Source organism: Pontibacter sp. 13R65 (assembly GCF_047525655.1).
Classification (GTDB): domain Bacteria; phylum Bacteroidota; class Bacteroidia; order Cytophagales; family Hymenobacteraceae; genus Pontibacter.
On the sequence record NZ_JBLIQL010000017.1, the window covers coordinates 1 to 57,671 of the forward strand.

Genomic DNA, 57,671 nt, shown 5'->3' on the forward strand with positions numbered 1-57,671 from the left:
GCAAAGGTAAGAAGCTTTTCCTGATCTGCAAAACAAAAACAGAAAATATTTTCTGAAGCCTTTTCCTTCCTTCTTTCCCTGCAGGCCAGGTCCAGGCCCCGAGGTCCGCCTCCTCTGAAACGGGAGGCAAAGGTAAGCAGCTTTTCCGTCCCCGCAAGCACCAAGGCAAAATTTTTTTTCGGCGTCTCTTTCAGCCCTTCGGCCTTTCCCATCCCTGCCGGATGGGGATGCAAAAGTAGCAAACCCCAGCCGCATTCCAAGCGCCAAGCGCAAAAATTCTCAAATATTTAGCTAAGTTATTTATTCTCAATAACATTAATTTATTACACCTGCCAAAGTAGTTATCAATTTCAAATTTCATACAATTTTAACTAGCCTTGCATCAAACCAAATTATTTAGGCCCATGCCTTAGAGGACCTAATATTCTCTGCGCTTTTCCAGCTGTTGCCCCTTTATCAAATTTCAGGAGGAATATATTTTTGAATAGAAACAAAGTGGCCCTGCCTTTAAATAGGCAGGGCCACTTTGTTTCTATAGCAGGCTAAAATTTAAACCACCTTTTCTATCTCTCTTCTGAGTGTGCTTTTCCTGTCTGGACCAACTGATACGATAGAGATTGGCACCTGCAGGTGTTCTTCCAAGAACCTGATGTAGTTCATAAAGGCCTCTGGCAACTCCTCAACTGACTCTATTAAATTCAGGTCCACCTTCCAGCCCGGCAGATCTACATACACCGGCTCAATGTGCTCGCCATCGAGGGAGTGAGGCAGCTTGTCTGTAACTTCTCCTGATGCCAGTTTATAGTGTGTACAAACCTGAATGGTATCGAACTCCGTTAGTACATCAGCTTTCATCATGTTTAGCTGAGTAACACCGTTCAGCATGATGGAATATTTGAGGGAAGGCAGATCTACCCATCCACATCGGCGCGGACGACCGGTGGTTGAGCCAAACTCTCTTCCGGCCTGGCGAATGTCTTCTCCTACCTGGTCGTGCAGTTCTGTTGGGAACGGACCGCTACCAACCCGGGTGCAGTATGCTTTAAAGATACCATACACCTCACCGATATGACGTGGTGCCACACCCAGACCTGTACAAGCACCAGCCACTAGCGTGGTGGAAGATGTAACAAACGGATAAGTACCAAAATCCACGTCCAGTAAAGAACCCTGTGCTCCTTCTGCCAAAATACGCTCACCATTTTTCATGGCTTCGTTGATCATATACTCGCTGTCGACTAGTTTGAGCGTGCGTAGGTAATCAACGGCTTCGAAGAAGATTGCTTCCTGGTCGCCCAAGTCGAGTTGCTGACCATAGAACTCCACCATTTTGCGGTGGCGCTCCAGGAGTTTGTTGTAACGGTCTTTAAAATCGGGCGCTACAATATCGCCTACTCGCAAGCCTACTCTGCCAATTTTGTCCTGGTAGGTTGGTCCTATTCCTTTCAGTGTAGAGCCTATTTTCTCTTTACCCAATGCTTCTTCAGACACTCGGTCGATAATGCGGTGCGACGGAATGATAAGCTGTGCTTTTTTAGAAACAAACAGGTTCTGTGAAGCATCTACGCCACGCTCCTGCAGTTTCACCATCTCGCTGCGAAACACGATCGGGTCGAGGACCACACCGTTGCCGATAATATTTTTGATATGCGGATGAAAAATACCGGATGGGATCTGGTGAAGGACGTGCTTGGTGCCTTCAAACTCTAAAGTGTGCCCTGCATTAGGCCCTCCTTGAAAACGAGCTACGATGTCATAGGTTGGTGCCAGCACGTCTACGATCTTGCCTTTGCCTTCATCACCCCACTGCAAACCTATTAATATATCAACTGCCATTTAAACGCTAATAAATTGATTCCCTTAAAAAATTGCGTTGCAAAGCTATCATTTTCTGCGATAGTAAAAATCGTATTTAGCTTCTTTACCTCAAGAAGTTCAGAAAATTTAAAAGATTTCCATTAAAAAATGCTTTTCAAAGGAGATTCTCACTCACTTTACTTTCAAATTTATAAAATTTTAAACAGCTCTCCTATACAAAATTGATTATCCGTACTTACAGACAATTAGCTACACTAGTAAACCAAAAGCCAACTATCTTGTTATAAACGCTTGATCTATTCTATTTAAAAGTACCTCCTCCTGAATTCCAGGTGCTGGCCTCGTTCTTCAAATATAAGTTAAAGGTTTGCCATTCACTCCATCATCAATGGAAAGCTCTCAAATCAAACTTTTAAAAATGAAGCCGTAAAACAAACTGCAGCCAACCAATGGCAATTATTCTAATGAAATTGGCCTTCCAAAGATCAAAATGGCATTTTAAGACCTAGGGTTGAGCGGGGTTAACTGTTTATTATGCGCCCCTACTTGTTCTTAAATTTGATTTCCTTTCTGTAGTAGTCACTGTTATTATATAAATATCTGAGGCCAAATCTGAAGCATACATGACTACTCTATTGTCCCCGAAACAGAGCAGCCTGCACTTGGATGCACTAGTCTTGCCTAAAAAGTTATAAATGATACCAGTTGCAGGAGCTGTAAAGTTTGATTAGCCACATAGACAGAAGTAACAAAAAAGCGGAAGAGAAAGACTTGCTTCCGCTCCCGCTTTACATGGTGCTTTAACTGATACTGCGTTTGAAGGCATCAAATTATTCTAACGAAATAGGCCTTCCGAAGGCTAAATTGCCTTTTCGGACTTAGGCCTCTCCTACCCCAAAAAAGCTGTTAATAGATCGATTCTTTTAAAAACTGAGTGGCAAAGGTATCATTCTCAGCAATGGTGAAAATAGCGTTCAGCTTGGTAACGATCAGTAGCTTCCGGATATGATCGGATGGTTTAATCAGAACCAACTCACCGCCCCGGTTGCGGAACTTAGTCAGTAACGAAACCAGCACGCCCATGCCACTGCTATCCATAAAGCGAATACTGGAGAGGTCTATGGCGCAAAGCATTACATTATTGTCTACCTGCTCATCCACCTCAGTCATCATCTGCTGCGTTACAGGTCCTGCAATCAGGTCGTCCTGCATCCTGATAAACAAGACATCATCTTTGAACTCTGTCTGGTATTTCATGTTGCTGTTCTGTTGCGTTTTTTGCGCGGCAGTCGCCGCACACGCCATAAAGGTTTAGCGAGTGGTGCAAGATATGAAAATTCAGCAGCTCCCCTACCATTGTCTGGATATTATGGATGCGGGGATCACAGAACTCCACTACCTTATGGCACTCTGTACAAATTACGTGGTCGTGCTGCCTATAGCCATACGACTTTTCATATTGAGCAAGATTCCGGCCAAACTGGTGTTTACTTACTAGGTCATTTTCTACCAGCAGGTCGAGGGTGTTGTATACGGTGGCCCGGCTTACCTGGTAGTTCTTATTTTTCATGCTGATGTAGAGCGACTCTACATCAAAATGCCCGGAGCGCGAATAAATCTCTTCGAGAATAGCGTAGCGCTCTGGTGTTTTACGCAGGCCTTTGCTCTCGAGGTAGGCGGTAAAAATCTTCTTTACTTCCTCAAACTTTACTTTATCTAATGTCGACATTTCTACTTTTGTTTAAGGCTACTCGAAACGCTCCACAGTCAGGATACCATTTACTTTTCCCATCTGTTGCATAAGTGTGTCGAGATGCCCTGTGTCATTAACAAAAACCATAATATTGCCCTCAAAAATTCCATCGTTGGAATCGATGGTAATGGAGCGCATATTTACTCTTAAACTGTTGGAAATAACCTTTGTCAGGTCGTTTATCAACCCTAACCGGTCAGTGCCTTTAATCCGGATGCCCGCCAGAAACGCCAGCTCCTGCTTATCGGTCCACTTGGCCTTGATAATACGGTTGCCATAGTTCGACATCAGTTCCATACCTTCCTGGCAATTGGTGCGGTGTATTTTAATACCGTCAGCCTCCGTCTGAAACCCAAACACTTCATCGCCCGGAATCGGGTTACAGCAGGGAGCCACTGTATAGCGCATGTTAGAAGTGTTCTCGCCAATAACCAGCATATCGGAGGTTACGCCACGTATCTTCTGCACTTCTATGTCGAAAGACTTCGGTTCCAGCCGTGAGGCTGTTCTATCAGGCGCTTCGGTAAAAATCACCTCTTTTATATCGCGTGGGTCTATATAGCCTACGGCCAGGCGGTAATGCAGGTCCAGCACGGTAGGGGCATTAAAGAATGCCAGCAGCTTGTTTATATTTGCCTGAGACTCCGGCATGTTTAATTGGGCAAGTCGTTTTTTAAGCGCCGCCTTGCCTAACTCTGCTTTGTTTTTACGCTCCTCGCGCAGATAATCTTTAATGCCGGAACGGGCCTTAGAGGTAACCACATATTTTAGCCACTCCTCGCTTGGCCGCTGCTTCTTGGAGGTCAGAATCTCTACCTGGTCGCCATTGTGCAGCCTGTGGCTGAGTGGCACTAACTTCTGGTTTACCTTTGCCCCCAGGCACTGCTGCCCAATGTCGGTGTGTATTTCAAAGGCAAAGTCTAAGGCGGTGGCACGGTCTGGCAATGCAATAAGCTCTCCTTTTGGCGTAAACACAATCACCTCTTCCACAAACAAGTTTTTACGGAACTCATCCATAAACTCCAGCGCGTTGGCGGTGTTGTTCTCCAGCATGTCGCGCACCTTGTTTATCCAGATCTCCAGGCCCGACTCCCCTATTCCGCCACCAGTCTTGTATTTCCAGTGGGCAGCATAGCCTCGTTCGGCAATCTCATCCATGCGCTTGGTCCGAATCTGCACTTCTACCCATTGTCCCGCTTTACTCATGACAGTGGTGTGCAACGATTCGTAACCGTTAATTTTAGGCGTGTTCACCCAATCGCGCAGGCGGTCGGGGTTAGGCTGGTAAAAGTCGGTAATAATTGAGTACACCTGCCAGCAAGCCGCTTTCTCATTCTCCAGCGGCACATCTAGTATTATCCGGATGGCAAACAGGTCGTAAATCTCCTCAAACGTAATGTTCTGCTTCTTTATCTTTTTTAAGATAGAGTAAATAGTTTTAGGCCGGCCTTTTACCGCAAACTTAAAGCCATAGCGCCGCAGCTCCGTTTCTATCGGCGAAATAAAGTCTTTTATAAACTTGTTGCGCGCGCTACGGGTCTGCCGTATTTTCTTCGAAATATCGCGGTAGGTTTCGGTATCGGTGTACTTCAGGTACAGGTCCTCCAGCTCCGACTTAATGGCGTACAAGCCCAGGCGGTGCGCAAGTGGCGCGTACAGGTACATGGTTTCGGAAGCTATTTTGAGCTGCTTATGCCGCGGCATGCTGTCGAGCGTGCGCATGTTGTGCAGGCGGTCGGCCAGCTTTATCAGAATCACGCGCACATCGTCGGAAAGTGTGAGCAGCATTTTCCGGAAGTTTTCGGCCTGCTGCGAACTTCCGTACTCAAACACACCCGAAATTTTAGTCAGTCCTTCTATTATGCGCGCCACACTCGGCCCAAAGTCGCGCTCTATGTCTACAATCTCCAGTTCCGTGTCTTCTACCACATCGTGCAGCAGTGCCGACACAATAGAGGTCGTACCAAGCCCGATTTCTTCCACGGCAATCTGGGCAACAGCCAGTGGGTGCAGAATGTAAGGTTCCCCCGATTTGCGGCGCATGTCCTTGTGCGCCTCCAGCGAAGTATTAAAAGCTTTCTTTATTATTTTCGCATCGTTATCTTTCAGGAAAGGCTTTGCGTAGCGCAGCAGCCTCCGGTAGTGTCTTAAGATCTCTTTGCGTTCTGCTTCCGGATCAATCATATTTTTAAAATAACAACGGGTTGTAGGTGTATTCCGCAACCAGTTATAATAACACCTATAAGGTAAATGCAGGTAGTGGCTATATAAGTTTCAAATATAACTGTTATTAAGATGCAATGCACAGGCCCCCTGCCGAAACAAAGGTAGCAGATGCACAAAACTTGTTCCTCAAGTATTTTCAGACAGATAGCCGCATTTAAAATGTATTTTCAGAAGCTGGCTTTAATGTATTTTTTGCACCTATTTTGCCACAGAGGCTGCAGCTAAAATATTTTTAGAAAATTTTCAGGCTGGCTATTGCATATAAAATTAATGTCCCTAAATTTGCACCATCATTACAAACAATACCACGCGGATGTGGCGAAATTGGTAGACGCACTAGACTTAGGATCTAGCGCTGCGAGGCATGGGGGTTCGAGTCCCTCCATCCGCACTTTAAAAGGAACCCTCAACAGCACTGTTGGGGGTTTGTTTTTACTAGATGTTCCAAACTAAATTTTCATTGCCTTGAATATTACATTAAATCAGACCGACAGCACCAACGCTCAGTTGAAGGTGGTACTCGAAGAGGCCGATTACGCTCCGAAAGTAGACCAACAGGTTAAAGAATATAGCAAAAAAGCTCAGATCAAAGGCTTCAGACCCGGTAAAGTTCCTGCCGGACTTGTCAAGAAAATGTATGGTAAGAGCATTCTGGTAGAGCAAATCAATAAGCTGCTGCAAGAAGAAATCACAAAGTACATCAAAGAAAACGATGTGAAACTGCTCGGTGACCCACTTCCGGAGCCAACGCAGGACAACATTGACTGGGATAACCAGAAAGAATTTGAGTTTAACTACGCAGTTGGCCTGTTGCCAGATATTAACCTTCCGCTTGATAAAAGCGTAGAGGGGTACACTGTTGACGTAACCCAGGAAACACTTGACGAGGCGTATGAGAACATCAAGCGTCAGTTCGGTAAAACAACCAACCCAGAAACTTCTGAAGAAGGCGACTTTATCAAAGGTCAATTGAAAGCAGTAGAAGGTGAGTTCGAAGCTGAAACACTTATTCCTACCAACCGTGTAGTAGAAGGCAAAGAGCAATTTACAGGTGTTAAAGCTGGCGACGTAATCCGTTTCGACCTCCGCAAGACCTTTGGCGACGACAACAGTGCACTTGCCCATGTAACTGGCATGAGCAAAGACGAAGTAGCCGACCTAAACGGTGAGTTTGAATTTACCGTAGAGAGCATCAGCCGCACTGAGCCGGCAGAGCTGGACCAGGAGCTGTTTGATAAACTTTTTGGCAAAGACGAGGTTACAACAGAAGAAGAATTCAACAACAAGGTAAAAGAAACCATTGCCGAAAACTTCCAGCGCGAAGCCGACAATTTGCTTAGCCGCAGGATTATCGATACCTTAGTTGACAACCTGGAGGTAGAACTTCCAAAAGACTTCTTTAAGCGTTGGTTGCTGGTTACGAACCAAGATCGCCTGACAGAGCAGCAAGTTGACGAAAACTTCGATCAGTACCTGCGTGAGCTGAAGTGGTCTATGATCAAAAACAAGGTAGTAGCAGAGCACGACCTTAAAGTAACGAACCAAGAGGTAGTAGACAGCGCTACAGCTAAAATGCTGGCCCAGTTCAACATGCCAGAGGTACCTGCTGAGCTAGCCGATAGCATTGGCAAATATGTAAACGAGTCGCTACAGCAAGACAACGGCCGTAACTACATTCAGGAATACGAGCAGCTACTGGCTGAGAAGGTGCTCGCTAAACTTAAAGAACAAATAACTGTTGTGGAGCAAAACATCACAGCGGAGGACTTCAAGAACCTGCAGTTCTAAAGAACGACACAAATCATATTTCTTAAAAAAAGTCCTTTTGTATTAAAGGACTTTTTTTATTTTTGACTAAACCGTAAAGAAGATAAACCTTATGTTTAACAAAGACGAGTTCCGGAAATTTGCCGTTAAAGGCCAGGGCCTGAGCGGCCTTGGGGTAGACCAATACATTCATCATATAGAAGGCAAAGCCATGCACACCATCGAAAGCATGACCCGCTCTGTTATTGAGGAACGCCCTACAAACTTCCGTGAGATTGACGTGTTTTCGCGACTTATCATGGACCGGATTATATTCCTGGGTACGCAGGTAGACGATTTTATCGCCAATATTATAACAGCTCAGCTGCTCTTCCTGGAGTCGGCCGACTCTAAAAAAGATATTTTGCTGTACATCAACAGCCCTGGTGGCTCAGTGTACGCAGGCCTTGGCATTTACGATACCATGCAGTATGTGAACCCAGATGTGGCAACTATCTGTACTGGATTAGCAGCCTCTATGGGTGCCGTATTATTGGCAGGCGGAGCCAAGAACAAACGTTCTTCTCTACCCCACTCCCGCATTATGATTCACCAGCCAATGGGTGGCGCACAAGGTCAGGCAACTGATATTGAAATTACAGCCCGCGAAATTTTGAAGCTGAAGAAAGAGTTGTATGAAATTCTGGCAGAGCACTCCGGTAAATCTTACCAGGACATCTACGACAACTCGGAGCGCGACTACTGGATGCGTGCCGAAGAAGCAAAAGAATTTGGCCTGATAGATGAAGTATTAATCCGTAAAAAAGATTAGTAACATATCATAACATCTATATTCTTTAATAATAAAAAATAAACCGCCGCGGAACTTCGCAGCGGTTTATTTTTTGCTTTCAACGTAAGATATTAACAGTTTATTTCCTGTTGCTACATTTTTTTGGACCTATATTTAAAATTTATCAACAAGCAATTGTTGATATCTGCAATTCTCAACTAATTGACTATCAACCACTTACACGAAAATAGAATGATATAAATTTTTAAATTTATATCAGATTTTTGTAACTATTTCTGAAGCAGCTCAAAAAAAATACCCTCTCAATCAGATTTCAATTTTGTACATTTGCCTTATGCTTTATATCATAAAGCATTAATACACCAAGAAAATACATTTATGGCCGAAATTACTTGCTCATTTTGCGGAAAAAACAAAAAGGATGTATCAGTTATGATCTCCGGAATCAACGCGCACATTTGTGATCGTTGTATTGGGCAGGCGCAGCAAATCCTGAACGAAGAAAATAAAATAAGAGCGAATAGCCGCACTCCTAAATTCAACCTGATGAAACCAAGGGAGATGAAAACTTACCTTGATCAGTTTGTGGTAGGCCAGGACGAGGCGAAGAAAGTAATGTCGGTGGCAGTATACAACCACTATAAGCGCCTGATGCAGCGTACCAACGAAGATGATGTAGTGATTGAAAAATCAAACATTATTATGGTGGGCGAAACAGGCACAGGCAAAACATACCTGGCCCGTATGATGGCAGGCATCCTGCAAGTGCCTTTCTGTATTGCCGATGCCACCGTGCTAACAGAGGCTGGCTATGTAGGCGAAGACGTAGAAAGCATTTTAACACGCCTCCTGCAGGCTGCAGATTATAATGTAGAGTCGGCCGAGCGCGGTATTGTATATATTGATGAGATCGATAAAATTGCCCGCAAGAGCGATAATCCCTCTATAACACGCGATGTAAGTGGCGAAGGAGTACAGCAGGCCCTGCTCAAGCTGCTGGAAGGCACTGTCGTAAACGTTCCACCGCAAGGTGGTCGTAAGCACCCGGAGCAGAAAATGATTACCGTAAACACAGAGAACATCCTCTTTATTTGCGGTGGCGCCTTCGTGGGCATCGACAGACTGATTAAATCGCGGCTCAACACCCGCCCCATCGGTTTCTCCAAATCCAAAGCCGATGAGGAGTCTGAGGAGCAGGAAAACTTCCTGCGTTACATGACGGCCCAGGACCTGAAAGCTTTTGGCTTGATACCAGAGTTGATCGGTCGCTTGCCCGTTATCACGCACCTAAACCCACTCGATAAAGAAACACTGCGGCGCATTTTGCTGGAGCCTAAGAACTCTATTGTAAAACAATACACGCGCCTGTTCGAGATGGAGAACATCACCCTTACTTTTGCCGACGACGCGCTGGAGTACATTGTAGAGAAAGCGGCAGAGTATAAGCTCGGTGCCCGTGGCCTCCGCTCTATCTGCGAAGGCATCATGACAGACGCTATGTTTGACCTGCCCTCTGAAGAAGGTGAAAAAGAACTGATTATAAACGGAGACTACGCCCGTGAAAAATTCGACAAGTCTCCTCTGAAACAACTTCGTGTAGCATAAACAGCACTTGCTCTCTCATAATAAAAGCCCCGGTTGAAAGACCGGGGCTTTTTGTTTTAGCACTAGCTCACAAGGCACAGTTAAGAAGAGGCTGCTCAATTATTCTAATAAAACTGTCCTTCCGGAGCCTATCCAGCTAAAAACCAATGTTGGGTATGGCTGACCTGTAGGTTTTAATAAAGCCGCTATTGTTAAAAATCTGTTCCCATTCCGTAAGACGGAAATTCATCTTGTGGCATAGATCGAATCATAAGCAAGGCAATGGCAACACCAGTTACGCAGAGTGTAATCAATAATGGTTTCATAGTTTTTTAGGTTTAAATGTGGTGCAAATAGCATGGCCGGGTAACTTTACCCGACTCCCCTATTTACCTGAACACCCCTGAAAGGTTTCAGAAAAGATAATTAGAGCAGTCCAAAGCTCATCTAAAGAACCCCATAGCCCTAAAAGCAAAAAAGGCCTCTGGAAGGCCTTTCTTATTTGAAGAATTTAATTACTAAATGGTTGGTTTGGAAAATTGAAGTCAGGTAAGTAGGAACTTCAGTTACATGAATAAAATCTAAAATTTACACTTATCAAAAGCTAATTTATCATCTAAAATCTAGCATCTACCAGTATCTAGTTCTAGTTTTCCTGCAGATACCCCACCATCAGTTCTGCGGCACGCTCCGCTGTCCGGTAATTGCCTATTTTCTGGCGCACCAGGTCATAACCTGCCTTTTGATTGTTGATAAAATACTTGTCGAACAGGAGGCTTTTAAGCTCTGCCACAATACGTTTAGGAGTAAAGTCGTCTTGTATCAGTTCCGTTACCACTTGCTTATCGGCAATCAGGTTCACCAGCGATATGTAAGGCACCTTTATCAGGCGCTTAGCAATAGCATACGACACGCTGCTGGTTCTGTAGCACACAACCTGCGGCACGTTAAACAGCGCTGTTTCTAGGGTGGCCGTGCCAGAGGTTACCAGAGCAGCCTGCGCATAAGAGAGCACATCGTAAGGCTGGTCGTACACTACCTTTATGTTGGTATCGCGGTTAAACTGCTCGTAATACGCCTTCTCCAGGTTAGAGACAGCCGCCACCACAAACTGATAATCTCGGAAAGAAGGCAGCACACTCAGCATCACGTGGAGCATGTTTTCGATCTCCTGCTTGCGGCTGCCAGGCAAAATGGCAATAATAGGTTTATTATTGGCAATCCGGTTTTTCAGCCTAAAGTCCGGGTTAGGCACATGGTCCGTTACCGAATCAGAAACAGGGTTGCCAATATAGTCTACTTTGTATTGGTAACGGCAATAAAACTCTTCCTCAAAGGGCATAATCACGAACATGCGATCCACCAGCTTTTTGATGGTATGTGCACGTCCCTGGTTCCAGGCCCAGATTTTAGGGGAGATATAATAAAACACCTTCAGGCCTTGGGCTTTGGCGAAACGGGCAATTCGCAGGTTAAAGCCTGCATAATCCACCAGAATCACTACATCCGGCTCAAACTTTTTAATGTCTGCTTTACACTCCTTTAAAAAACCGCTGATGGTAAACAGGTTCTTTACTACTTCCAGAAAACCCATAAAGGCCATTTCCTGGTAATGCTTTACCAGTTCCATACCAGCTTCCTGCATCATATCGCCACCCCAACCACGGATCACGGCCTGGGGGTCCTGCTTCCGAAGCTGTTTTATCAGGTTAGAAGCGTGTAGATCTCCTGATCGCTCACCAGCGATAATATAATATTTCATGCTTTCGTTCCGGGTTTAAGCTGGCTGTTAGGGCATGGCTAAAAAGCAGCAGGATAAGTAGTGCTGCGCCAAATTAAAAATTAGAAATCAAAATTTATGATTAACAGGCAAGTGCTATTATTTGAATCTAAACCAAATATGTGCTTCTAAAAGTCAAATTACCATTGCTGAAAAGCAAAAAAAGAAGCAAGCATATTTTATAATCTTGAATTTCTAATTTGTAAGGGTACTAATCGCCAAAATACTCTACGTAGTTGCGTGGCGTTTCGTATAGTTTCAGGCTGTGCAATTTGGCCTCCGATATTTCGGAGATGCGTGGGGCCAGAATGTTCCAGAACTCCATAATCAGGTTTTCGGTGCTGGCCAGCTTGTCTTCCATGAAGGCCACATCGAGGTTCAGGTTTTTATGGTCAACCTTGTCTATAATATGTTTCCTGATGAGCGTGCTCAGCTTTTTAAGATCTATTACAAAACCGGTATCGGGGTCCGGTTCACCTTTTACGGTCACGATCAGCTCATAATTGTGTCCGTGCCAATTGGCATTGGCACACGGCCCGAACACCTCCTTATTCTTCGCCAACGACCAGTTCGGGTTGTGCAGCTTGTGGGCTGCGTTAAAATGCTCTAATCTGCTTACGTAAATCATCTAACTGCTAAACTTGTAATTTTTTCTTGACAACAAATATACAAAGAAAGGAACACCAAAGAACGAAGTAATAATTCCAATCGGAAGACCAACCGGCGGATACAGCAACCGAGACAGCAAATCGCAGAGCAGCATAAAAAATCCGCCCACAAAAGCACAGAACCATAGGTTAGCTTTGCCCGACGCCCCCATCAGGGCCCGCGTTACGTGCGGCACTATTAACCCCACAAAACCAATAGAGCCTGAAGTTGCCACCGCAAAACCTGTTATAACAGAAACGGTGATCAGGATGAGCCACCGCGTTTGCGCCACCTGTACACCAAGCGCCTGCGCCCTGTCTGCCCCAAGCAACAAAATATTCAGTTGTTTCTGCAGAAAGGCAAACAGCAGCAAACCCAGCAGCAGCGCCAGCGAAGGGTAAAGCAAAGTCGCCCAGCCCGCCCGTTCAAAACTTCCCATCGACCAGAAAACCACTGATTTCAGTTTGCTCTCCGAATCTGACAGAAAAGTGAGCAACGAAACAAAGGCCATAGCCAACGAACTAAGCGCCACCCCTGCCAGGATCAGCTGTGTGGGTATCAGCTGCCCTTTACGATAGCCCAGCAGAATAACCAGCAGCGTACTACCCAATGCGCCCAGCAAAGCAAAGAGGGAAGGCATATAAATACCCAGAACTGTAATGGGTACAAAGCCCGAGAAAACAGTTACAGCCCCCAAAGAAGCCCCAGAGGCCGTTCCCAGCAAATATGGGTCTGCCAAACCATTATTCACCATGGCCTGCATCAGGTAGCCACAGAAAGCCAGCGAGGCTCCTACCACCAATGCCAGCACGAGGCGTGGCAGGCGCAAATGCATGATCGAAAAATGCGTGAGGTTGTCTGGATCATAGCGCAGGAAAGCCTCTGTCAGCAGGTTTATATCTGTCTCAAAAGACCCCACCAGCAACCCAAGCAGCAACACGAGCAGCATGAGCACCAAGGCAAGTACCACATACCCAATTTTGCTCATGGATACAGAAATCCTTCCAGTTCACGAATAGATTCCACTACCCGAGGCGAGGCTCTACCCATCAGGTCCTGCGTCGGGGCATACATCCGTTTCTGTTGGTATGCCTTAATTTTGCGGAGTTCAGGGTATATACTGAAAAATTCATTTTCCATCTCTTCTGGCGTGCCTCCCAGCAGTACATCTGGATTCGCTTTTAAAATATACTCTCTCGACTGCGCCCCAAAAGATTCTTCTACGGCATTGGCTGCACCTAAAATGCGAAGTTTATCGGTTATAACCGTGCTGTGGCCATACACATAAATTGGGTCGTAGCCCGCTATAGCCAGTACGCGTGGAGTAGTTACCTGGTCTTTATGCCGTGCCTCTATTTGTGCGACCTCCCGCCGAAGCGAATCCGTAAGCTGTTTTGCCTGCTGTTCCCGCCCTACAATGCTGCCAATAGTTTCCAGTCCTTTAAAAACATCTTCTACCGTCCTGAATTTCAGATAATACACCGGCACCCCCAGCTCTTTCAGTCGTTCTGCCGTTTCGAGTGGTGTAATGCCTTCTACTGTAAATACCAGGTCGGGTTTCAGCAAGAGTACCTGCTCATAATCTACGGGATAGTTGTTTACAACCGGCTTCGAATACACGCCAGCAGGGTAATCGCAGTTGGGAGTGCGGGCTACAATGGTGGCAGTATCGCAAACAGCAAACAGCATTTCTGTCATAGAAGCCGCCAGGGCCAATACGCGTTTTGGCTGCTTGGGTAAGCGTAACTCGCGACCCAGTCCGTCCTCCAGTTTTATTTCTTCCTCCTGCCGGGTAGTGGTTTGGTCTCCACCACAAGAAATCAGAAGCTGCATCAGCAGGAAACACAACAAAAAACCGGATTGTTTAACAGATTTTTGCAAAGGTTATAGAATATCATGTTCGGCTGCACACCTGTTCGGGTGGCAGCTCCGTTTAATTTTGTAAATTTATCGCAATTTACATCACAGCCTTTAAAACTGAACTATGATTGTTGTAACTGGTGCCGCTGGCTTTATCGGGAGCTGCCTCGTAAGCAGACTCAATGCCGCTAACTTTAATGATATAGTAGTGGTAGATAATTTTTCTGCCGTGAAAAAAGAAAATAACCTGAAAGGGAAAAAAATAAAAGAGTTTGTAGACCGCGAAGGCTTCTTCGATTGGCTGGACGATAATTATGAAGGGGTTGAGTTTATCTTCCACCTGGGTGCCCGCACCGATACCATGGAGGTGAACAAAGCAATTTTTGATCTCCTGAACCTGAACTACTCCAAAAAAGTATGGAACGCCTGCTGCGAATACCAGATCCCGCTGGTGTACGCCTCTTCTGCCGCCACCTACGGCTCCGGCACCCTGGGCTACGACGACGATGAGAACCTTGCTTCTTTGCTACAACCGCTCAATCCTTATGGCGAGTCTAAAAACGATTTCGATAAGTGGGCACTGGAGCAAACCGCAAAGCCCTTCTTTTGGGTAGGTCTGAAGTTCTTTAACGTGTATGGCCCCAATGAGTACCATAAAGGCCGCATGGCCTCGGTTATTTTTCATGCCTTTAACCAGATAAAAGAAAAAGGCAGCCTCACCCTCTTCCGCTCCCACAACCCCGACTATGCCGATGGTGAACAAATGCGCGACTTTGTGTATGTAAAAGATGTGGTGGATGTTTGCTATTTCCTGATGCACCACCGCAAAAACTCCGGTCTCTATAACCTCGGATCCGGCGAAGCCCGCACCTTTATGGCGCTTGCTCTCAGCACCTTCAATGCCTTAGGTGTTACACCCGACATCAACTTTATGGATACCCCCGAAACCATCCGCGACACATACCAATACTTTACCGAAGCCAACATGAGCAAGCTCCGCTCCATCGGCTACGATAAGCCTTTTTACACACTAGAGGAAGGCGTGCGAGATTATGTGCAGAATTATCTCGTAGAGAATAAGTATATGTAAAGTAGAAGATTCTGTAATAACATAAAAAGCGCCACTCTGCTACAATAATGTAGGCTGGCGCTTTTACTTTCTTACCGCTAATTGCAACAGAACATGTAGTTCGGCTGGTGGAGACCAAATTATTCTAATGAAAATGGCCTTCCAAAGATTTTTTTACGATCTGGCTTCCAGCCCTCTCCCTTTCCTGCCTCGCTCTTTAAAGTCTTCCCGCAGGACGGCTCCAAACAGTATTAAGAATTATTAGTCTTGCATCTTATGTCTCACGCTGTTACTTCTCATACCGCAGCCTTTGCCCCTCTGAGTGCGCATTAAATTCAGGGGCATACATACTTTGCACGCTGCTGATGCCGGTAGAGAAATCCCCAGCATGCGCTACGCGCAGGCGATACTCAAATACAAAGTTTCCTTTCGGCAGGCGGTTCAGGAAAAAGTTGGTGGCTATGTCTTTTGTAGCCTGGTAATAATACAGCCCGTCCTGATGCTTGTACTCCGACAGCACATCCAGCGGTTCCGTGCCCGCGGGTCGCATGTCTTTCAGATGCACGTACTCAAACTCACGGTCGGCGCTGAGGTATACCACTACCTTCAGCACATCGCCTACTTTAGGAACATGGGCAGCATCTACAGCAGTTAAGACTTTACCAGCATCGGTCTGCTTTTCGATAAAGTACCGGCGGCTTAATTTGATGTTGGTTTCCGAAGACCTGATTTTGTCGAGGTGCTCCAGGTACTGCCAGTGCAGCGCGCCCCAACTAATGATGCTTCCTTTGCTCTCCACTTCTACCTTACCCATGGCTGGTTTTACTTCTTCTCCTGCCCAGCTGGTTTTAATATAACCTGTGCCTGCCTCTTCTGCTAAACTGGGTTTCAGTGTAGTCAGAGGTTGAGAACCTAAGCTAATGGCAGGCGGAGCAGCCACTGGAGCCAGCCAATTTTCGCCTCGCAGCAACAAGGCATAGCAGGCGGCGGCAGTGGCTTTGGTAGTGCGCCAGTTGTTGCTGCGCTTGTGCTGCAGTAGCCATACCTTCATCTCCTCCACCTCAGCAGCAGCCATGTTGGCCTCGGTAAAAAGCTCCATCAGCAGCACCTGCGTTTCTACCGGTGCCTGGTGCCAGAAATAGCCGGCTTTGTTCTGGTGCCAATACATGCCCATTTCCTCGGAGCGGGTTACGGTTTCGAGTAACGATTTTATAATCTGCTGCGCCACCTTGGGCTGCCCGAACCGCTGCATCGTCAGGCCAATAAGCCCTTGTTCGTAAATGCTTCGGTACTTCCACTCAGTGGCAGCCAGCTGTTGGTATGCCTTCCAGAGTGGCTGCAGCTCAGCTGAGAGCGGAGTGCTGGCGAAATAGCTGCGGGCATACCAGGCATGAATCTGCACCGGGTTCAGCCGCTCTTTTGTTTTAGGTGTTCTAGGCTTCTCCTTTCTTCGCTCATCTTCCAGCAGCTGCTGTTCCACGTACCGCATAGTGCTGTGGGTGATTTTTTGAATACTTTCACCCTTCCCCTCAATTACCTGCAGCTGATGCAGCTGCCCTATACCGGCCAGAATGTGCTGCGTGATAAAACGATCCGGGTAAATGCCCCGGAACCACGGGAAGCTACCATCCTGCAGCTGCATGCTTGCCAATTTCTCCAGGTTTACCTGCAGCTCACTTTGCATCTTGTTCAGGTCGAAGAGCAGGGCGATACGCTGCTTCTGCTCCTTTTCGCTGGTGGCATTCCGGAGCCAGGGGGTTTCCTCCAGCAGCACCGCCTTCAGTTCCGGATTCTTCTCCAGGTTTGAGAGCAATGCCTCGCTTCCCTCCTGCTGCCACTGGGCAAACAGCTGCTGAATAACAGGTTGCTGTTGTACAATATGCGCGGCCAGGCTGTTGGCAAAGTAACGGCTAAAAACCTGCTCGGCACAATCATAAGGAAACTCCATGAGGTAAGGCAGCGCCTGTACCGCATACCAGACCGGATTGGGCGTATATTCCAGCGTCAGCGATTTGTGCCGTAAAGTGCTGCTGTTGGTGTTCACTAATTTTTCAAACGACAAAGCCTTTTGCTCTCCCGGTCGCACTAGCACCGGCATCGACTCGGTAACCAACATGGCGTTGGGCAGCACTGGCAGCGTATTTTCTTCACCATCACTAAAACGGCTGGTTTCGGCGATGATGCGGTAGGTAATTGCTTCCAGGCCAGCCGGAATGGCTAAAGAGAAAGTGATGGCTCGGTTAGTCTCGGGTGCTAAGGTAAAAGGCTGCTGCGCCTCCGCTGGCTTTACCAGCAATGCCACCGGTTGCATGGTAAGGGCATTAAACAGCTGCAACTGCACCGTTCCCTGCTGCTCCTGTTTGGTGAGGTTGGCCAGTCGGGCGGTCACGGTAATGCTGTCGCCTTCGCGGAAAAAGCGGGGCATGTGTGCGCTTACCATCAGTTGCTTCTGCGTTACCACTTCCTGCTCCAGGTAGCCCAGCTTCAGTTCCTGTGTATGCGCCAGCCCTTTAAATTTCCAGCGGGTTAAGGCATCGGGCACTGTAAACTCCAGCACTATATCGCCTTTCTTGTCGGTGCGCAGATGCGGAAAAAAGAAAGCTGTCTCCTGAAAGTTGCGTCGAATAACAGGTGCAGAGGCTGTAGGAGGTGCTCCAGCTCCTGCGCCTTCCTCAGCCTCGCTAATAGCTACGCCTGCTGCCTGCACTGCCAAAGCTTCTCCTACTAGGCCTTGATCTGCCGCATGAGCGACATTAGTTGTGGAAGTTCCTCGCAACCGTACCGTAGTAACTGCTCCAGTCATATCACTCCGCTTCTGCTGACCAAATTCCATTACAACCACTTCCTGCAGACTACTATTATCCGGCATCAGCTTCACTTCAATAGTACCAGCTTTTTCAATAGGTATTTCCTGCGCATCAAAGCCTATAAAGGAAAACTGCAGCACTCCTCCCGGCGGCACTTTAAATTTAAAATAGCCTCTTGAGTTGCTGGTGGTACTGATCTGGGTTCCTTTGAGTTGAATAGCTACACCTGGCAAGGCGACTCCATCCAGCTGGCTTATTACTCTTCCGCTAACGGTATAGCCACTCTTTACCTGAGCAGCATTCTTTTTATACACCTCCTCCAGTTGTTTATCGTGGGCAGCAGATTTTTGGCGCTCCTCCACCTGCCTTAAATAGTTGCGGTAGCCATAGTTATAGCCGCCATAGTAGTTGTAGCCAAATAGGTTCAGGTATTCGTACTGCCGCTGCTCCTGCCCAAAATAGTGGTAGCGGTGCTGCAGTGGCCGGGTGTGGCGACTGTTTACGAAGTTATTGCTGTTCCAGCTAAAGTATATGGGCTGGTAATCATAGCCCTCGCGGAAGCTTTCCAGCCAGTTCTGGTCCGGCCTAAACATGTTAAGCGAGGCATCATATAAGGTTGCCACCATTTCGGCCACGGCTCTTTTGTTGTTGGCGCTGCTGACCTGCAGGTTCCACTGCTCCTTTGCACCCGGCTGCAGGATGTTCCGGAAAGTGGTAAATTTTATTTGAAGCTGTTCTTCCTTATCCAGCGCAGACAACTCATGGCTGGCGTGGTAGCTGCGGTTGTCCTGCACCAGCAGGAACTGCACGCGTTGCGCACCGCCTTTCACAGGCTTTATCGGCACTTTCTTCAGCACCTGGTATTCTTTTGTCTTCACCCACTCCGACCGTACTTTTTCAGGACCTTCGTACACTTCCATTAAAATGCGGCCGGGGGTGCCGGTGCCCACCAAGAACCCGGCTTCTTCTCCGGCCTTGCCTGCTGTTATGAGGGGCGTTACCCAATCATTCATTTTAATCGGTTTGTTTTTCTTCTCTTTCACGAAGGTGAAAAAGTGGCTCCCGGATATGGTATCGCCCTGCGTGTTGCGGGCCTGCAGCTGCACCAAGTACAGGCCGGGCTGCTGGTTCTTTGGCAGCTCCAGGACCAGTTCAGTCGGTTTGTCTGGATTGGTCCTGATGGTCTGCTCGTGTACATTCTCCTGCCTTGGCCACTTGCGCCAATCCTCTGCACCAGGGTAGGCGTAGCTCGGGAAGTGGCGACGATACTCCTGCTCTGTTAGCAGCGGCTGATCCGGGGCAGACCAGAGGCGGTTTTTGTACACCTGCTCCGGCTGCTGCAGTTTAAACATGCTTACCTGCACCGTTCCGGCCTGTAGCTGATCGTTTAAGTTCGTTAGGCTGACAGTGCCTTTCAGTGGCCCTTTTACAAAGAGCTGCTGCGGTAAATCGGCCACCAGCAAAATTGGCTTATTCCCTGCCTTTACTGCTGCCGTTGCCTGGTGTGTTTCGCCGCTGGCATCGGTGGCATCAGCCTGTAGCTCGTATTCAAACACCTGCCCCTCCTGCAGCGCTACATCGTTGGCAGTGGCTTTAAAAGCTATCTCGAAGGCTCCGCTGGTACTGGTGGTAACGGTGCCGGTTTGAATGATAACTGGTTGCTGCCTCGGAAAAGATCTGTAGCCATGAATAGGGCGAGGCCAGGGGTTATGAAGGCGGCGCGTGATGGTGTAGTTCACCTGCGCCTGCGAAAGCCCGTAACCTGAGAAAGCTTTTACTTCGCCTTTCAGGGTAACCGAATCATTGAGGCGTGGGTTTTCTGTAAAGGGCAGGAAAGTAAGCTCGAATGAAGGGCGTTTATACTCCTCCACCTGCACCGTCAGCTCCCCATCGCCTGCTTCGAGAGAGAATTCTCCTGGAAGAACAGTTTGTGGGATAACAAAGGAGCCGCTGAAGGTGCCAAACTCATTTGTTTTCAGCTCCAGTTCTCCTATGGTTTTGGAATTGCTATCTATAAGCTCCACGTCTATCTCTTCCCCCACTACCAGACTGCTCTTGCCGTTCAGCGTCTTTAGCTGCAGCCCTTTAAAGTAAATCGTCTGGCCGGGGCGGTAGATTTGCCGGTCGGTAAACAGAATGGTTTTCTCCTCTTCTTCGTCCTTATTTTCTTCTCTCCGGGTAGTGCCCCACAAGCTGTTGTTGTCGTCGGTATAAGTATCCCCTGCAGCCTTCAGCCTAATTCTGAAATTATAGACATCTCTCCCCTTGCTGAAGAGGACCTTGCCATCTTTGTCAGTGGCAACAGTGGCCAGGTTTACATAAGAGGGCTCCTGCTGTTGCTGGCGTCGGTCCAGGTAATCTGCTCTTACCTCCACACCTGCCATTGGCTCACCGGTATTGCGGTGCAGCACCCGCAGTTCTACCTGACCATCGGGATTTAGGCGCGACACATACGAGAGTTCTGTTACTTGAAAAGTGCCGAGCTGAAAAAGCGAGGAATCTGTTGATTGGGGCTCCTGCAGTAGCAGGGCGTAGTGGCCCTTAACCAGTGGGTTCAGCATGAACTCGGTGCGGTGCTGCCGGTAATCTTCGGTGCCGGCAAGGCTGAAGCGGTGGTTTTGCTCCGGCACCTGCTGCAGCAGAAAAGCTAATACTTCTTTTGTAGGCACCGTGGTTTGGCCGGTTCGGGAGTGAGTCATTCTACTTTCGAGGAGCTTTTGAAGCTGCGCCAGTTGCTTCTCGGTCAGCTTATAAAGAGTGGCAGCCGCATTGGGTATATTTCTATAGGCCACCGAAGCCAACACCGCTTTGCCAGGAGCTACGGCATGTTCAAATTCAGCCGACAAGTCTTTCTGTGTAATTTCTTTAATGGCGTTGGCAGCATTTCGGCCACCCAGGCTTTCAGGGAAAGCGTTTTGGGCTTTTCTGAAGTAGGCGATTGCAACCGTCAGGCTATCCTGCTGCTGGTAGAACTTGCCCAGTTGCACCAGCGCATCGGCACTAATGGGTTTGGCGGTAAAGGTCTGCGCCACCTGCTGCAGACTTTGCACATAAAGCAGCTCCTTCTGGGGTACCACCGCTTTTCTATAGAGCAGTTCCAGCCGCTTCAGGTCCAGGTCGGCCAGTGCCTCCTGGTTGTTCTGCTGCAAATGGAACGCAGTTGCCTGCTGCAACAGCCGTATGCCTTGGTACAGAATAGAGGCGGTATCGGAGGTTTGGATTTTCAGGTTGGCGAAGGTGCGGCTGTCGCTGAAGAGGGCCGGGTTGTTGAGTGTGAACGGTTCTTTCGGTTTTAAGAGTGAAGCCTCTTCTGTGAGGAAAAAATTGAGGGCACGGTGAAGCAGCAGGTCGTAGAGGGTAGGCCGCAGGTAGCGGTTTGCTGAATCGCCTTCGAGCACTCCCTCCAGCACATCGACTTTGGTATTTTGCAGCTGCTTTTGCTCCTGCAGCGCCAGGTGGTGCTGCTGTGCCACCTCCTGCACCAGCGTGTGCAGGTCCCAGTTGGTGAAGTCGGCATCGGGTTTTTCCAATTTGCTGCGCTCGCTGATGCGGTAGCGGTTCTGCTGGTAGTAGTTCCAATACATATCGGCAAGGAGCGACTGCAGCACTGATTTCACGGGAAAAGCCGCCATAGCCACATCGGATTTCAGCTGGCTCACGATCTTCTCCAGCGCTTCCTCCTCCAGGTACGACATAAACGTGATGCGGTAAATCGTAGCCCGCACCTGTTGCGGCACATGCTGCTGCTCCCGGGCAAGTTGGTCAAGCTTCTGCACTTCGGCCAGGGCAGATTTTGGCAAGCCCTCGTTCGCCAACGAATCTATTTTGAATGTAAGGCGGTCGAAGTTATTGTTTTGTTGAGCTGCAGCCATGTGTGCCAAGGTTAAGAGTAACACCAGGAAAATATGCTTCAGGTGGAACTGCCGGAGTAATTGCATCGGGTAAACTTTAAGGTATAACGTTAAAGATAGAAGACTTATAATATTTACGCTCACTAATATTCATTTAGTGCGATTTGAGTAGTTGGTAATCTAAGGATGCAGCAGGTAGGGAAAATGCATAAGCAGATGGAGCCTTATTATGAAAGTAGAAATAGCAGGTCCTTCCTCCCTAACACATTTTATTAAATCCTGCAGCGCAAGAAATAAATTGAGGCGAAATCTGTACATTAGAACCTATGACAAAGCTCCTGTTGCTGCCCCTGTTGTTCCTCTCCCTGACCTGTAGCTTCGCCCAGACCACCTCCTACCGGAACCTAGTGTTTGAAGGTGCGGGCATCAGAGGCGTAGCGTATACCGGTTTTATTTCGGAGTTCGAAAAGGCAGGGCTGCTGGAGCAGGTAGAGAAGGTTGGTGGCACGTCTGCGGGTGCTATTGTTTCGTTAACGCTGGCGCTGGGCTACAATGCCGAGGAAATCACCGGCATCATCTACGACACGAAGTTTCAGCAGTTCAACGATGGGCAGTACATTTTCTTTGGCGGCATCAGCAGGGTAAATAAACGCTACGGTTGGTACAAAGGCGAAAAATTCCTGAACTGGCTGGAGAAAATAATAGCAGCTAAAACAGGAGATGCAGATATCACCTTCCGACAGCTGCACGACCGGGGCTTCAAAGAGTTGTATGTGACCGGCACCAGCCTGAACAGGCAAAAAATGCTTGTGTTTTCACGGGAAACGTACCCCGACATGAAGATTAAAGATGCCGTACGCATTTCTATGTCGGTGCCGCTGTACTTTGAGGCAGTGGTAATAGATAGTGTGGGAAAGGTAATAGACAAACCAAAAGACCTTGCTGGTTACGATATAGTGGTAGATGGTGGCATTATTGGCAACTTCCCTATTCAGCTATTCGACAGTGTAGCAACAGGTGCAGCAAATCAACGAAGCATCAACCCGCACACGCTCGGCATCCGCATTGATTCTGACCTGCAGCTTGAGTACGACAAAACTACCCATGAAATTGCTCCTTACCCCATCGACAACCTGAACGATTACATAGGCGCATTTTACGCACTGGTATTAGAAAACCTGAACCGGCACCAACTCACCGAGGCAGATTGGGAACGAACTGTTTCTATTTCATCGACAGGCATAGGCCCAAAGGTAAAGCGGCTCTCGAAGGGGCAGAAAGATGCGCTTATCAGCAGTGGCAGGCGAAGTGCTGCTGCTTTTTTGCACCAAACAAGCGGCCAGTAGCAACAGGAAACAATTCCCGAAGAGTTTTTAACATTAGAAAACCGGCCGAATGTTAAACGGTTGAATTAATTAAGAAGCAAAAGCAATGGCACATTCGCCGGGTAAACTACCCGAAGCTAACAGTTAGGAATCAAATTATTCTAATCAAAATAGCCTTCCAGAGGGTTTTGAGGCTTTTTTCGATCAGGCCTGGGCTATAAAGGTAACACAGCTGGTAGGGTTATGACCATAACATAAAATATTGAACTATTTTTTGGTGTACTTACAACCATTCAGTTTAGATTTGGGTCATGAAGATAGACAAGATGAAACTGTAATCTTCTAATTCAGCGCATATGAAAAATAAAGCTTTACTCCTCCCGCATCAGTTCCTTTTGATGTTGCTTTTTCTGCCGCTCTTGCTGCTGACCTCCTGCACCGATGAGGTAGAAACTACCATTACTTACACTGTTCAGGAGCCTGTATTGATGCTACGCGCCGACCTGAAACAAGCTGTAAAGGTTAGTACACCCCGCGGACTGCAGACACCCGGTAAAATCTATGTGAAGGGAAATTACCTGTTCATAAACGAAGTAGACAAAGGCATTCATATCATCAACAACGCTAACCCTGCTTCGCCACAGTTTGTCAGCTTTGTGGAGATTCCGGGTAGTGTGGATATGGCCGTAAAAGGAAACATTTTATATGCCGATAGCTACATAGACCTGGTGGCGCTGGATATAAGTAACCCCTTGGATGTAAAACTGGTGAAACGGGTAGAAAATATTTTCCCGAGTTATGGCCAACTGGTGCATGACACTGCCAAGATTTTTGTAGCCAGGTACGAGGAAAAAACCATTACCGAATCTGTGGAGAACTATAATACCCGGATCCAAAGAAACCCCTGGATGTTTTCGCAGCTGGATGGCAGCAACCAATTTAGAGAGTTTTCATCGGCCGTAGGTTCAGGTGCAGGCAAGGGAGGATCTATGGCGCGCTTTACGATTGCAGGTAACCACCTCTACACTGTGAGCCTCACCGACATGCAGGTGTTCGACATCAGCAATGCTGCGGAGCCACAGGCTGGAAATAAAATAAACCTGGGCTGGGGAATCGAAACCATTTTTCCTTACAACGACAAGCTCTTTATAGGTTCTACCACGGGCATGCACATTTACGACAACAGCAACCCCACTTCGCCGCAGCACCTCTCTACCTACGCACACGTTAACAGCTGCGACCCGGTGGTGGTAGAAGGCAACCTGGCCTGGGTTACCTTACGCTCAGGCACCAGCTGCGCCGGCTTTACAAACCAGCTCGATGTAATTGATGTGAGCAATGCCCGCAGCCCGAAATTAATTAAGACCTACCCGATGCAAAACCCACACGGCCTGGGCATAGATCAATCGACGCTCTTTCTTTGTGAAGGTCAGTTTGGCTTGAAAGTGTTTGACATCAAAAATCACCTGAAAGTAAATGAAAGCCTGCTGGCACACTTTAAGGAGCACGATGCCTACGATGTAATTCCATTGGGCACCAGCCTGCTGATGATCGGTAAAGACGGCCTCTACCAATACGACTACAGCAACGTAAGCCAAATAAAGTTACTCAGCAAAATTCCCCTCGCCAGCAAGACCATCTAAATGAAAGATTTTTCGGCCCTACTGCTTCTGTTTTTTTCGATATCTATTTTCTCTACTTCAGCGGCGCTAGCCCAGTCGGGTGCCGCCGCTGAGGACTCACGAAACACAGCCGGGTACATGGGCTCCGTGGAATTCGGATACCTGTATGGCAAAGTTAAGAACCAGTTTAATAATCCGCCTACCTACATGGCTGCGCCCAGTGTGCAGCTTTTTAATGGCTACCGGGCGCATCGTCTGTTTGCTATAGGCGGCACTGTCGGGTTCGATTTTTACGACAACATCCTTATTACACCCATTGCCCTTGGCATCAGAGGTGAAGTACTCAACAGACGAGTAAGCCCAATCTATAGTCTGGATGCCGGTTATGGCGCTTCTTTCTTAAGCGGAAAAGCTTTTGGAGAGCGGCCAGATGGCGGTTGGATGCTGAATCCTGCTTTGGGTTTCCGTGTGCAGACCGGCAATAAAGCGGCATTTTTGTTCAGCGCAGGCTATAAGCAGCAGCGTGTAGAAGTTGAATCGATTACTGGCTGGGGGCTTCGAACAAATCAACGCATTACTTATAAAAGGCTTTCGCTCCGGCTAGGCTTTATGTTTTAATATACCTCCTCCTGGCTTGCTAAATTCTTCTAATAAAAATAGCCTTCCGGAGGCAAAAATAGAATACTAGGCACAGGACGTCAGGCACAAGATTGGCTAAATTTAATCGCTGAATCAGCATCTGCACGCAATGATGAGCCATTTAACCTGCTAGCAGTCCAATTATTCTAATCAAAAAGCCCTTCCAGAGCTGTTTCCGCCCTCTTTGGCCTAAGGCCTTATTTCACAACACTTCTGTTAATCTCTCCAACTTAGCACTATAAGGAGCTACTGCAAATAGCCAGGTTACCTTTAATTCACACCCGCTTTAAGGTTTGTCCTGCTGTTATTTTTGATAATAATTTAGCAAAAGCAGTACCTAGGTTCTTCTTAGCTTTTTCTCTTCTAAATCCTTCTTAAAAAGATACAGGTCACGGCAGGATAGTTCCTCTAACTTGAAGTGTTAAATTCACAATTACCAAAGTTTATAAAGGGTTGTTTCCCCTTGAAATAAGAAGAGCTGGCCTAATTATAACGGCTGACTTTCTTACTTATAGGAACACAAACAACTTTACAACCTTGCTTATTGGTTGTCTGCCGTGGTAAAAAAAATATTAACAGTATGTTAGGTAGCAGAAAAAAGGTTGTTTCCAACAGCAAAAAATCATAGCCCTTACATATTAAAACACAATTACCAATACCTTACCTTTTACCAGCAAACGATTTTAAATACAACTCACTTCGCGAGCTGACTCTGTAGTATGCTATATTTTATTTTCTGGTGTAATAGAAGGCTTTCTCTTTAGCAAGCTTGTGAAGGTAACACAAGCTGCTACTGAGCACATAGAAAATGCTAAAGCATAATTATAACTAACATTAGTTCATTAGTAAATCCAATTTTCACTTAAAGAATTATAGCTAATCACATGTGCTGCTTCACCCTCAAAAGGTCTTGTTAGCACGTGATTCTAAAAATAAACATTTCTATCTAAAACAAATACCATTTTAAAGCAATCAAACTTTTGAAGATAATTAATATGACCAACCTCTACAGAGCTTCTGCTGCAGCTAAAAAGCAGCTGCTATGCTCCCCGCGATTTCCAACTGCTGTTTTACATGCTAATAACTTAACTCGTTAAATCAAAAACATGAGACAATCTTTCTACTATGGCAAGTATGTATTCTGGGCCATACCCTTGCTTGGTATTACATCCATCTCTGTTAAAGCTGACATCAGAGAGTCCGTTTCGGTACCCACTGTCGTTTTATTGGCCAATGCCCCTGCCGCCGCTACAGCTCACTTTGAGCGTGCTGCAGTAGATATAACTGTAACGGGCCGTGTGGTAGATAACGCTGGCGAAGGTTTACCAGGCGTAAGCGTATTGATAAAAGGAACAACTACAGGTACCACTACCGACATGGAGGGTCGTTTTAGCCTCACTGCCCCTGACGGAAATGCAACTCTGGTATTTTCTTTTATAGGTTTTGTTTCGCAGGAGGTGGCGCTGAACAACCGAGCCACCCTCAACATTACCCTCGCTGCCGACTCCAAGGTGCTGGACGAGGTAGTAGTGGTTGGCTACGGTACCCAAAAGAGGAGCGATGTGACTGGCGCTATAGTAAATGTTAGTGAAGAAGAGATACGATCGCGGCCAGTTGCCAACGCCTTAGAAGCCATGCAAGGCAAAGCAGCCGGTGTGGATATCACCACAAATGAACGGCCTGGTGAAATTGGCCAGATTAACATCCGGGGTGTACGGTCCTTATCAGCCAGTAATTCGCCCCTCTATGTGGTAGATGGCATTCCGCTAATGTCTTCTTCCGGCATCGAAACCCTAAACCCGCTCGACATAGAATCGATAGATGTGTTGAAAGATGCTTCTGCAACGGCCATTTACGGATCACGTGGCGCTAATGGTGTGATTATTATCACGACCAAACGAGGCAAAGCTGGCAAAACCAGTCTGAGCTACTCCGGTTCCACAACAGTAGAAAACATTCAGGACCGCACCCAAATGATGGATGCCGATGAATATTTAACATGGAGGCGCTGGGCCTACCACTACTCCGACCCGGTTCGCTACCCACGAGGAGACCAGCCTACACAGCAAAACGATTTCAATATTTTTCTGGGAGCAAACGATCCTGCTGCCTGGAACAACATTATGCGGGGCTGGGCCTCCGGCACCTGGGATGGTTCTCAGGTGCAAACTACCAGGTGGGAAGATATGGTAACCCAAACGGCCGTAACCCAGATCCATAACCTAAGCGCCAGTGGTGGTAGCGATAAAGTAAGAGCCTTCGGCTCTTTTGGTTACCTCGACAACCAGGGAACCATGAAGGGGCAATACTTTAAGCGCTACTCCTCCAAAATAAGCGTCGACCTGATTCCGTACGACTGGTTTGAAATGGGAGCCAGCATCAACGCCTCGTACAGCATTCAGCAGTACGGTCAGTCTACTACTGGCGGTCAGGTTTCTGGCCCGGGTAGTATTTACGCGGCTGCCCGAAACAACTTTTCGTATGCCGTCCCTTTTGATGCAGAAGGCAACAGAATTACATTTCCGGGTGGAGACGATCTGGTGAAGACGGTGGTGGATGAGTGGAATTACACTGACAATGAACGCAAAATGCTTCGCACCATCGGCAGCTTGTATGCACAGGTTAATATTATGCCTGGGCTGCGGTACCGGGCCAATTTTGGACCTGACTTCAGAAGCTATACCAACGGAATCTTTATAGATGAGAGATCTGTAAACCGGCTCGGTTCTCCTAACTATGCTTCTATTGAAAACCAAAGCGACTTTTCCTGGACATTGGACAACCTCCTGTTTTACGACAAGGCAGTAGGCAAGCATAGCTTAGGTGCCACGTTGCTGCAAACAACGTCAAAATGGAATCAGAACTCTTCTTACATGCGGGCTTTAGGCATTCCGTTGCCGAGCCAGAAATGGAACGCCTTAAACACAGAGAACGTGCCCAACCTGAACGCCTGGGATTCCGACCTGACAGAGCGCCAGCTTATGTCATACATGGGCCGCTTAAACTATGGCTTTGCAGACAAATACCTGTTTACGGTTTCCGGTCGCTGGGATGGAGCCTCACAATTGGCAGAAGGCCACAAATGGGCCTTTTTCCCATCGGCAGCTCTGGCCTGGCGCCTCGACCAGGAAGACTGGATGAAAGGCATAGCTATGGTAAACCAGTTAAAGATTCGTCTTGGTGTAGGTACAACAGGCAACTCAGCCATTGCCCCCTATCAGACACAGGGAGGTGTGGTATCGTTGTTCTACCCGTATGGCAGCAGTGCTACTCCAGGTTATGTACCATCGGAGTACCAGATCACCGACGGAAACCTGCCCCTGGCTAACCCTGCACTTGGCTGGGAGAAAACAACCCAATACAATTTGGGTATTGACTTTGCTTTGTTGAACAGTCGTATTTCCGGTGTAGTAGATGTGTATACCTCCCGCACCTCCGATCTGCTCATGCAAATGTCTATTCCGTCTCTAACTGGTTATACCACCACGTATGCCAACATTGGCGAAACCAAGAACAAAGGCATCGATCTTACTTTGAATACAGTAAACGTGCAGGCCGGAGGATTTACCTGGGAAACCAGTCTGAATGCTGGCTGGCAGAAGGATGAAATTGTAAGCCTGGCCAATGGCAAACAAGACGACATTTCGAACAACTGGTTTATAGGCCAACCGATCGGTGTAATATATGGCTATGCCTCTAATGGCTTATGGCGTGAAGGCGATGAAGAAGAAATGGCAAGATTTAATGCAAATGGCCATAACTTCCAGGTTGGTATGTCGCGCCCTGTCGACCAGAACAACGATTACATCATTAACCCTAACAACGACCGAGTTATCATCGGGCACACCCGCCCCCGCTGGACTGTAGGCTTAACCAATAACTTCACGTTCAGAAACTTTGATCTGGCTGTGTTTTTATTTGGTCGCCTGGGTTACACCTTTAATACAGAAGGCGAATGGCAGGGTGGCCGCTACGTGCAGCGCAGCATCAGCTATTACAACGAGAACAACAAAGATGCGGAGTATCAGAAGCCGATTTACAATGTGGCTGGTGGCGATCCTTATTCTAACATTTTAGGCTACAGAAGCGGGTCATTTGTAAAAATCCGAAACATTAACCTGGGTTATACAGTGCCGAAATCAGTTACCGACAAAATAAAGATCGATAACCTGAAAGTATATGTGCAGGCCAGAAACCCAGGCATCATCTACTCTAAAATAGATTGGCTCGATATGGATACTGGTCTCTCTACCTGGAACCGTGGATATGTAGTAGGGCTAAATATTGGCTTCTAAGGTTGATCAATAAAATCATTCAAAGGGAAAAAATCATGAACTATAGAAAATCAATTTATATCAGAATTCTGGCGCTGTCGGTATTGCTCAGCCCCGTTTCTTCCTGTAAAGACTTTCTGGATGAGGAGCTGATGACACAGCGAACCACAGAATACTTTACCACAGAAGAAGGCATACAGGACCTGGCAGTGGGCATGTACTACAACCTGCGCTTCCATTTTGCTTCTGAGTGGGGCTATGCCACCACCAACTATGGCACCGACGAATTCCGTGTTGGTGGCGATGCCTCTAATTCCATGTGGAACGATTACGGCGGCAACTTCAGCTCTCTTATACCAGCCGTAAACATAAATACGGTAATGCCCCAGACCCTTTGGGATAACATGTACATTGGTATTAACTCGGCCAACCTGCTGCTCCAGAATGCGGAGGCACACCTGCAGGCCGGTACAACCAAAGACACTTATATGGGCGAGGCGTACTTTATCCGAGCCTTCAATTACCTGAAGCTCGTTCGCCAGTACAGCGGTGTGCCGTTAAAGCTGACACCGAGCACCAGTGTTGAAAGAGAGTTTGAGCGTAGCTCTGCCCAGGCTGTGATGGAACAGGTCGTTGCTGACTTTAACAATGCCTATAACCTTTTACCGGCTACGGCTTCAGCTCCTGGTAAAATCACCAAAGATGCTGCGGCTCATTTTCTGGCAAAAGCCTACCTGTTCAGGGCCAGCGAAATTAACGACAGCTGGAATGGCGCCACCAAAGCCAACGATCTGGAGCAAGGCCTGCGCTTTGCTGACGAAGTAATTAGCAGACGCCAGTTGGCTCCTAATTTTGCTGACCTTTGGAACTATACAGCCGTAAACGGACAGAACGAGAACCTGAATGAAATTCTTTTAGCGGCACAGTTCACGTCCGACCAGTCGACCAGGGGAAGTTATGGCAACCAAATGCACTTATTTTATCTGTCGCAGTACCTCAACCTGCCACACATGTCGCGCGATATTGCGGGCGGGCGGGAGTACCAGCGGCTTCGCACCAACTACTATGCCTACAATGTGTACGACCGTGTTAACGACTCCCGCTTCTGGAAGAGCTTCAAAACCAAGTATGCCGTAAACAACCCTGCTGCCGGTTCAAATTACCAACTCGGCGACCTGAGTGTGATGTATGTCATTAACAACCCGAATGATACCCGCTTTGATGCAACCGGTAGCCTCAGCAATGTACTGGATCCTAAAACAGGCAAAGTTATTCCTTCAGTTTTTCCTCTTTATGCACAAGGCACCGAATACCTGAACAATGATAACCTTCAGAATAGGTTTGCGCCACTGAACAAGTTTATCGATGGTTCCCGGGAAGCCGTGAATGATGTGATCGGGTATCGGGATGGTATTCTGGCCCGCTTAGCCGACACCTACCTGACCGCTGCAGAACTAGCAGTTCGGCAGGGGGATTATGGCAAAGCCTTAACCTATATTAACACGGTTCGGGAACGTGGCACCTATAAGGAAGGAGAAAATCGGGCAGCTTATACCGATGGCGGGGCTGCTTACAATGCAACCACTAATCCCACAGGCTTTGCGACCTTTGGCGCCAGGAACTCCTTCTATCCGGCAAACTCCTACTACGAATCAAACAATATTCCGGTAACCACCGCTAAAACGGACCTGACTATCACCAGCTTTTCTCAACTGCCTGCCGAAGACGAAGCCATCATCAGAACACTCGGTTATGCCAGCGAGTACGACCGGGCTTTGGCGTTTATTCTGAATGAGCGATCACGGGAGCTAATGGGAGAGTTTTATCGTTGGGAAGATCTTTCGAGAACTAAAACGCTGTTGGCACGAGCCAGAGCTTTTAACAGAGGGGCAGCACCTAATATTCAGGAAAGGCACCTTCTTCGCCCTATCCCTCAGTCTCACTTAGATGCCATCCAGAAAAACGGGAGTGCCCTGACTTCCACAGAAAAGCAGCAAGAACAAAACCCAGGGTATTAATTTAGCTTAATTAGCAAAGCAGAGGGCTCCTGTTTTAAATGGTTCATTTAAAACAGGAGCCCTCTGCTTTTGTACCTGTAGCAAATGATTTTTCAATACTTAAAATTAAAAAATTTGAATTTCAAGACGGATCTCCAGGATACTGCCGCTAAAAATTAACTATAATTAAAGTACAAATTCTGTTCATTGATCACAGAAGCAGCTGCTACGACTTAATTAAATAAATGTTTCATTTAAATCATATTATTGCCACAATCACATTTATTCAATTATATATTTACTAATATACCATAAACCATATCTTGCAGCAGGAAATCCTACAGGCTACTACAGGATGCTATTCTAAATTAAATCTACTTAATTTGAGAAAATTTAAGTAAATTAATAGTGGTCAAAAGTTTAATTTTTAACTGTAATATTATGAGAAACAGGGTCTACTATACCCGATGCTTTTCCTGGGTTATTCCGCTGCTGGGGCTTGGTACGCAGCTCGTCCAGGCAGAAAGCATCCCTTCTATTGCACTCCATAAACATGCTGATTTTATACAAGCACCAATAGCTTCGACTGTTGCCCCACTCTTAACAAACGTAAGTTCAGAAAACCTTGCAACACACCCCGAAGCCACTGCCAGACAAGCAGTAACAGTAAGCGGCAAAATTACCAGCGACACAAATGAAGGCTTACCAGGTGTAAGCATACAAATTAAAGGAACAACTCAGGGGACCGTAACAGATATTGATGGGAACTATTCACTTCCTGTTCCTGATGGTAATGCAACATTAGTGGTTTCATATGTAGGCTACCTCTCACAGGAGATCGCAGTAAAAAACCGTAGCACGATCAATATTACGCTTCGAACTGATTCCAAAGCCCTTGATGAAGTAGTGGTGGTAGGTTATGGAACCCAGAAACGGGCTGATGTAACAGGTGCTATTGCCACCCTGGATGCCAAAGCCATAGAAGAAAGACCAATTGCACGGGTCGACCAGGCACTGGTTGGACAGATGGCCGGGGTGCGGGTGCAGCAAACCAGCGGTGTACCGGGCAGAGGGTTTAGCATCCAGGTACGGGGCTCCGGCTCCATCTCGGCAGGCAGCGAGCCACTTTATGTTATCGATGGTTTTCCGCTGGATGTCGCCTCACAAAGTGCTTCCGGTGGTTTTGGGCAGGGCAACCCGCTCGACAACATCAACCCCAACGACATCGAGTCTATTCAGGTGTTGAAAGATGCCTCAGCGGCTGCTATCTATGGTTCCCGTGGTGCAAATGGTGTGGTGATTATTACTACAAAATCCGGCAGATCAGGGAAACCCAGAATTACCTTTAATACCTACGCCGGCTGGAACGAAACCGCCAAGAAACTGGATGTGCTGAGCGGTGACGAATGGATAGACAGGGCCATTGAAATGGTGAACTACAATTGGGTAAATTCAGGCCCAGGAAGAACCGCCAACCAAACCACTGCCGAAAGAACGGCTATACTGGGCCGTTTCAGCAACACCCTCATGCTCGACGAGCGCTGGTTACAGCCTGGCTACCCAGGCCTCCGAATTGTCGATTGGCAGGACGAGGTCTTCAGGAAAGGCATCGTACAGAACTACCAGTTAAGTGCCTCCGGCGGCACTGAGGCTGTTAATTACTTTGTATCGGGTGATTACCTGAAACAGGAAGGCGTTGCAATCGGCGTAGGCTACGAACGCTACTCAGGAAGAGCCAATGTGGAGGTAAATGCCAACAATAAACTTAAATTCGGCATCAACCTGAACCCTTCCTTCTCGGTTGCAAATGACCCGGGTGTAGAAGGAAAAGACCAGCAGATGCACATTGCAGTAGGTTATAACCCTGTTGTGGAAGATACTGTTGGCCTGGATGTAAACACCGGCAATTACCTGCCCTACCAGTGGGGCGTATCCAGAAGCAGCCCGGTGCGGGTAATCGAAAACTCCATTGGTGAAACCAAAATATTCAGAACCCTGATTACCTTGTTTGGCGAGTACAGCATACTCGACAACCTAAGGTTCCGAAGTACCGTGAACCTCGACCATTCCGATGCCACCCGCAAAACATTTTCGCCCTCTTTTGTAAGTGGCCAGCGTGGTAACAGGCAGGCTTCCGGTGGTTTCGATGGCTACCGCAGGCAGACATTCGTAAACGAAAACACGCTATCTTACGATAAAGTTTTTGCCGAGCGCCATAACTTCTCTGCACTGGCAGGTGCTTCCTATAACATGGGGAACCTCAACAATTTCCAACTCCGCAGTGCAGGTGGTTTTCTTACCGACGATATCAGCACGCTCAACGCGGCCAACAACATTAACGTCGGCAGCACCTTCACCAATGAGAGCCGCCACACCTTGTTGTCTTACTTCGGAAGGGTGCAGTACAATTTCGCCGATCGCTACCTGTTCAGCGCCACTTTCCGCCGCGACGGTTCCTCCAGGTTCGGATCGGCCACCAAATGGGGCTCATTCCCCTCTGCCTCTATTGGCTGGAGAGTGTCTGAAGAGGCCTTCATGGATAATGTAGGTTTCGTAAACGATTTTAAACTAAGAGCCAGCTGGGGAATTTCAGGTAACAACGCCATTGGCAACTACGATCATATTGCCTTGCTTACCCCCGCCAGCTATAGCTTTGGCGGCAGTGCACCTGGCCTTGCCACAGGATTTGCCCCAGTGAATGCACCCAACCCAAATATAGGATGGGAAGAATCCAACACGATAGATGTTGGTTTTGACCTTGGGATGTTCGAGAACCGTATTTTCGCCTCTTTTGATTATTATACCAGAACAAACTCCAACCTCCTGCTCAGAATTCCGGTACCTACTGCCAGCGGATTTGGAACTACGCTAACAAACATTGGCGAAGTCTACAACCAGGGTTGGGAACTTGAACTGACCACCCGAAATACAACCGGCGCCTTCGGATGGACGACTAACGCAAACCTGAGCTTCAACAGAAATGAGGTAAAGAAACTCGGACCTAACAACACCCCTGTTCAGGCCGGTGGCTGGGGAACGCCCCACAGGCTGCTGCAGATAGGCCAGCCGCTGTGGAGCATTTACGTGGTGCAGCAAGATGGCATATTGACGCAGGCAGATATAGATAACGGTGTAGCCCGCTTTGGCAACCAGACTGTAGGCGACCCACGGTATGTAGATGCCAACGACGATGGTGTAATTAACGACGACGACCGAGTAATTGTAGGCAAACCAAACCCAGATTATGTTTGGGGAATTACAAACACCTTCACGTTTAAAGGTTTTGATCTGCGCGTGCTGGTACAAGGGCAGAACGGTGGCCAGCTTTACTCCCTCTTCGGCCGCGCCATGGACAGACCAGGGCAAGGTCTGGTAGAGAACACGCTGGGTTTGCACCGCGACCGCTGGAGATCGCCGGAAGATCCGGGTGCGGGAGAACGCGGAAAAGCTAACTCCAGCTTCGGATTCTTGAAAAGTGACTCCTGGCTGTACTCCTCTGACTACTGGAGAGTCCGCAACATTACCCTGGGCTACGACCTGGGCTCTATATTCCCAAACAAAAAATTGGTGCAAGGGGCACGCATCTATGTTAGTGCCGAGAACTGGTTTGGTGCCGATAAATATGCTGGCGGTTTTAACCCGGAAGCCGTCAACAATGCCGACAACTCTATTGTAGGCGACGACTACGGTGCTTTCCCACTGGCTAAGTCCATGATCCTTGGCTTAAACCTTACATTCTAAAACCAGGAAAAAATGATCGCGATGAAAAAGATATCTCTATTTATAGTCACTTTATTGGCTGTAAGTCTGGTGGCTTGCAATGATGAATTAGACCAGGTACCGTTATCAGATGCCAGTGCCGCAAATTTCTACCGAAACACCGCCGATTTTGAACAGGCGATAAATGGTGTCTACGGGCAGCTCCGGCCAGTTCCGGAACGATATTATGATCTTTCAGAAACCAGGTCAGACAATGTGTACGGCTCCTCCACTACCGGCGTAAGACCATGGGACCCGATAAACGACTTTGCCAGAAACCTTGCCAATAACGACCTGATTGCCGAAGCCTGGAACAACAACTTTAATGGCATTATGCGAGCCAACAACGTGTTAGACCGGCTCAATTCAAATGTAGTTCCGGAAGAAGCCATTCGAAACCGATTCGAAGGTGAAGCCAGGTTTCTGAGGGCATTCTATTATTTCGACCTGGTAAGGTGGTTTGGGCAGGTACCTGTATTCGACACGGCTGTATCGCCTACTGATGCCTTGGAAATACCAAGAAGTCCGGTGGAGGAGGTGTATGCCTTGATTATTTCAGACTTGAACACAGCGATACAGCTGCTTCCGCCAAGCCATAGCCAGGCGAACCGTGGTAGAGCTACTTCCTGGGCAGCCAAAGCAATGCTGGCAAAGGTACATTTAACCCGCTCCGGCCCTACCTATGGCATACAAGGTCCTGGCTTAGGCGTTAACGAATACTCGGAGGCACTCACGCTGCTCAACGATGTTATCAACAATGGTCCGTTTATGTGGGTGAACAACTACGCCAGCATATTTTCCTACAACAACGAGAACAACCCCGACATTGTGTTCGACATCCAATTCAGGAGTGGTCAAATTGGCCTTGGCACCACGCTTCCCGGCTACATGGGCACACCTTCCTATTTCAACACCCTATCAGGAAACATTGCCTTGCCGCAATCCTCGGTGGAAATGCGAGAGGTATCTAAAAACCTGATTAACTCTTACGAGCCAAATGACTTACGCCTGCCCGTTACGGTTCAGCGAGGTTTTACAGACCCGAACGGCTTTGTGGAGACGCGGGGTTTTTACAGAAAGTTCTTGGATGAAACGGCCACCATCCTGGACCGTTTCGACTGGCCCATTAATTTTCCTCTGATCCGGTTTACAGATGTAATGATGATGAAGGCCGAAGCCATTTTACAGGGAGCTCCAGGAGGATCGCAGCAAGAGGTAGATGACATTGTGAACATGGTGCGAGCCAGAGCCGGCTTAGCGCCAACAGCAAATGTTACACTCGACATGCTCCTGGACGAACGAAGACGCGAGTTTGCAGGCGAAGGCTTGCGCTGGCACGACCTGGTACGAACAGGCAAAGTAAAAGAGGTGATGGATGCGTGGCTTCCGGTTGAAGATGAGCTTAATAGAATGCAGAACAACATGGACATCCACTTTGTGATTTACCCGATTCCGTTTACCCAGTTAACTGTAAAAGAAGGACTCTACCAGCAGAACGAAGGTTATTAATGGTTCTCCATGATAAATGATTTATAATTTCAAAGAGGCTGTTCCGACTTATCGGGCAGCCTCTTTTTAGTACCTGGCTCTTAATAAGTAAAATTCACTATCTGCCATGGGAAATATTCCCGAACCTATTAAACGACTACTTGTGGTCCTACGGAGGTTAAGCTTATACCACATCACCTTTAAAAAATTGAAAGGCCTTATGCCTTATCTCTATAAAATGCCTCCGGAAGGGCAGTTTGATTAGAATAATTTCTTCCTCCAACAGTGGAGCGTCTTTAAGAGCACCTACCAAAAGTGTTCTTTTCCTGGTCTCCTGCCCCAATACATAGTTTTTGATTTGCTAGCGTCCAGCACAAATTATTCTAATCAAACTGCCCTTGCGGAGCCAATTTTACAGATTTTAAGCCTCGCCTCTGCAACGCCAAAAACTTAAATCAAGCTACAGGATATCACAGGATGGACATCTCCTGAAAATTACGAATGTTTGTTTATAAAACATTAATACCTTTTGCTGCTGACGTTGGCCAGCATGATGCTATTCAGAAATGAAAAAACCTTTCCGATACTTTTATACACTTTGGGTTGCAGCAACTATTTTAACCCTCTGCTCCTGCACCACCTCCACCCAGGTGATGCGCAAACAGGTGCCTAATAAGCTGGTGGTACTCACTTTCGATGATGCTTCCGCCTCACATGCTACTTATGTGGCGCCACTCCTGAAAAAATATGGCTTTGGCGGCACCTTCTTCATTTGTGAATTTCCACCCGACTTTGAAGATAAAACCAAGTACATGAGCTGGGAGCAGATACAGCAACTGCACCAGATGGGCTTTGAAATTGCCAGCCACACCCGCAGCCATACACACATTGCAAAAATGGCCAAGGAAAAGCAGGCCGAGGAGCTGCAGTACATCGAGGACAAATGCAGAGAGCTTGGCATACCAAAACCAACCACCTTTGCCTACCCCGGCTACAGCACCCACCCCAGCGCCCTGGAAACGCTGCAGGAACGAGGCTACCTCTTTGCCCGTGCCGGTGGCAGTCGCCCCTACAACCCCACCACCGACCACCCTTACCTGATCCCTAGTTACAGTACCACCGGCAATACCCCCACCGACAAAGCACGTGTAATGGGTGCGATCCGCGAAGCGAAAGGCGGAAAGATTGTAGTTTTCACGATACACGGTGTGCCGGATGTGGCGCACGACTGGGTAACCACGCCACCCGAACTATTTGAAGAATACCTGCAGTACCTGAAAGATAATAACTACAAAGTAGTGGCCCTCCGCGACCTGCAGCGCTACCTAAACGTGGAGCAGGCGCGCCAGCAGATAGAACCAGATTACAAGAACCTGGTGAACAAACCCTGATCAAAATAAAAATCACTTCTAACAATACCGCTCATGAAGAACAGATTCGCCACCATAGCGGCAGCCGCCATGCTCTTTTGCATCAGTCTGCCAGCCGCCGCCCAGCAAAAGCTGGAGACAGGCGCACAAAAACCCATGCCCCAGCAATGGATTGACAAAGACACTGGCCATAAGCTGATGCGCCTTTCCAGCGCCCCCGGCAGCAACTCCAGCTTCTATTTCCATAACAACCCGTTTGTAAAGCAGCTCAAAAACGAAGGCGACAAAATGGTTTTCTACAACACCGATGCTTCCGGCACCAAACAACTCTACACCGTCAACCTAAAAACCCTGAAGAATGAGCAGCTCACCACCAGCAAGTCTAAAAAAGTTGGTGAGATTGTAGCGCCAAAACGCAGAGAGGTCATCTACCAAACCAACGACAGCGTGTTCGCCACTCACCTCGATACAAAGAAAACCCGGCTGGTGTATGTGTTCCCGGCAGGCATGAGAACCGGAGTCACCACCCTGAATGCGAATGAAACATTGCTAGCCGGAAGTTTTGCAGGGCCAGAGAAAGACGAGATTTACAGGCAATACCCGGAAAAGAGCGATTACTTTAACCGCATCTTCGAAGCCAAAATCCCGCATACTTTGTTCACAGTAAATATAGAAACCGGCGAGATGAAAGAAATTCACTCCGAAAATACCTGGCTCGGCCACATTCAGTTCTCCCCCACCGACCCAGACCTGCTCATGTTCTGCCACGAAGGCCCCTGGCACAAGGTGGACCGCATCTGGACCTACAACATGAAAACCGGCGAGGTAAAAAATATGCACAAACGCACTGTAGAAGGAGAAATAGCAGGTCACGAATTCTTCAGCCGCGATGGCAAAACCATCTGGTTCGATCAGCAGGTGCCAAAAGGCGAGAAGTTCTACCTCACTGGAGCCGATGTAGCCACCGGCAAAGAAAAACAATACGAGATGGACCGGAACGAATGGTCCATCCACTTCAACATCTCGCCCGACCAAAAACTGTTCGCCGGTGATGGCGGAGATCCCGGTCAGGTAGCCAAAGCAGAAGATGGCATGTGGATTTATCTTTTCCGGCCCGAAGGCGACAGGCTGAAGTCGGAGCGGCTGGTGAATATGAAGCACCACTTCTACAAACACGAGCCCAACGTACACTTCTCCCCCGATGGCAAGTGGATCATTTTCAGGGCAAATTTTGAAGGCGATAGCCAGGTGTATGCAGCTGAGATAGCAAAGAGTAAGTAAATCATTAGGTCATTCCGAGCTGGGGGTAGGGGCCCTCGATTGCCGAAGAATCTATTTTGTACCGTTATGTACTTAATAGTTCCCTCGGCAAGCTCGGGATGACCGTAAAATTAATTAAGTGGGTACAATTGGATCAGCATATTAAATAAATTATTCTAATGGTTTTGCCCTTCCAAATACTTTGCAGCTCATGCTTCCACTTTATCAAAACAACAATTCAACCCATTTAATATTTACAATCAACAACTAATTTTCAAACCAATTCTTCTAATGAAAAAGGCCTTCCGGAGGGTTTTAGCAGCTTTTAACCCCAAGGTTAATAGGCCAGCTTTTATCCTGCTTCGAACATATATTAACCCGTTACTCCATGCACAAAGCACTTCGAAAAATTGGTTCTGGCGCTGCTTTTTTATGGTTGCTGAGCAGCACGCCCGCCTTAGCTCAATCACCAACTCCTCCCCAATGGCCCACCATAACCCAAGAGGCTAAACCCTGGACTCGTTGGTGGTGGATGGGCTCTGCCGTGAACGAAAAAGACCTGACGCTCCTGATGGAGCAGTACCAAAAGGCTGGTTTGGGTGGCGTAGAGATCACACCGATTTATGGAGTGAAAGGCGCTGAAAAAGAGTTCATCGATTTTCTGTCGCCGAAGTGGATGCAGATGCTGCAGCATACCCTGCGGGAGGGTGAGCGACTGGATATGGGCGTGGACATGGCCCAGGCATCGGGCTGGCCCTTTGGCGGTCCGTGGGTGAGCCTGGAGGATGCCTGCAAATATGTTGCCCACAAAACTTACACCCTAAAAGGTGGCGAAAGTCTGAAAGAGCCGGTGCAGTATAGGCAGGAGCCGCTCGTGCGCACGGTTGGTGAGAAAATAGCAATAGAAAAGGTGCAGGAGCCGATTGTAAAAAATCCTAACCTGCAGCTGCATGCCTTTGACCAGGTGCGCTTCCCAAAGCTGCTGCCGCTTCAAACCCTCATGGCCTACTCCGACAAAGGCCAGGCGCTGGACCTGACAGAAAAGGTCGATCAGAAAGGAAACCTGAATTGGAAAGCGCCCTCCGGTAACTGGAACCTGTACGCTATTTTCCAGGGCTGGCATGGCAAAATGGTAGAGCGTGCCGGACCAGGCGGAGAAGGCGATGTAATAGACCATTTCTCCAAACAAGCCACCGAAAATTACCTGAAGCGTTTTGATGAGGCGTTTGAAGGCCAAAACATAAACTCGCTCCGTGCCTTCTTCAACGACTCCTACGAAGTAGACGATGCACAGGGCGAAGCCAACTGGACTCCCCGCCTGCTGGAGGAGTTCAGGAAGCGCCGTGGCTACGATCTGCGCCAGCAGCTGCCCGCGCTTTTTGGCAAAAGCACCGAAGAGAACAACCAGCGCGTGCTCTGCGATTACCGCGAAACCATCTCCGACCTGATTCTGGAAAACTACACGCAACACTGGCACACCTGGGCACAAAAACATGGCGCACTTATCCGGAACCAGGCCCATGGCTCCCCAGGCAACATCCTCGATCTCTATGCCGCCACCGACATCCCCGAAATAGAAGGCACTGATATTATGCGCATTAAATTTGCCTCCTCAGCGGCTAATGTAACCGGCAAAAAACTGAGTTCTTCCGAATCAGCAACCTGGGAGAACGAGCATTTCCTGTCGGCGCTGCGGGATGTGAAGAAGGCGATGGATTTGTTTCTGTTGGGCGGTATTAACCACACCTTCTACCATGGCACCAACTATTCGCCGCAGGCAGCGGAGTGGCCGGGCTGGCTGTTTTATGCAGCTGTGCACTTTAACCCAAATAACACCTTCTGGAACGATTTCGCTGCGCTGAATACCTATGTTGCCCGCAGCCAGTCATTTTTGCAGGCAGGCAAACCAAACAATGAGGCGCTGCTTTACCTGCCCATCTACGATACCTACTCCACCCCCGGCAACTCCCTGCTGCAGCACTTCGACGGGCTGTCGCATGGTTTTAAAGGTACAGGTGTAGAGGCTAGCGCCAACGAAATGCAGTCCAAAGGCTATAGCTTCGATTTTATTTCTGACCGGCAGCTGCTGCAGGTAAAGGCAGAGCAGAATGCTTTAAGGACAGGTGGAATCACCTACAAAACAGTGGTCGTTCCGGATGCGCGCCTCATCCCGCTCGAAACATTTGAGCAACTGGTAAAGCTGGCTAAAGAAGGGGCCACGGTGGTAGTGTATAAAAACTTGCCAGCCAGTGTGCCAGGCCTAGGCAAACTGCAGGAGCGGCAGGCAGCCTACCAGCAACTGGTGGCGCAACTCAATTTCCAAAACTCTGACCAAGCTGGCATTCGTAAAGCAACTATCGGGAAAGGTAGTTTTATCCTGAGCAACAACCTGCACGACGCTCTTCAGTTTGCCGGGCTCCAGCGCGAACAGATGGTAGACAGTGGCCTACAATACCTGCGCAGGCAGCACGAACAGGGCCATTATTACTTTATCTCCAACTGGGGCGAAAAAATATTTCATGGTTATGTCCCGCTGCAAGCAATTGCCACCTCTGTAGCCTTGTATAATCCCATGAACGGGGAAGCAGGATATGCAACTATTCACAAATCCGGTAATGGACCAATTGAGGTGTACCTGCAACTGGCTCCGGGCGAGTCCTGCTTGCTGGATGCAAGATCCACTCCTGCCACAGGCACTCCTTATACTTATACAAAACCGGCGGGTAAAGCGCAGGAACTAACCGGTAACTGGACCATCCGCTTCACCGAAGGAGGCCCGACTATACCAGCAGAAGTTAAAACCAGCACACTTAAATCATGGACAGAACTTGGTGGTGAGGAATACAAAAATTTCTCCGGCACGGCCTCCTATACCCTCTCCTTCTCCAAACCAAAAGGCAAAGCCCAAGCCTGGCTCCTGGACCTGGGCAAGGTAGAGGAAAGCGCGCGCGTCATCCTGAATGGCAAAGAACTCAGCACCCTCATCGGGCCAACCTACCAACTCACCATTCCGGATAGGCTGCTGCAAAAGAAAAATATGCTGGAGGTGCACGTCTCTAACTCCATGGCCAATCGTGTAGCCTACATGGACCGAAATAACATGGAATGGAAAAAATTCTATAACATAAATATGGCAGCACGAAGAGCTGAGAACAGAGACAAAAACGGTGGTTTCACAGCTGCAAAATGGGAACCACGTGCTTCAGGCTTAATTGGCCCGGTACTGCTGACTCCTGCTGCGCTGGAGGCAGGAACGAGAACTGACAATGCTGTTGAGTCCAAAAAATAGGAACTAAATTGATTCCGGCAGTTGCAGTGGCGTTACTACAGCTGCAACTGCCGGAACTTCAGCAAGCTAGCCATAGTGCGAGCCCTCCTGCTCATGTCTGCTACCCTGTGGCTGCTCCAAAATAAATTTTGTTATCCTTGGTATTCCCTTCAATACCACTATACCTGTCTCGCACCAACTTCCCTGTGCTCCCTCCTATTCTATAGCAGGTCTATGGCTGTTATTTACTTATCCAGAAGCTACTTCTCTTGCTGCTGTTTTACCTGTTATTACATGTTTTTCCATTACCCTTGTTTAAACTTCCTTTACACTTTATTTCAGCCATTACACTTTATTTTTTATTGTTTTTTAATTACAAAATACAACAAACCGTACATAAAAAAGCTCCCGACATTTATCGAATTCCCCACTTGTATTGCATTTCTCTTACAATATTCCCTTGTGCCTACACTGTAGGAGAATCTGTCATTTCCCTTATTGCCACCACATTTTAATTCACAGCTATGAACAAAAACTTACCTTATTTGCTTTGCTTTTTATTTTGCCTTTTCAGCCCGATGGCCTATGCACAGCAGCCCATTGAAAAATGGGTTAGCCGCTACGACAGTAAAGGGAGTCAGAACGAATTCTCCGGTTATATCGCCGTAGATGAACTAGGCAACAGCTACATCACCGGCACCACGAACCGTACAGAAGCTGCCTATGTGATTTCAGGTAGCATCGTAACCGTAAAGTACTCCCCAACTGGAGAAGAGCTTTGGGCAAAGGTGTTCAGGCAAGATCAATCTTCCAGGCCTGCAGCCATCACCGTAGACAATTCCGGCGGCGTGTATGTTACTGGTTATACCGGGTATGTTGTCGGTGAGCACGATTATGTTACCATCCGTTACGATGCGGCTACAGGCGAAGAGAGTTGGGTGCAACAATACAATGGGCCAGCTAATGGCTCTGATGAACCCAGCGACATTGTAGTGGATAACAAGGGCGGGGTTTACGTTACGGGAGCAAGTTCCAACTTTCCTGGCGGCATTGTTATTACCGACTTTGCCACCATCCGCTACGATGCGGCTACCGGCGTGGAGAGCTGGGTGCAGCGTTACAAAGAGCCCACCAATGGCAGAGCCACTCCTGCTGCTATAGCTGTAGATAACACTGGCAACCTTTATGTAATCGGGTATAGCAGCGACAATAATGAAAATACAAGCTATGCCACCGTATCTTATGAGGCCAGCACCGGCACCCAGAGATGGGTAAGTTACTACACCAGTGGAAATAATTCTTATGCTAGTGCCATTGCCGTGGATAATCAAGGTGGCGTTTATGTAACCGGCGACAGCTATAGTGGCAACAATAAGCAGTTACGCCACCATCCGTTACGATGCCGCCACAGGCAAGGAGAGCTGGCTTATGCACTATACCGGAGAGAACAACAGTAATAATATAGTCCAATCCATTGCCGTAGATGGCCGAGGTGGTGTCTTTGTCACAGGTACAGGTACAGCTTCAAGAACAGGCGAAAGTTTTGTAACAGACTACGCTACTATTCGCTATGAGGCGGCTACTGGCAGTGAAACTTGGGTACAACGCTACAGTGGAGGAGTTGACGGAACGGACTTGGCCAGTGCCATAGCAGTCGCCGTAGATCAAACAGGAGGTGTTTTTGTAACCGGAGATATCCGCTTTCCTGACACCGCCAATGACTTTGTTACCGTTCGCTACGAGGCATCTAACGGCCAGGAAAGCTGGGCGCAGCGCTACAATGGACCTGCCAACAGCTACGATCAGGCGAGTGCCATAGCAGTCTCAAACACAGGCAGAGTTATCATTACGGGTTATAGTCAATCAAATGATACCGGCCCTGATTTTGCCACTGTCAGCTACGATGCGATTACCGGCACACAAAATTGGGCCAGCCGGCATGATGTAATTGGCAGTATTGCTGATTACTCTCTTGCCGTTACAGTAGATGCTGAAGGTAACAGCTATGTAACCGGCACCAGCACCTATGAATATGATCTGGACATGAGCAGGTCCAGCATAGTTACCATAAAATACTCACCAACTGGTGAGGAGCTTTGGGTGCAGACATATAAATCTGGCCACAGCAACGGGGCAAGAGCCATTGCTGTAGACAATCGGGGCGGTGTGTACATTACAGGTTTTAGCGAAAGTCAGGATACCGGAAGCGACTATGTTACCATCCGTTACGAAGCAGCCACTGGGCAGCAAAGCTGGGTACAACGATTTAATGGAGAAAGCAACCATTATGATTTTCCTGCTGATTTAGCGGTAGATGAACAGGGCGGTGTATATATTACCGGCTCAAGCTGGAGAGTAATTAGCGAAGAGTATGGATACAGAACATACGCCACCATCCGTTATGATGCAGCCACAGGTGACGAAACCTGGACTTCGATTTATGAGGGCACCAGAGGCAATAATCTTCCCAGAGCCATGGCAATAGATAACCAGGGAGGTGTTTATGTCACAGGCGTATCCGCCACCGTTCGCTACGATGCGGCCAATGGCGCCCAAACTTGGGAACAAACGCATGACTTAGGAGATAACAACTCCCTCAGCTTTGCAGCCATTGCAGTAGATAAGCAAGGTGGCGTTTTTGCCGCAGGTACTTATTATGGCAGCAACTTCTCCTATAACTACGCTACTGTACGCTTCGACGCAACCACAGGTCAGGTAAGTTGGCTCCAGCGGTATGATGAGGCTACCAGCAGTTCTGGCCAGGCCAGAGCCTTAAGCGTAGACAATACTGGCGGCGTCTACGTGACAGGCAGTAGTTTCAACGGATTCACTACTTCCTACGCTACCATACGCTACGAGGCAAGCAACGGCGACTTACGCTGGGCGCAACATTTCAATAAAGAAAACGGTAGCCAAGACATAGCTACGGCCATTGCCGCGGATAACCAAGGGGGCGTATACGTTACCGGCTCAAGCTGGATCGACCCCAGCGAGAAAAGAGTATTCAGCACGGTGAAGTACAGTGCCTCCGACGGGACTCCTATATGGGACATACAAAATCAGGGTCCTTTCGATTCTGCTGTAGACATGGCACTGGACAGCCATGGGAATGTGGTGATTACGGGCCAAAGTCTGCATATTGTATCAGATTATGATTTTCTTACCATCATGTACAGCCAGAGTGAGTGCCCAGCTTTAGCAAAAGCCGCCATTACAGGTAACACAACGGAAGCAGTTGGAAAGAAAGCTTCCGTCTATTCACTTGCTGCAACCGGGGCAACAAGTTTTACCTGGCACATTACCGGCTCCGATGGCCAGGCCCACACCTCCTTCACCGGCCAGGGCAGCTCCTCCATCCTCGTCGACTGGCCTGCTACCCCTGACATTTACAGGTTAATGGTCACTTATGGCGGACAAGAAAGTTGTATGAACCAGGATACGGCGCTATTCGTGCATGTATTCGACTCCGATGCAGGTTTTGTAACAGGTGGTGGCTGGATTCTGTCGCCTACCGCATCAGACCATGAACTTATGAAGAATAGCGGACGCGCTCACTGGGCCTTTGCTGCAAAATATAGAAAGGAAACGGAAGACGTGGCACAAGGCTCTCTCCTACTCCTCTTAAAGGATGGCTCCTCCGTTTTCCGCAGCACCAGTGTAGAAGACGGCTCGTTGGTCATCTCTGAAAACACCGCCTACTTTCGAGGCAAGGGCAGGCTCTCCTATCTTGACGGTTCGGGCAGAATCGCCACCGCCCCTGGCAGCTTCGGCTATCTGATCTCGGCCACAGACGGAGATTACAGCACTAACAAAGGTAAAAAAGGGAGAGAGCAGGACCGGCTGCGCATCCTGGTTTGGGAGATTGCGGCTAATAGTAGTCCGGGTGCTATTATTTATGACAACCAGGCCAGCTGCAGCTCGTCAGGTCCGGATTATAACGCAAAGCCTTGTCAGACTATCGGAGGGGGCAACATAGCCATTCACGTGCCGAACATGAAGAGAGACAAAAAGAATACGTTACCTACCATGGAGTATGGACCTAACCCCCAGCCGCTTCAGGCTTACCCCACCGCCTTCACTGATCGTACAACACTAGGTTTTGCGTTTGAGCAGAGCACGGACTACAGTTTGGAGCTTTATGACCTGAAAGGAGCGCTCGTAAAGCAGGTAGCTGCTGGCGCCGCAGAGGCTAACCAACGCTACGAACACGAGGTGAGGGCAGAAAGTCTGAACAAGGGGCTTTACCTGGTCCGCCTGAGCAGTGGCACTAAGGTGCAGACTGTAAAAGTTATTGTTCAGAAATAAGAGACTGATAACTCAGACACAAAAGCCGAATCTTTAAAAACAGGATTCGGCTTTTGTTTTATAAACATCTACCATAAAAACGACATTAGCATGCATATGGCTGTTCACCCGCACCCACCCTTCCTACATCCAGTCATGGCCTGCCACACCTGCAGATGCTACAGCAAGAGTATGTAGTATCAACTTAAAGCAGTAAGCTACTTTTCTAATCTGCTTTATCCCCTGTTTTTCATGTTTCCTTCTAGTCATTATACCGACATCACAGGCAACTTACGGGAGTGATTCCTGTTCCAGAAGAGTTGCTTCAAGTAAGAGCTATCACTAAACCTCCTGTTTCAAAGCTTCTGTAAATATCTCTAATCTCTCCTTTGCCGGATACCGCAGGACAGTTCCGTTTGCTTTTCGTGTTAGCTTTAACCAACTATTGCTGCCCCTCTCGCGAGGTCAGTAAACCTGTTAACATGAAAAACAAGCCTAATCCTTTTCTGCTCATGTCCATTAAACAACTGCTTTTCCTTTGCCTCCTCCTCATCTGCACCACTACGGCCTTCGCTAAAGATTCACCGCAACGGCAGGTGAAATATCTTTCCGGAACCGATAACAACAACACCGTTTCCTGGGATTTTTTCTGTACCGGTGGGCGCAACAGCGGTGTCTGGAGTACCATTCAGGTGCCGTCGCACTGGGAGCAGCAGGGCTTCGGCTCGTACAACTACGGCCGCGACTACGTGACCTATGGCAAGAACTTCCGGTTTGCCGATGAGAAAGGTATGTACAAACACACCTTTCAGGTACCGACAGGCTGGAAGAACAAGGAAATCTATATCGTGTTTGAAGGCTCCATGACCGATACCGAGGTGAAGATAAACGGCAAGCCGGCCGGCCCCATTCATCAGGGCTCCTTCTACCGCTTTAAGTACAACATCAGCGATAAGCTGGAGATTGGAAAGGACAACCTGCTGGAAGTAACGGTGAGCAAAATGTCGGCCGACCCTTCGGTGAACAGCGCTGAGCGCCTGGCCGATTACTGGATCTTTGGCGGCATTTTCCGGCCGGTTTACCTGGAGGCACAGCCAAAGCAGCACATCGACTGGACTGCCGTGGATGCCAAATCCGATGGATCTTTCTCGATGAACGTGTACCTGAAAAATCCGCAGGCGAAGCACGAGGTACTGGCCGAAATTATGGATGCCAGCGGCAAAGTAATCTCCACTACCCGCAAAGCGTTTGCACAGACAGATACGCTTGTGAACCTGAAAACGCAGGTTGTCAACCCGCTGCTGTGGACCTCTGAAACCCCCAACCTCTACAGCATTCGCACCTCTATCGTATCAGGAAGAAAAACCGTTTCGCAAACCACAGACAAGTTCGGTTTCCGGACCATCGAGATCAGGGAAGCAGACGGCATTTATGTTAACGGCACCAAAATTAAAATGAAAGGCATCAACCGCCATGTGTGGTGGCCGGAGACGGGCCGCTCAGTGAACCGAGAGATAGACCTGCTGGACGTGAAGCTGATGAAGGAAATGAATATGAACGCCGTGCGCTGCTCCCACTATCCTCCTGATAAAGCTTTTCTGGAAATCTGCGACTCGCTGGGCCTCTACGTGCTCGATGAGCTGGCTGGCTGGCAGAACGCTTACAACACCAAAGTAGGCACACAACTGGTGAAAGAGATGGTGATCCGCGATGCCAATCATCCTTCCATTATATTGTGGAGCAACGGTAACGAGGGCGGACACAACAAAGAACTGGTAGACGACTACGCCCTCTATGACCACTCCAACCGTCCCGTTATTCATGCGCACCACCGCCCGGGCAACGAAATTAACGGCATAGACTGCAACCACTACGAAGACTACTACAGCACCAAAAGTCTCCTTGAAGGCCCTAATATTTATATGCCTACCGAGTTCCTGCACTCACAGGATGATGGCGGCGGCGGCACTTCCCTCCACGATTTCTGGGAACTGCACTGGAACAGCAAGCTCGGAGCTGGTGGTTTCTTGTGGGCCCTGGTAGATGAAGGACTTGTACGTACCGACCTGGATGGCTACATAGACGTGAACAAAGTAAATGCACCGGATGGCGTGGTAGGCCCGCACCGTCAGAAAGAAGGCAGCTTCTGGGCCATAAGAGAAGTTTTTTCACCGGTTAAAATCAATTTAAAAGAACTCCCCAGCAATTTTAACGGAGAGATTGCCGTAGAGAACCGCTTCCACTTCACCAACCTGAACCAATGCACCTTTCAGTGGGAGCTGGCCGATTACCGCAAGCCCGGTGACCAGTTTACCGGCTACATCACCAAAAAGAAAGGCACAGGAGCCGGACCAGCCATTGCACCGGTAGCCAAAGGCAACCTGAAACTCAATTTGCCCGCCGACTGGAAAGACTACGACCTGCTGATGTTATCGGCTTACGACCCGGCCAAAGAACTGATCTACACCTGGAGCTGGAACGTAAGAACCAACGAAGCCATGCTTGCTGGCATTGTAGAACTGAACGACAAGAATGCAGTAATCGTAACCGAGACAGACTCTACCATTACCCTGAAGGGCGGCGAGATAGCAGTAAAATTCAACAAGAAAAATGGCACCATTGCAGAGTTAGCCAACGATAAAAGTGCAGGCCTTTTCTTTAGAGATGGACCTGTGATGGTAGCTGGCAAAGCAACTGTAGCCAACGTAAAGCACTACAAAGACGGCGATGGCCATGTGGTGGAAGTAAACTATACCGGCGACATGAAATATGCCCGCTGGAAAATGCACGGCAGCGGCTGGCTCAGCCTCGATTATGAGTACAGCCTGAACGGCGATTACCCTTTCACCGGCATCAGCTTCACTTACCCCGAAAACTTTGTGATTGGTGCCAAATGGCTGGGGAAAGGCCCCTACCGTGTCTGGAAAAACAGGCTGCAAGGCGTGACACACAACGTATGGGAAAACTATTACAACGACACCCATACCGGCAGCGCCCCCTGGAACTACCCTGAATTTAAAGGCTACTTTGCTGACGTTACCTGGATGGAGTTCAACACCGTGCAGGGCAAGTTTTTAGTGGCAAGCAAAGAAAAAGATTTGTTTGTGCGCCGCTTTGATTTCTACGGTTTGTCCGGTGTAAAACCGTACCCTGAGCTGCCGGTAGGCAACATTTCTTTCCTCGATAATATTCCGGCCCTGGGCACCAAACTAGCTCTGAACATCAGCGCCAACACCCACAATCTGGGGCCTACAGGCGAGGCAAATCACGTAAAAGGACCAATTAAAAGAACACTTTATTTCTACTTTGGCCTTCCGAAAACAGACGATGCCGCTCCGGAGCAGTTCAGCCGACCAGTAAAAGATGAGCTGTTTTAAGGCTTCGCCTAATCAGAAATTTTATTTATAACTCTGGAAAAGTAAAAATTCCAAACTGATTTGATGTAAAAAGAAAGGCTGCTTTTTGGTGCAGCCTTTCTTTTTACATCAAATCCTGCTGCTAATTGAAATAACTTGTAAATAGATTAACAGAGGCTCCACTGCCTTGAAATATTATAATTGTTATAAGTTAGAGCTGCACCTAAACTCGCAGTAGTGATAATAAGTGGCTTTATCAAAGTATAGCTATACTCTAAAATATAAATTACTCAAATTAATAAGCCATCAACCCTGGCCCTTACTAATGCCAGATCACCTCTGGAAGGCTATTTTCATTAGAATAATCTGATTGCTAATTGTCTAGTGATTAATTAATCTAGAGCGAACTGAAAGGTTTGAGCGAATAATTTAAATGATCCTCCTTTAGATTCTGATTCAGACGAAAAGTTTATCATCTAACATCTAACATCTAGTATCTAAACCCTTCTTTAAACGAAATTCATTCCTTACCTTTCGCCTCATCCTTCACTGGTAGCACCTAACAATACCGGACAGCGCAGGATAGAATATCAGCAAATAATTTATAGCTTTAGAAAATCAAGAACCATAGCAAAAACTACGCAGTAGCAGTTACATGCAGCCTTCTATGAAACAAACGTTCGTTCAATGCTTTAAACAAGAGCTTTTTGCTTTCAGTAGGCTAGCATTTGCGCGCATTCCGTTAAGAGTGCGCCATTCTGGTTTTAATCAAAAGCAGGTGCTGTTGCTCCTGCTTTATCTGCTACTCCTCCAACAGGTGGCTTGTACTGCTTCAAGAGCAAAAGAAGAACGCTTTCTAATTACAAAGTTTGGGGCTATTGGCGATGGAACATCCCTGAATACGCAGGCTATTCAAACCGCTATAGACCAATGTGCGGCTAAAGGAGGTGGTGTAGTTGTGGTTCCGGCAGGCACCTTTCTAACCGGAGCCATTTTCTTAAAGAATGGCGTCAGCCTTCATGTGGAGGCGGAGGGGGTGCTGAAAGGCACGACCAACCAGGATGATTACCCGCAGGTGCAAACGCGCTGGGAAGGAGAAGAAAAACTATTTACATCGGCCCTGGTGAATTTCGAAAACCTGAGCCATGTGAGCCTTACGGGCACCGGCACCATAGATGGCTCCGGAGTAGAATGGGTGGAGCAGTTCCGGCAGCAACGCGAGCAGCAGAGCAGCAACCCCGGCACGAATAACAGGCGATGGTTCGGTCGGCCCCGGCTCATCAGCTTCCAGAACTGCAGCCATGTACGTATTGCAGACCTGAACCTGCGCAACCAGGCGGTCTGGGGCCTGCACATCCTGTACTCCGAAAATGTAGCGATCGAAAACCTGACCATCCGGGCGGCGCATAACATTCCCAGCTCCGATGGCATAGACATAGATTCGAGCAGAAATGTGCGCGTGAGCGGCTGCGACATAGATGTAAATGACGACTGCATCTCTATAAAATCGGGTAAGGATGAAGACGGGCTGCGGGTAAACCGACCCAGCGAAGACATCCTGATAGAAAATACCCGCTTTGGCTATGGGCACGGAGGTGTGGCCATGGGCAGCGAGACATCCGGAGGCATCCGCAATGTGGAGGTTCGTAATTGTGTAGCCGAAGCAGACAACTGGGCACCTATCCGCTTCAAATCGCAGCCTAGCCGAGGCGGTGTGGTGGAGAATATTACGTTCCGAAACATTGAAGTGCGGGGTACACGCAAAGCCTTGGAGTTCAACATGGCCTGGCGTATGGTGCCTCCCATTAAACCTCCTGCCGAGGTGCTACCTGTTGTTCGAAATGTGCAACTTATTGGCATTACCGGCAATGCCCGCACCGTTGGCGATATTCGCGGTCTGCCAGAAAGCCCTATCCAGGGAGTTACTTTTAAAGACTGTGATATAAAAGCTGAGAAAGGGCTTACCCTGGAACATGTGGTGCAGCTCGATACATCCGGCCTGAAGCTGCAAGTACAACAGGGCCCGGCAATCATAAACCGGAATGCTGAATGATGAATAATCGTTCGCGTCCAGGACCTCCACTCAAATTGCAAAAACACTTTTCCGCTATCATAAAATTGAAATTTCAGTTCTGCTAAAATGAATAATAACAACACTGCTGCCTGCTTCAGAGGTAATAGCAAAAAACTAAAAACAACACTGCTGGCTCTGGCTTTAGCCACAGGCGCTTTCCAGGTGGCAACAGCCCAAACTAAGACCACTGATACCAACACACCGCTACATGCCATGCAGCCCGACTACGTAACACCCTATGGCACCACCACGGTAGAGGATATTGCCAAAGTGCTGCAGCGTGTACATGGCTACCTCGATGCCACCACGCCTTACCGCATGCTCGATAAAAACGGCAAAGCCGTTACCGACCTGAAAAAACTGAACAACGAGTCGACGCTGGAGCAGGGCGATTTCAGGCTTACCAGCTACGAGTGGGGTGTAACCTACGCCGGTATGTTGCTGGCCGGAGAGGCAACCGGCGACAAACGCTACACCAATTACACCGCTCAACGTCTGAATTTCCTGGCCGATGCTGCTCCCTTTTACCAAAATGAGCTAAAGAAAAATCCCGCGGCCAAAGGGCCGCTCCGGCAGATGCTGGCCCCACACGCCCTCGACGATGCCGGAGCCATGGCTGCCGCTATGATCAAGGCTACGCGTAGTGGCGCTACCAAAGCAAACCTGCGCCCGATCATCGATAATTACATGAACTACATCAGCACCAAAGAGTTCAGGTTGCCAGATGGCACGCTGGCACGTAACCGTCCGCTGCCTAACACGCTCTGGCTCGACGACTTGTTTATGAGTGTGCCGGCCCTGGCGCAAATGGGCAAGCTCACCAACGACAACCGCTACTACGACGATGCCGTGAAGCAGGTGCTGCAGTATTCAGAGCGCATGTTCAACAAGGAGAAAGGACTATACATGCACGGTTGGGTGCAGGGCATGGAGCCGCACCCGCAGTTCCACTGGGCGCGTGCCAATGGCTGGGCCGTTATGACCTTGGTGGAGCTTCTTGATGTGCTGCCGAAGGAGCATGCCGGTTACCAGAAAGTGCTGGAGCAACTGCGGGCACATGTAAAGGGTCTTGCCATGTATCAGTCGGGCGAAGGCTTCTGGCATCAGTTAATAGACCGTAACGACTCCTACCTCGAAACATCTGCTACGGCTATTTATGCTTATGCCATTGCCCGCGCCATTAACCAGGGCTGGCTCGACAAACAAGCGTATGGTCCCATGGTATTACTCGCCTGGAATGCCGTTTCGACCAAAGTTAATGACAAGGGCCAGGTAGAAGGCACGTGTGTAGGCACAGGCATGGGCTTTGATCCGGCGTTTTATTATTACCGCCCCATTAACGTATACGCCGCCCACGGCTACGGCCCGGTACTGCTTGCCGGTGCCGAAATGATCAACTTGCTTAAAGGCAACAAATTTGAGATGAACGATAGCTCGGTGCAGTTTTCATCGGCAGCTAAATAGCCAGAGACAAAAGCCTTCCGAAAACCCTTGACCATAAATTAGGCTAAAAGTCTTCGGAAGGCCAGTTTCATTAGCAGAATTGGTTACAGCAATAGGGAGGATGGTGTGAATGAGAGGATGAAAATTTCTTCATTGCCTGGCTCCTAAAAATATCCTGCGGGTCTTTTATTCCTGCCTTTCCTGATGTATTCAATAAGAGTTATATCTGTTGCCCTATGTCTTTAAAATCCAAGAGAGCCTCCGGAAGACCTTTTTTATTAGAATAATTTGTGAAGCACACTTGGCTATTTATTTAAGGAGCCTTGACATTCCAGCACACGCCAAACTTAATTACGAATAGTAAAACCGCTACGCATGGCCCAACTCAAAACGCTTTCCATGACCCTCCTCTTCTGTTGCCTGTTTGCCGGCACTACTCTGAGCCAAAGGCAAATGGAATACCTGGACAGAGGCATGGTAGCTGTAAAGAACTCTGATAACACCGTTTATGTTGGTTGGCGTTTGCTTGGAACAGAGCCTGAAGAAACAGCCTTTAACCTCTACCGGAAAAGTGGCAACAAAAAAGCTGTAAAATTAAATAAACAACCCCTTACCAACAGCACCAACTTTGTAGACACCAAAGCCGACCTTATAAAGGAGACCAGCTATTTTGTAAAACCTGTGTTGCAAGGCAAAGAACTAGCAGCCTCAGAAACAGCCAGCGTGTGGGAGCAAAACTATCTAAGCATTCCACTACAAACACCACAAGGCTATTCCGCCAACGATGCCTCTGTTGGCGACCTGGACGGTGATGGCGAGTATGAGATCATCATTCATATGACTGGTCGCAGCCGCGACACCCCTTCCAAAGGCTTTACCGATGAGCCCATTTTTCATGCCTACAAGTTAGATGGCACGCTCCTATGGGAAATAAACCTTGGCAAAAACATACGCGAAGGCGCACACTATACCCAGTTTATTGTGATCGACATGGACGGCGATGGCAAAGCAGAGTTTGCCTGCAAAACAGCAGATGGCACCAAAGATGGCAAAGGCAAGATTATTGGTGACGCCTCCAAAGACTGGCGCGATGCCGATGGCAAGATTCTGCAAGGCCCGGAATTTTTCACCGTGTTCAGTGGTGAGACTGGAGAAGCCTTGGCTACGGCCGATTACCTGGTGGGCCGGGGCGACCTCTGTGGCTGGGGTGGTGTAGGCGGCAATGGCGGCAACGACTGTAATGGCAACCGTTCTGACCGCTTTCTGGCCGGTGCCGCTTACCTCGACGGGAAGCTTCCTAGTGTGCTCATGTGCCGTGGCTACTATGGCCGAAGCGTCATAGCTGCCTGGGACTGGCGCAATGGCAAACTCTCCTCCCGCTGGGTATTCGACTCTGAAAACAGCAAAAACCCCTTCTCCGGCCAAGGCAATCACAGCCTGAGCGTGAATGACATAGACGGTGACGGCAAAGACGAAATTGTGTACGGTGCCATGGCCGTAGACGACAACGGAAAAGGCATTTATTCCACTGGCCTCCGCCACGGCGATGCCCTGCACGTGAGCCGCTTCGACCCAGCTAACTCCGACCAACTGGTGTGGGGCGTGCACGAGATTGAAACAGAAGAAGGTCTTGCAGCCGAAGGGTATGGTGTGGCGCTGTTTAATGCCCGCACCGGCGAACTGATCTGGGGTGGTGAAGAGAAAAGAGACGTAGGTCGTGGCATGGCTGCCGACCTAGACCCACGCAACCCCGGTGCGGAGTTCTGGTGGAACGGCAGCGGAGGCTTGTACAACGTAAAAGGCGAGCGCATCAGCAAAGCACCTACTTCTGTTAATTTCGGAATCTGGTGGGATGGCGATCTGCTCCGCGAGATCCTGGACCGCAATTATATTGACAAGTGGGATTATGAAAAAGAAGAAGCCGTGCGGCTCTTCACTGCTGAAGGCTGCAGCTCCAACAACGGCACCAAAGCCACTCCTGCCCTCAGCGCCGACATTTTGGGCGACTGGCGCGAAGAAGTGATGTTCCGGACAGAAGATAGCAAAGAACTGCGCATTTTTACCACTACCATTCCTACAGAACACAAGCTCTATACGCTTATGCACGACCCGCAGTACCGCCTGAGCATTGCCTGGCAGAATGTAGGTTACAACCAGCCGCCGCACACCAGTTACTTTCTGGGCCACGGCATGGCCTGGCCACCTAAACCCAACATTACAGTTAAAACACCGGCAGGGCAGCAGAAAGCCAGAGAACAACAGAAAAACACCCTATAACCAAAGTTGCTGCAGCACCTACTAGCAAGCAAGTGCTGCAATAACTGAAACTAGAAGTTGGAATTGTTCTTTAGTTGAGAAAATAATACCTGCAGCGTTTCAGGATCGATAGGTTTTTGCAAAAACCCACTTACTAAGGTGTAATTACTGGCTTTTATTTCATCCTCCTGATCGAGCGAGGAGCTTAAGATATAAATATGACACCTGCCATAAAGATATTGCTCATAGGGTTTTAGTGCATTCAAAAACTCCCATCCGCTCATTTCGGGCATGTGCAGATCGAGCAGCACCATCTCTGGCACATCTGCCTGGGCTTGCTTTGTTAATAACTCAAGGGCATCTGCAGCCGATGCAAAAGTAGAGATAGAGGTAGTTTCGTCCTCCTCCAACAAAACCTGCTCAGCCAGAAAAGTGCTTATCTCGTCATCATCAATAACAAAAACATGCATGTGGTATTAGATTAAATTAATTATAAATTTAGTGCCTACGTTAAGTTCACTTTCTACTTTTATGCTGCCTCCCATCGCTTCAACATGCGATTTTACTAAAAACAGCCCAATGCCACGGCCGGTTATTTCAGGATGAAACCGGCTGTAGAGCTTAAATATTTCTTTACCTACTTTTTGCATCTCCATTCCCAATCCGTTGTCAGAAACAGAAATACTTATTGTATTTTCTGGAGTAGTCCAGCAAGAAACCACTACTTCCAATACTCGAGCCGCCGACCGGTATTTAATGGCATTGGAGAGCAGGTTGTAAAAGATGCTGTATAGATACGCTTTATCTGCCTGAATAAAAAGACTTCCATCAAATTCATAATGGACTGTTCCGTCACAAGCTATAAGTTGGTCTTGCAGTGCGTCCTCTGCCTGTTGGCATACCTCCTTTATGTTTAGCAGAGCAGACTCTGGTTTACTGTTTCGTACTGTCAGAATAGTATTCACATCTTTTAAAGTACAATCTAGTTTTGTGATACTGTTCTTTAAGTTAAGCAAGGCTTTGTCGAAGGCTTTATCATGCTTATCAACTCTTGTCATCAGGTTTGAAAGGCCAATCGCATTAGCGACTGGCGCCCGAAGGTTATGCGATACAATGTAAGTAAACTGCTGCAGGTCCCGGTTCTGCTTGTAGAGGTCCTGCGTCATTTTAATTTGCTGTACTTCTGCCTGCTTCCGCTCTGTTATATCTGTCTGGATGGCAATAAACTTAAGGACAGTCCCCTTATTGTCTTTAACAGGTGTAATTTCTACCAGAACCCATTTCTTCTCTCCAGTCTTAA

Annotated in this window: 32 protein-coding genes and 1 tRNA gene (1 of these 33 running past the window's edge); 21 read left to right on the forward strand and 12 right to left on the reverse strand. The window is 48.2% G+C overall.

Annotated features, from left to right (window positions below; all coding sequences use genetic code 11):
• The 5 genes from ACMA1I_RS17195 to ACMA1I_RS17215 form a co-directional block, all read right to left on the reverse strand.
• Positions 1 to 260, reverse strand: a 260-nt coding sequence (locus ACMA1I_RS17195; protein WP_337069655.1) for a hypothetical protein, incomplete at its 3' end; no start/stop codon positions are given.
• A 289-nt stretch (positions 261 to 549) separates the two neighbouring features.
• A complete protein-coding gene (locus tag ACMA1I_RS17200) occupies positions 550 to 1,836 on the reverse strand; it encodes an adenylosuccinate synthase (protein ID WP_337069656.1) in 1,287 nt (428 codons plus the stop codon).
• A gap of 888 nt (positions 1,837 to 2,724) precedes the next feature.
• On the reverse strand, positions 2,725 to 3,075 hold the full coding sequence (locus ACMA1I_RS17205) for an STAS domain-containing protein (RefSeq protein ID WP_337069657.1): 351 nt from the start codon (positions 3,073 to 3,075) through the stop codon (positions 2,725 to 2,727).
• A complete protein-coding gene (locus tag ACMA1I_RS17210; RefSeq protein ID WP_337069658.1) occupies positions 3,047 to 3,547 on the reverse strand; it encodes a transcriptional repressor in 501 nt (166 codons plus the stop codon). Before ACMA1I_RS17210 ends, ACMA1I_RS17205 begins: the two co-directional genes overlap by 29 nt.
• 18 nt (positions 3,548 to 3,565) lie before the next feature.
• A complete protein-coding gene (locus ACMA1I_RS17215; RefSeq protein WP_337069659.1) occupies positions 3,566 to 5,755 on the reverse strand; it encodes a RelA/SpoT family protein in 2,190 nt (729 codons plus the stop codon).
• Positions 5,756 to 6,106: 351 nt separating this feature from the next.
• Here ACMA1I_RS17215 and ACMA1I_RS17220 point away from each other — a divergent pair.
• The 4 genes from ACMA1I_RS17220 to clpX all read left to right on the forward strand — a co-directional run bounded on the left by ACMA1I_RS17220 (position 6,107) and on the right by clpX (position 9,962).
• Positions 6,107 to 6,188 (forward strand) — tRNA-Leu (locus tag ACMA1I_RS17220).
• Positions 6,189 to 6,262: 74 nt separating this feature from the next.
• The gene (gene tig, locus ACMA1I_RS17225; RefSeq protein ID WP_337069660.1) at positions 6,263 to 7,585 is read left to right on the forward strand and encodes a trigger factor; all 1,323 of its coding nucleotides are present in this window, start codon (positions 6,263 to 6,265) and stop codon (positions 7,583 to 7,585) included.
• A gap of 91 nt (positions 7,586 to 7,676) precedes the next feature.
• Positions 7,677 to 8,375, forward strand: a complete 699-nt coding sequence (locus ACMA1I_RS17230; RefSeq protein ID WP_337069661.1) for an ATP-dependent Clp protease proteolytic subunit — start codon at positions 7,677 to 7,679, stop codon at positions 8,373 to 8,375.
• A 360-nt stretch (positions 8,376 to 8,735) separates the two neighbouring features.
• A complete protein-coding gene (gene clpX, locus ACMA1I_RS17235; protein WP_337069662.1) occupies positions 8,736 to 9,962 on the forward strand; it encodes an ATP-dependent Clp protease ATP-binding subunit ClpX in 1,227 nt (408 codons plus the stop codon).
• A gap of 625 nt (positions 9,963 to 10,587) precedes the next feature.
• Here the strand turns inward: clpX and lpxB are convergent.
• From lpxB to ACMA1I_RS17255, 4 genes are all read right to left on the reverse strand, one after another.
• A complete protein-coding gene (gene lpxB / locus ACMA1I_RS17240) occupies positions 10,588 to 11,703 on the reverse strand; it encodes a lipid-A-disaccharide synthase (protein WP_337069664.1) in 1,116 nt (371 codons plus the stop codon).
• A gap of 229 nt (positions 11,704 to 11,932) precedes the next feature.
• The gene (locus ACMA1I_RS17245) at positions 11,933 to 12,349 is read right to left on the reverse strand and encodes a 6-carboxytetrahydropterin synthase (protein ID WP_337069665.1); all 417 of its coding nucleotides are present in this window, start codon (positions 12,347 to 12,349) and stop codon (positions 11,933 to 11,935) included.
• Positions 12,350 to 13,357: an iron ABC transporter permease gene (locus tag ACMA1I_RS17250; protein WP_337069666.1), complete on the reverse strand. Its 1,008-nt coding sequence runs from the start codon at positions 13,355 to 13,357 to the stop codon at positions 12,350 to 12,352.
• A complete protein-coding gene (locus ACMA1I_RS17255) occupies positions 13,354 to 14,250 on the reverse strand; it encodes a helical backbone metal receptor (RefSeq protein ID WP_337069667.1) in 897 nt (298 codons plus the stop codon). Before ACMA1I_RS17255 ends, ACMA1I_RS17250 begins: the two co-directional genes overlap by 4 nt.
• A gap of 103 nt (positions 14,251 to 14,353) precedes the next feature.
• Between ACMA1I_RS17255 and rfaD the strand changes: the two genes are divergently transcribed.
• Entirely contained in the window at positions 14,354 to 15,319 is a 966-nt protein-coding gene (gene rfaD, locus ACMA1I_RS17260; RefSeq protein ID WP_337069668.1) for an ADP-glyceromanno-heptose 6-epimerase, read from the forward strand.
• A 268-nt stretch (positions 15,320 to 15,587) separates the two neighbouring features.
• Here rfaD and ACMA1I_RS17265 read toward each other — a convergent pair whose 3' ends face one another.
• The gene (locus ACMA1I_RS17265) at positions 15,588 to 22,043 is read right to left on the reverse strand and encodes an alpha-2-macroglobulin family protein (protein ID WP_337069669.1); all 6,456 of its coding nucleotides are present in this window, start codon (positions 22,041 to 22,043) and stop codon (positions 15,588 to 15,590) included.
• 239 nt (positions 22,044 to 22,282) lie between these two features.
• On the opposite strand from ACMA1I_RS17265, the gene ACMA1I_RS17270 reads away from it, so the two are divergent.
• From ACMA1I_RS17270 to ACMA1I_RS17345, 16 genes are all read left to right on the forward strand, one after another.
• Positions 22,283 to 23,302: a patatin-like phospholipase family protein gene (locus tag ACMA1I_RS17270; RefSeq protein WP_337069670.1), complete on the forward strand. Its 1,020-nt coding sequence runs from the start codon at positions 22,283 to 22,285 to the stop codon at positions 23,300 to 23,302.
• A 335-nt stretch (positions 23,303 to 23,637) separates the two neighbouring features.
• On the forward strand, positions 23,638 to 24,924 hold the full coding sequence (locus ACMA1I_RS17275) for a hypothetical protein (RefSeq protein ID WP_337069671.1): 1,287 nt from the start codon (positions 23,638 to 23,640) through the stop codon (positions 24,922 to 24,924).
• Entirely contained in the window at positions 24,925 to 25,521 is a 597-nt protein-coding gene (locus ACMA1I_RS17280) for a hypothetical protein (protein WP_337069672.1), read from the forward strand. It abuts the gene before it with no gap.
• A 1,127-nt stretch (positions 25,522 to 26,648) separates the two neighbouring features.
• Positions 26,649 to 29,837 carry a TonB-dependent receptor gene (locus ACMA1I_RS17285; protein ID WP_337069673.1) on the forward strand — a complete coding sequence of 1,063 codons (3,189 nt, stop codon included), beginning with the start codon at positions 26,649 to 26,651 and terminating at the stop codon, positions 29,835 to 29,837.
• A 35-nt stretch (positions 29,838 to 29,872) separates the two neighbouring features.
• Positions 29,873 to 31,834, forward strand: a complete 1,962-nt coding sequence (locus tag ACMA1I_RS17290) for a RagB/SusD family nutrient uptake outer membrane protein (RefSeq protein WP_337069674.1) — start codon at positions 29,873 to 29,875, stop codon at positions 31,832 to 31,834.
• A gap of 420 nt (positions 31,835 to 32,254) precedes the next feature.
• A complete protein-coding gene (locus ACMA1I_RS17295) occupies positions 32,255 to 35,554 on the forward strand; it encodes a TonB-dependent receptor (protein ID WP_337069675.1) in 3,300 nt (1,099 codons plus the stop codon).
• Positions 35,555 to 35,575: 21 nt separating this feature from the next.
• Positions 35,576 to 37,081, forward strand: a complete 1,506-nt coding sequence (locus tag ACMA1I_RS17300) for a RagB/SusD family nutrient uptake outer membrane protein (protein WP_337069676.1) — start codon at positions 35,576 to 35,578, stop codon at positions 37,079 to 37,081.
• A gap of 545 nt (positions 37,082 to 37,626) precedes the next feature.
• Positions 37,627 to 38,451, forward strand: coding sequence for a polysaccharide deacetylase family protein (locus tag ACMA1I_RS17305; RefSeq protein WP_337069677.1), 825 nt, complete (start codon positions 37,627 to 37,629; stop codon positions 38,449 to 38,451).
• A gap of 33 nt (positions 38,452 to 38,484) precedes the next feature.
• On the forward strand, positions 38,485 to 39,711 hold the full coding sequence (locus ACMA1I_RS17310) for an oligogalacturonate lyase family protein (RefSeq protein ID WP_337069678.1): 1,227 nt from the start codon (positions 38,485 to 38,487) through the stop codon (positions 39,709 to 39,711).
• Positions 39,712 to 40,078: 367 nt separating this feature from the next.
• Entirely contained in the window at positions 40,079 to 42,979 is a 2,901-nt protein-coding gene (locus ACMA1I_RS17315) for a glycosyl hydrolase (protein ID WP_337069679.1), read from the forward strand.
• Between the two features lie 503 nt (positions 42,980 to 43,482).
• Positions 43,483 to 44,415: an SBBP repeat-containing protein gene (locus ACMA1I_RS17320; RefSeq protein WP_337069680.1), complete on the forward strand. Its 933-nt coding sequence runs from the start codon at positions 43,483 to 43,485 to the stop codon at positions 44,413 to 44,415.
• Positions 44,321 to 47,263 (forward strand): SBBP repeat-containing protein, encoded by a 2,943-nt coding sequence (locus ACMA1I_RS17325; protein ID WP_337069681.1) that lies wholly within the window; start codon positions 44,321 to 44,323, stop codon positions 47,261 to 47,263. Before ACMA1I_RS17320 ends, ACMA1I_RS17325 begins: the two co-directional genes overlap by 95 nt.
• 461 nt (positions 47,264 to 47,724) lie before the next feature.
• The gene (locus ACMA1I_RS17330) at positions 47,725 to 50,619 is read left to right on the forward strand and encodes a glycoside hydrolase family 2 protein (RefSeq protein ID WP_337069682.1); all 2,895 of its coding nucleotides are present in this window, start codon (positions 47,725 to 47,727) and stop codon (positions 50,617 to 50,619) included.
• A 646-nt stretch (positions 50,620 to 51,265) separates the two neighbouring features.
• Positions 51,266 to 52,651: a glycoside hydrolase family 28 protein gene (locus tag ACMA1I_RS17335; protein ID WP_337069683.1), complete on the forward strand. Its 1,386-nt coding sequence runs from the start codon at positions 51,266 to 51,268 to the stop codon at positions 52,649 to 52,651.
• Positions 52,652 to 52,738: 87 nt separating this feature from the next.
• Positions 52,739 to 54,136 (forward strand): glycoside hydrolase family 88 protein, encoded by a 1,398-nt coding sequence (locus ACMA1I_RS17340; RefSeq protein ID WP_337069684.1) that lies wholly within the window; start codon positions 52,739 to 52,741, stop codon positions 54,134 to 54,136.
• Between the two features lie 354 nt (positions 54,137 to 54,490).
• Positions 54,491 to 56,392: a rhamnogalacturonan lyase gene (locus ACMA1I_RS17345; protein WP_337069685.1), complete on the forward strand. Its 1,902-nt coding sequence runs from the start codon at positions 54,491 to 54,493 to the stop codon at positions 56,390 to 56,392.
• Between the two features lie 50 nt (positions 56,393 to 56,442).
• Here the strand turns inward: ACMA1I_RS17345 and ACMA1I_RS17350 are convergent, their stop codons facing one another.
• Together ACMA1I_RS17350 and ACMA1I_RS17355 are read right to left on the reverse strand one after the other, a co-directional pair.
• Positions 56,443 to 56,841: a two-component system response regulator gene (locus tag ACMA1I_RS17350; RefSeq protein WP_337069686.1), complete on the reverse strand. Its 399-nt coding sequence runs from the start codon at positions 56,839 to 56,841 to the stop codon at positions 56,443 to 56,445.
• A 6-nt stretch (positions 56,842 to 56,847) separates the two neighbouring features.
• On the reverse strand, positions 56,848 to 57,671 hold the end of the coding sequence (locus ACMA1I_RS17355; RefSeq protein ID WP_337069687.1) for a PAS domain S-box protein. The gene runs 2,461 nt beyond the window's last position; 824 of the gene's 3,285 nt are visible here — the last part of the coding sequence; its start codon lies beyond the right edge, outside the window; it ends in the stop codon at positions 56,848 to 56,850.

What these genes read in the sequence shown, in the direction of transcription:
- ACMA1I_RS17300 (WP_337069676.1), top strand. Translation starts at nt 35,576, where the DNA reads ATGAAAAAGATATCTCTATTTATAGTCACTTTATTGGCTGTAAGTCTG.
- ACMA1I_RS17295 (WP_337069675.1), top strand. Translation starts at nt 32,255, where the DNA reads ATGAGAAACAGGGTCTACTATACCCGATGCTTTTCCTGGGTTATTCCG.
- ACMA1I_RS17330 (WP_337069682.1), top strand. Translation starts at nt 47,725, where the DNA reads ATGAAAAACAAGCCTAATCCTTTTCTGCTCATGTCCATTAAACAACTG.
- ACMA1I_RS17230 (WP_337069661.1), top strand. Translation starts at nt 7,677, where the DNA reads ATGTTTAACAAAGACGAGTTCCGGAAATTTGCCGTTAAAGGCCAGGGC.
- ACMA1I_RS17265 (WP_337069669.1), bottom strand. Translation starts at nt 22,043, where the DNA reads ATGCAATTACTCCGGCAGTTCCACCTGAAGCATATTTTCCTGGTGTTA.
- ACMA1I_RS17210 (WP_337069658.1), bottom strand. Translation starts at nt 3,547, where the DNA reads ATGTCGACATTAGATAAAGTAAAGTTTGAGGAAGTAAAGAAGATTTTT.
- ACMA1I_RS17215 (WP_337069659.1), bottom strand. Translation starts at nt 5,755, where the DNA reads ATGATTGATCCGGAAGCAGAACGCAAAGAGATCTTAAGACACTACCGG.
- ACMA1I_RS17280 (WP_337069672.1), top strand. Translation starts at nt 24,925, where the DNA reads ATGAAAGATTTTTCGGCCCTACTGCTTCTGTTTTTTTCGATATCTATT.
- clpX (WP_337069662.1), top strand. Translation starts at nt 8,736, where the DNA reads ATGGCCGAAATTACTTGCTCATTTTGCGGAAAAAACAAAAAGGATGTA.
- ACMA1I_RS17285 (WP_337069673.1), top strand. Translation starts at nt 26,649, where the DNA reads ATGAGACAATCTTTCTACTATGGCAAGTATGTATTCTGGGCCATACCC.
- ACMA1I_RS17340 (WP_337069684.1), top strand. Translation starts at nt 52,739, where the DNA reads ATGAATAATAACAACACTGCTGCCTGCTTCAGAGGTAATAGCAAAAAA.
- ACMA1I_RS17320 (WP_337069680.1), top strand. Translation starts at nt 43,483, where the DNA reads ATGAACAAAAACTTACCTTATTTGCTTTGCTTTTTATTTTGCCTTTTC.
- ACMA1I_RS17205 (WP_337069657.1), bottom strand. Translation starts at nt 3,075, where the DNA reads ATGAAATACCAGACAGAGTTCAAAGATGATGTCTTGTTTATCAGGATG.
- ACMA1I_RS17275 (WP_337069671.1), top strand. Translation starts at nt 23,638, where the DNA reads ATGAAAAATAAAGCTTTACTCCTCCCGCATCAGTTCCTTTTGATGTTG.
- ACMA1I_RS17250 (WP_337069666.1), bottom strand. Translation starts at nt 13,357, where the DNA reads ATGAGCAAAATTGGGTATGTGGTACTTGCCTTGGTGCTCATGCTGCTC.
- ACMA1I_RS17315 (WP_337069679.1), top strand. Translation starts at nt 40,079, where the DNA reads ATGCACAAAGCACTTCGAAAAATTGGTTCTGGCGCTGCTTTTTTATGG.
- ACMA1I_RS17290 (WP_337069674.1), top strand. Translation starts at nt 29,873, where the DNA reads ATGAACTATAGAAAATCAATTTATATCAGAATTCTGGCGCTGTCGGTA.
- ACMA1I_RS17200 (WP_337069656.1), bottom strand. Translation starts at nt 1,836, where the DNA reads ATGGCAGTTGATATATTAATAGGTTTGCAGTGGGGTGATGAAGGCAAA.
- ACMA1I_RS17305 (WP_337069677.1), top strand. Translation starts at nt 37,627, where the DNA reads ATGAAAAAACCTTTCCGATACTTTTATACACTTTGGGTTGCAGCAACT.
- ACMA1I_RS17350 (WP_337069686.1), bottom strand. Translation starts at nt 56,841, where the DNA reads ATGCATGTTTTTGTTATTGATGATGACGAGATAAGCACTTTTCTGGCT.
- ACMA1I_RS17345 (WP_337069685.1), top strand. Translation starts at nt 54,491, where the DNA reads ATGGCCCAACTCAAAACGCTTTCCATGACCCTCCTCTTCTGTTGCCTG.
- rfaD (WP_337069668.1), top strand. Translation starts at nt 14,354, where the DNA reads ATGATTGTTGTAACTGGTGCCGCTGGCTTTATCGGGAGCTGCCTCGTA.
- ACMA1I_RS17335 (WP_337069683.1), top strand. Translation starts at nt 51,266, where the DNA reads ATGAAACAAACGTTCGTTCAATGCTTTAAACAAGAGCTTTTTGCTTTC.
- ACMA1I_RS17245 (WP_337069665.1), bottom strand. Translation starts at nt 12,349, where the DNA reads ATGATTTACGTAAGCAGATTAGAGCATTTTAACGCAGCCCACAAGCTG.
- ACMA1I_RS17270 (WP_337069670.1), top strand. Translation starts at nt 22,283, where the DNA reads ATGACAAAGCTCCTGTTGCTGCCCCTGTTGTTCCTCTCCCTGACCTGT.
- lpxB (WP_337069664.1), bottom strand. Translation starts at nt 11,703, where the DNA reads ATGAAATATTATATTATCGCTGGTGAGCGATCAGGAGATCTACACGCT.
- ACMA1I_RS17310 (WP_337069678.1), top strand. Translation starts at nt 38,485, where the DNA reads ATGAAGAACAGATTCGCCACCATAGCGGCAGCCGCCATGCTCTTTTGC.